Below are 55,301 nucleotides of genomic sequence, written 5' to 3'. Positions count from 1 at the left end.
GGTCCGGATTTTGTTCCCGGATCCGGACGGAAGTGCCGATGCTCGCGCCGCGGTCCGGATTTTGTTCCCGGATCCGGACGGAAGTGCCGATGCTCACGCCGCGGTCCGGATTTTGTCTCCGCATCCGGACGGAAGTGCCGATGCTCACGCCGCGGTCCGGATTTTGTCTCCGGACCCGGACGGAAACACCGATGCTCACGCCGCGGTCCGGATTTTGTCTCCGCATCCGGACGGAAACACCGATGCTCACGCCGCGGTCCGGATTTTATTCTCATGCCCATCTTCACCCGCCGACCTCTACCTGAAATCCGTCGTCAGTCCGGTTTCGAGCTCATGGCGCTCGAGTGCGAGCGTGATCAGGCGGTCGACGAGTTCGGAATATTCCACGCCCGAGGCCTCAAGCAGCTTCGGATACATGCTGATGCTTGTGAAGCCCGGGAAGGTGTTCACTTCATTGACGAAAATACGACCGTCTTCCAGCAGGAACATATCCACCCGCGCCATGCCTTCGCAATCCAGCGTCTCAAATGTTTTCAGCGCCACTTTCTGAAGATTTTGCTTATCAGTCTCATCCAGCTTCGCCGGTATCTCGAGCGCTGCGCCATTTTCATCCGTATACTTAGAATCATATGAATAAAAACCATCATCCGGGATGATCTCACCCGGCACCGATACGAAAAGATCCGAGTTGCCGAGCACGGAGACTTCGATTTCCCGGCCGGCGAGCGCACTCTCCACCATCACTTTCGTATCATATTTGAAGGCGAGTGCCAGCGCTTCACGGAAGCTCCCCGCATCGGTCACTTTGGAGACGCCGACGGATGACCCCTGATTCACGGGCTTGACGAACATCGGCAGGCCGAGCTGTTCCTCCACGGCGGTGAAATCCACATCATCCTTTTCATGATGCTTGAAGAGGACCGAATCCGCCACATCGATGCCTTCCAATTTCAACAGACGCTTCGTCATATCCTTGTCCATGCACACCGCTGAACTCCTGACATTGCATCCGACGTACGGGATTTCCGCCAGTTCAAGCAGCCCCTGCACCGTACCGTCCTCACCGAACGTCCCGTGCAGTACAGGGATGATGACATCGAGCATGCGGCCGTCAAGGCCCTCAAGCTGCCCGGACGGCTGCACCCTCAGCTTCCTCGCCGACTCATCGTCATTCAGGTCGGCGATCTCATCGCTGCCGGGTGCAAGGCGCCATTCCCCGTCTTTTGTGATATGGATCAGAACCACGTCATACTTGTTTTTATCAAGCACTGCAAGAATGCTTTCGGCAGAACGCATGGAAACTTCATGCTCTGTCGATCTGCCGCCGTAAAGGAGGCCGATATTCAACTTTGTCATTTGTACCACTCCAGATTTTAAAGGATTTCCATTGGAACTTTTCTCAATCATATTATCATATCGACCGTTTACAGTCGCTGTTTTATGCAAATAAAAACCCTGGTGAACCTCCCTTTCCAATGACCCGGCAGCCCGGCAGCCACAATTATTTGAAAGATTTGATCACCGGTGTGATGACTCTCTCCGGTGCTTTTGGTATCATGTTATCCATGAAAGAAAATGGACAAGACGGGGCGCCCGACGATGTCCGGTACATATTTACGCAGACGGACCTTTGCGTCCAATAAGGAGAGATGGAAATGATCATTGGCTATCAAGGCGTTGAAGGCAGCTATTCGACAGTCGCCTGTAAAAGTTTTGCAGATGGGAAAGATTATGAGGCGAAAGGGTACCTGACATTCAAGCTTCTGGTCGAGGCCCTGCAGGAAAGACAAGTGGACTACATTGCACTGCCTGTCGAGAACTCGACAAGCGGGCCGATCACACGGACGATCGACCTGATGAAATATTTGGATATGGAGGCGATCAGCGAAGTGTATGTGAAGATCGACCATGCACTGATCACCAAGCACCCAATAGAGATGCCGGAGATCAGGAAAGTCTACTCACACCCGGAAGCGCTTGAACAGTGCTACACCTATTTAAGCCAGTATCCCAACATAGAAGTGCTGGAGTACCCCGACACCGCCGGTGCCGTCCGCATGGTGAAGGATTCATCCGATACGGGCATCGCAGCCATCGCAGGCAGCCATGCTGCGGAACTGTACGGAATGTCGGTCATCCGGGAGAACATCAGTGACAATCCGCTGAATACGACGCGGTTTTTATTCTTCAAAAATAAGAACGGCAGCTCCCCCGAGTTCAAGGACAAGACATCCCTCTACATCGAGACGGATCACAGCACCGGTTCTTTGAATGAACTGCTCAGCATCTTCAAGGAAAACGACGTGAACCTTGTGTATCTCATGTCGCGGCCGATCCAGAATAAGCCTTTTTCATACGGTTTCTTCATCGATGTGGAAAAGGGGATCCAGGAGGCAGGTCTCGGCAAAGCGCTGGATAAGATCACGGGCAAAGGGGCTTATGTCAATATCCTCGGCAGTTACGAACAGGGCAGCATCCCTGCGTATGGCGGCATCGTCGAAAATTAGCCGGACCGGTGGATTAAAAAGCTTGATAAAGGGTATTATTTGGTGTACAAATCACTTTTAAAAGAGGCGATACACATGACATTACCAGTTATCGGAATCACTACGGAAGTCGTGGATGGCGACCACCTTGAACTCCGCTCATCATTCATCTATGCCATTTCCAAATTGGGCGGCATCCCGCTGTTGCTCCCGAAAATTGAGGATGAGGACATCATCAGGGGCCAGGTTGAAAATATTGATGCACTTTTCCTCCCCGGAGGCAATGACATCAATCCATCCACTTATGGTGAAAACCCGCATCCCAAACTTGAAAAAGTTGAAGCCGGCCGGGATGAATACGAACTCGAACTCATACACCGGTGCCTCGAGAAGGACAAACCGATCCTCGGCATCTGCAGGGGCAGCCAGCTTTTGAACAGTGTGGCCGGCGGCACGATGTACCAGGACCTGGATGACGAGTACGGTGAAGGACTGATCCAGCACAGGCAGACGTCCAACAGGGATTTCCTCAACCATAAAATAGAGATCATGGAAGGTTCAAAGCTCCATGAAATCACCGGCGTGACGGAAATGTCCGTCAACAGTTTCCATCATCAGGCCAACCATGACATCGGGGCTTCATATGAAGTTTCGGCCGTGGCGCCGGACGGCGTCATCGAAGCGATTGAGAGCAAGGAGCATGATTTCGTGATGGGCCTCCAGTTCCATCCTGAGGATGCTTTCGAGTTCAATGAACCATCACGCAAAATCATCGAGGCTTTCATCAAAGCAGCTGAAAAGAGCAAGGAATAGGACCTCCGGGTCTTATTTTTTTATACTTTTCCCAGATTATGCTAACCTTTACTTCAAATACATATAAAAGGAGAATGAATATGCGACAACCAGTCATCGGCATCACCACGTTCATTTCGGAAAAAGGTCTGACACTGCCCACCACCTACATCGATGCCGTCAACGATACGGAAGGCGTACCGATGGTGCTTGCCAAAACACTGGACCCCGATAAAGTGGAAGCCCAGATCGACAGCATCGATGCCCTGCTCCTGACAGGCGGCAACGACATCGAACCCGCCCTCTTCAACGAAGAACCCCACAGGGCGCTCGGTGAAATCGAGCCCGGCAGGGATGAGTATGAAAGCAGCCTGATCGAACATGCTTTGGAAAAAGGCATACCGGTGCTCGGCATCTGCCGGGGCGCCCAGATCCTGAACATTCAGCAGGGCGGCACGATGTACCAGGACATCTACAGCCAGATTGATGAAGATCTCAACCAGCACAGCCAGAAAGCTGCCAGAAATTACCTGGCCCACACCGTGAACATAAAGGAAGGCTCCCTGCTCCATGAAATCACGGGCGAAACTGCAATCAGGACCAACACGTTCCACCATCAGGCCAACAAGGCAGTGCCGGACCATTTCATCATATCCGCCACCTCCCCTGACGGTGTGGTTGAAGCTGTGGAAAGCACAACGCATGAATTTGTGCTCGGTCTGCAGTGGCACCCGGAAGGAACCTACTTCAATGACGACCCTTCCAAAAAGATATTCCACGCTTTCGTCGCAGCCGCAAAGCACTCGATGGCATACGTATAGCTTCCAATGGAAGGAGCCCGGAAAATGCAGAATGTATATGACTATCTGAATGAAAAGATCACCGACGGATCGGTCATCGGTATGGGATCCGGATCGACGATTGAAAACTATATCCCTGCCGTGGGACGTCACGTTGAAGAAAACCGGATGGATGTCACCTTCGTCCCGACTTCCATCAAAACAGAGCAGCTTCTGAAAGACCATGGATTGACGACTTCCCTCAAAGTCTCTGAAATTGAGGTGACCATCGATGGCGCCGATTATTTCACAAGGACCCTTAATGTCATAAAAGGGCTTGGCGGTGCCCTGCTCAGGGAAAAGCAGATCGGTTATTTTTCCGAAAACATCACCATCATTGCAAAGAGTGACAAAGAGACGGCGTCTTTTGAAAATCTCAGGATACCCGTCGAAGTGAACCCCTTCCTTCATGAACTGACCAAAACCCAGATCAGGAGACTTACCCGGGCAGAAATAACCGAAAGGACGGAAGGCGGCTCACTGTCCACCACCGACAATGGAAACTATACGCTGGACTGCAGGCTCCCTGCCATCGCAGACCTGGATGCACTCCATAACATGCTCATCAATATTCCCGGTGTGATCGAGACCGGCATCTTCAACAGGCACATCACCGAGATCGTTTCTTTCAGCGATGGTGATTTCAAAGTCCATATAAAATGACCCTCATCACGATGACAGGAGCAGTACTTATTGCTCCTGTTTTTTTACGATAAATTTACTGAATATTCGTAAATGATTTTGTAAAGCGTTTCCATATACGGTATAATTGATTTATATTCGAACAAGGGGGAAACAAGATGAAGAAGAAATTTTGGCTCGTCCCGTTCATGCTCATCATGATGCTCGTGATGGCGGCATGCAACGGTGACGATGATTTGGGGGAAGAAGAGGTGGAAGCGGATGATGTTGAGGAGGAAGGCGGTCAAGGGGGAGACTTGACGATCGGCCTGATCAACGAACCGGTCACGATGGATCCGCACGGCTCCAATGACATTCCATCCGCACAGCTCAGAACACAGCTTTTTGACACTTTGGTCAGCCAGGATACCGAGATGGAAATCGGGGAAGGCCTCGCAACAGCATGGGAGCAGGTCGACGATAATACATGGCGCTTCGAATTGAAGGAAGACGTCACTTTCCATAACGGCTCCGACTTCACCGCAGAAGATGTCAAGGCGACATTGGACCGCCTGCTCGATCCGAGTGTAGGTGCATCAGTGGCATTCATGTTTGAAATGGTCGAGGAAGTGGAAGTCGCAGGTGATCATGAGGTACTGCTACATACAGAGTATCCATTTGCACCGCTGCTCAGTAACCTGGCACACAACACCGCAGGTATTTTGAGCAAGGAAGTGATCGACGAAGATTATCAAAATGCGTTGGACAGTGCAGATTCTGATGTGTCACTGGAAGAATATTATGAGTTGAGGGAAGAAGGCGGAGATGACTTTGAAGAAGTGTCTGAATCAATTTCCGGGGATCTGGGTCAGGTCATTGCTGAAAACCCGGACGGCACCAACCACCTGCAGCTCTCTGAAAGAAATCCGGGGGACAACGTCGTCCTGGAAAGATTCGAGGACTTCCACGGTGAGGCGCGCAACTTCGACACAGTGACATACAGGGTCATCCCTGAAAACCAGTCGCGCCTTGCTGAACTTGAAACGAGCGGCATCGCCATCAACGACAACGTCGATGCCGAGAATATGCCGCGTGTCAGGGACCACGAGGACACCGACATCATCGATCAGGACGGCCTCGCCATGACCTACCTGGCATTCAACTATGAAAAAGAACCTTTTGATGATGAGAATGTAAGGAAGGCAATTTCCCACGCCATCGACCGTGACAGCATCATCAATGATATGCTGGACGGCCGCGGCATCCTTGCATCCACGCATATTGCACCGCCGGTATTCGCTCATGATGACTCACAGGATGAGATGGAATACGACCTGGATACGGCACGTGAATATATGGAACAGTCCGACCATCCGGACGGCTTTGACGCAACGATCTGGATGTCCGATTCCGAAGTGAACAGGGATATCGCATTGTTCATGCAGGATACGTTGAGTGAAATCGACATCAACCTTGAAATTGAACAGTACGAATTCGGCACTTTCCTTGATATGGCAAACCAGGGCGATCATGATATGTTCATGCTGCAGTGGATCACCGTGACGGGTGATGCGGATTACGGCCTGTACCCGATGTTCCACACAGACAGCCAGGACGGCTCGGGCAACCGCTGGAACTACTCCAACACCGAACTTGATGAACTGCTCGAAGCAGGCAGACAGGCAGGCGATGAAGGGGAACGTGAAGAAGCATATGCAGAAGCACAGGAAATTTTGGTTGAAGACCTGCCGATCGCACCGCTCTACTACGGTGAACTCGGCATCGGGGTGAACGACACACTCGTTGAAGGTGTGGAACTCGATCCGGTCGGCATCATCAGACTTGAGAATGTTTCATTTCCTGAATAAAAAATGAAGAGGCCGCTTTTGCGGCCTCTTTTTTGTCGGGTATTATGAGGGGTGTACCGATTGAAACTTCATTATGTTGGATGTGGACAGGAGCCGGAGGCCGGAATCGATCATCTCTTTATTTCAGAAAGACTTAATCAGATAAACACCCCATCATGAATCCAAATATCTTCTCAAAAACTGCATATCCTCAAGGCCGAGGAAATCCACCCCGTAATTGGCGAGTATGGCAAGCGGCAGTGTCCAGATGATGAGGCTCAAAGTGACATACGCTATCGTCTTCGCCCTCGTCGCACCAAATGACACCGCCGCAATGGCGGACACATGTGAGCTGAGGAGGATAGGCCCCAGTAACACGAAACCGTGGAAGCCGAACTTTTTCCATATCCCTTCAGCCCGCTGGTTTCTCCTGGATGCCTTGTCCTTCATGAACCAGTCCTTCACTTTCTCACTGAATATGACGACCAGTATGATGGTGAGGAAGTTCCCGGAAATTCCTGCCGCCAGGGACAGAAATAAGTTCGCTCCGCCAAGGATCGCAATCGGTACGACGAATGTCGCTTCGAATAAAGGGATTGCCCCCAATATGAATATGGTGAGGTAAACGAATACGCCGGACATCTTTAACACCGCTCCCTGAGTTTGTAGTATGTATAAACGAAAGTATCATCTGCCTGTGAGTAAATACCCCTTTAATCTTGAGTATACAGATATCATTCTAAAAACTGTAAATATTCTTATTTTAAGGGTATCCTATATACACGGAATTAAACTTGATTTTATATGACGGAGGGTAATGATGCATCATAATTTAAGCAGAGACAAAAAGTTTTATGCAATGGACAAGAACAACGCACCTGCGATGTATGTGGATTCCGGTGACACTGTCACACTGGAAGCGCATGACTGCTTCACCGGCCAGATCACTTCCGAAGACGATACTTCCACAAGACTGAACTGGGATGAAATCAACCCGGCGACCGGCCCCGTATATGTCAACGGCCTCAAACCGGGCAACGCATTGAAGGTGACAATCGATAAAATTGAAATCGGGGACCAGGGTATCGTCGTCACAGGGCCGAATTCAGGTGTCATGGGGGATGAATTGACTGAGATGACAAGAAGAATCCTGCCGATTGATAAGGAGAAGAATACCGTCGATTTCGACGGCGTTGAAATCCCGGTCAATAAAATGATCGGCGTCATCGGTGTCGCACCGGAAAATGATCCTGTGAACAACGGGACGCCCGGCGCACATGGCGGTAATATGGACTCGATTAAAATCACTGAAGGTGCCGTATTGTATTTACCGGCCTTCCACGAAGGCGGGCTGTTCGGACTCGGTGATGTGCATGGTGCCATGGGAGACGGCGAAATCGGGGTCTCCGGCCTCGAAGTCGAATCGGAAGTCACCGTAAAACTCGAAGTCGTTGAAGACATCGACATCTCACACCCGCTGCTGGTCAACGACGAAGGCGCGTTCATGAATGTCTCCGACGCGGACCTGAATATCGCGGTGGATCAGAGTGTCAAAGAGATGATCAGATTCCTGCAGCCGTATACGGGCAAATCTCTGGATGAAATGGCAAAACTCATGAGCCTGACCGGGCATACGCAGATCAACCAGGTGGTCGACCCGAGGAAGACCGGCAGATACTTCGTTCCAAAATTCGTACTGGATCATTTTGACGTACCGCTGTATTAATAAACTGCTTTGGACGTTTAACACCCATTCGTTTACGAAACGAGCAGGCGATGGACGTTTAACACCACCTCGTCACCAAAACGAGCATCCGATAGGCTTTTAACATCCCCTCGTCACCAAAACGAGCATCCGATAAACTTTTAACACCTCCTCGTCACCAAAACGAGCGGAAGTTAGCCCAAAAAATAAAACCTGCAGCCCTTTTCAATAAAAGGCGCTGCAGGTTTTCATTGTGAATCATTTCGGTTCGCTTCTGATGTGGAATCTGACGCCTCTCGGCCCCTCCACACTGAACATGCCGCCGTTGCCTTCAACGACATCAACTGTGAGCTTGGTGTGTTTCCAGTATTCGTATTGCTGTCGGTGCATGTAGAATTCAACACCTTCGATTTCCCCGAGCTTCACATCAGCAGGACCGATGATGATCATATCCTTCTTCAGGCACATCGGACTCGATCCGTCACAGCATCCCCCGGACTGGTGGAAGACGAGTTCGCCGTGTTCTTCCTTCAACTCTTTGATCAGATCCTTGGCGGATTGTGTTGCATCGACTGATTTATTATCAGTTGTCATTTAGAAAAATCCCTTAGGTGACTCTCCGTAGCTGATGAGCAGGTTCTTCGTCTGCTGGTAATGAGCCAGCATCATCAAGTGGTTCTCCCTGCCGATGCCACTCATTTTGTATCCGCCAAATGCAGCATGCGCCGGGTAATCATGGTAAGTGTTCACCCATACACGTCCTGCCTGAATCGCCCGTCCGAAACGGTACGCCCTGTTCTGAGATCTCGTCCAGACACCTGCACCCAGTCCGTACATCGTGTCGTTCGCAATCTCGAGCGCTTCCTCATCATCCTTATACGTTGCGACCGCAAGCACCGGTCCGAAAATCTCCTCCTGGAAGATCCTCATCTTATTGTTGCCCTTGAAGATCGTCGGCTCGATGTAATAGCCTTCCCCGAGGTCGCCGTCCATCTCCTTGACATTGCCGCCAGTCAGGATCTCAGCACCCTCCTTCTTGCCGATATCGAGGTAGGACGTGATCTTCTCTTTCTGCTCCTGGGACGTCTGTGCACCCATCATCGTATGTTCATCTAGCGGGTTGCCGACTTTGATCTCTTCGACACGCTTGATGACCCTTTCCATGAACGCATCATAAATGTCTTCATGAATCAGCGCACGTGACGGACATGTACACACTTCACCCTGATTCAATGCAAACATGACAAGCCCTTCAATCGCTTTATCCAGATAGCCGTCATCTTCGTCCATCACATCTTTTGCAAAGATGTTCGGCGATTTGCCGCCGAGCTCGAGCGTCACCGGAATGATGTTCTGGCTCGCATTCTGCATGATGATCCGTCCGGTCGTCGTCTCACCCGTGAAGGCAATTTTATTGATGTCCTGATGCGTCGCGAGTGCCTGCCCCGCTTCCGCACCGAAGCCGTTCACGATGTTGAGGACGCCGGGCGGCACGATATCCTGGATGAGTTCCGCGAAATGAAGGATCGTCGTCGGTGTCTGCTCCGCCGGCTTCAGCACGATGGAGTTGCCCGCAGCCAGTGCCGGTGCCAGTTTCCAGGCTGCCATGAGCAGCGGGAAGTTCCACGGGATGATTTGTCCGACGACACCGAGCGGCTCATGGAAATGATAAGCGACGGTGTCTTCGTCCAGCTGCGAGATGCCGCCTTCCTGGGCACGGATGACCCCGGCAAAATATCTGTAATGGTCCACGACGAGCGGCAGGTCCGCATTCATCGTCTCCCGCACCGCCTTGCCGTTCTCGAATGTCTCGAGCACCGCAAGCTCCTCCAGGTGCGCCTCCACTTTATCTGCAATCTTCAATAACACCATGCTTCTCTCGGCCGGTGAAGTCTTCCCCCATGACTCCTGGGCCTTATGCGCCGCCTTGACTGCATTGTCCACATCCGCCTGCTTTGAACGCGGCACCTGTGATACGACCTGGCCGATCACCGGTGATTTATTGTCGAAAAACTCGCCATCCACCGGATCGACCCATTCTCCCCCTATGAAGTTCTGGTACTTGTCCTTGATCCTGTACTGAGCATTATCTTTGTTCGGAAATTCAAATGCCATTCACTACACCCCTTTGTATGATATGACTCAATTTTATCCGATAAATCTTACAGTTACAATCTTTTTGTATCCGCTTACAAATATATTTTCTGAAAATAAAACCCGGCGGCCGGGGGCCTCCCGGGGTATACAATCAGCTCTGTGGCACATGCTGTTTTTTCTTCCGCCATGCTTTCGGAATATAGACGCAGTATGGTTCGCTTTCCATATAGTCGCCCGTCGCTGCATACGCCCTTGACCTCGAACCGCCGCATACATGCCTGAATTCACATACGCCGCATTTCCCCTTGAACTTGTCGGGGTTCCTGAGGTCCTTGAGAACCGGTGATTCCCTGTAGATTTTCGATAATTTATCGACACGCACGTTGCCGCAGTTCACCGGCAGCAGCCCGCTCGGATAGACATGCCCGATATGCGAGATGAAGACGAAGCCGTTGCCGTCATTGACGCCCTTCGGTGCCCGTCCGAGCCCGTCTATCGTCCCCGTCTTCCCCGCGCTGAGTGCATCCATATAACGGATCTGTGCATCCGGATCTTCATTCTTCCTCATCTGATCCTGGATGACGACGCGGCGGTAGTGCTGTGCTGCCGTCGTCTTGATGTCGAACGGCACCTCATCCTTGATCTTGTTCAGCCATCTGAACACCTGCTCATGCTGGGCCGGGGTGATCATATCCTCATTCTTCCCGCGTCCCGTCGGCACCAGGAAGAACACACTCCAGAGCACGCAGTTCAACTCCTCGACCATCGCCTTCATCTCTTCAAGATACTCGATATTGTAGTTTGATATTACGGTGTTGATCTGCAGCGGCATTCCGAGTTCATTCAAATACCGGATTGCCTGCATCGTCAAATCGAAACTGCCTTCCGTCCCCCTGAAATGATCGTGAATCTGTTTATTATGGCCGTCCAGGCTGAACGCCCAGCGGCTGAGGCCCACATCCTTCGCCCTCTGCATGGCGGCTTTCGTGACGTTCGGCGTCGCACTCGGCGTCATCGACACCCGGACACCCTTCTCCACGGCGTATTCCGCAAGCTCAAAGACATCTTCGCGCATCAGCGGATCCCCGCCGGTGAAGACCAGCATCGGATATTCCATATCAGCGATGTCATCGATCAGCGCCTTCCCTTCGGCCGTCGACAATTCATATGGATTCCGCGTCGTCTGCGCTTCCGCCCGGCAGTGCAGGCAGTGCAGTTCACACGCACGTGTCAGTTCCCATATCACTATGAAGGGCACTTCATTAAAGTCAGGTATTTTAATATTGGGTTTCATTCCGCTCACTCCTCTATATTTCCAATATATATCAAAGCGGGATCTTAAACATATATATTATTTACATCTTTATGAACAAATAAAAGCCGCCTCCCGATGGAGGCGGCTCATCTGTCAGTTTTTATATTTCAGCCTGTAGTAGATCATGTACAGACTCGGTGTCACGATCAGTGACAGTATCGATGAGAACGCGATACCTGCAATGATCGTCACCGCAAGCGGTTCGAACAATGCATCGCCGCCGAGTGCAATCGGCAACAGGGCGATGATCGTGGTGATGGTCGTCAGGATGATCGGCCTCAGTCTTGCACGGCCGCTTTCAATGATCGCTTCATTGATGTCCATACTGTCATCCTTCCTTCTAGCCTCGATGAAGTCGACCAGCACGACCGCGTTCCTCACGACGATGCCGGCGAGTGAGACCATACCCATCACACCCATGAATGAGAGCGGCGTCTGGGTGACGAACAGGCCGATGAATCCGCCGCTGATGGAGAGGAAGATGCTGAATACGATGATGAGCGGCAGCACGAGCGAGTTGAACTCGAATGCGATCACCAGGTAGACCAGCACGACGATCACTGCGAATAAAACACCGATTTCGACAAAGAAGTCCGTCTGATCGGTCGCTTCACCGCCGACCACCGTCCCGGTACTATCCGCGAGATTGTGCGACAGGCCGTCCACAATTTCCTCCACCCGCTCTTCTTCAAGGTTGTAGACTTCCATTGCCACCTGACGGTCTCCATTTTCATGGGCGATGGCCTGGTATTGATTCGTATCGTCCGTTGACACGAAATCTTCAAGCGGGAATGTTTCAGGCTGATCTCCCGAGAATTTGATGATTTCGATGTCTTCCAGAGTGAATTCATCTGCGTATTTCATATTGGACTGCACCTGCTCATCATCGACGATGATTTCCTGGACAGGGACACCCTGTCCCAGCAGATTCAGTTCGTTCTTCACCTGGGAGATGGACAGTTCCGCATCTTCAAGTGCCTCTTCATCGATCGAATAAGTGACCGTATCCACCGGCCGGCCGAGGTTGGATGTCACTATCGCACCTTCACCTTCCAGTGTGCTGCGGATGGTCTCGAGGTCGGCTTCAAGCACACCCAGGTCATCATTGGATAGGTCGAGCGTCACAGGTGCACCTTCAGGCGGCCCCTGTACGATCGTCTCCATGAAGATGTCGGCTTCAGGGAACGCCTCCCTCAATTCCTCCTCATAAGTGTCGATGACTTGTGATGCGCTCATCTGTTCTTTATCGATATACAGTGCAAGCTGTGCCGTATGGCTGCCCGACTGATCCAGGGAAGCACCGAAAAGGTTCGGCAGGCCGTCTCCTGTGAATATCGTGACCCCTTCGAGGTTATCCACAGTCTCATCCAGATAATCGACCACATCATTCGCACGTTCGTGCGTCTCCTCGATCGTCTGGCCATTTTCATAGATGATATCGACCGTCACTTCCGAACGATCCGCTTCCGGGAAGAACTCGAACGGTGTGAATCTGAACAGCCCGAGTGACAGGGTGCTGATGATTAGAACGATGATGAAGGTGATCACCGGGCGCTTTATGAATTTCGGCACCAGCTTGTCTGCATACCAGCCGGATAATCTGGTGAATGTCTTGCCGAAAACGCCCGCATCTTCCGGCACCTTCCTGACAGGTGCGAGATATCTCAGTGCAGGCACGAGTACGAGTGCCAGTACCGTTGAAACGATTATCGTCGTGATCAGTATGCTCGGCAGTGCACGTATGAACTCCCCGTTCGCCCCTGAAAGGAGCAGGAGCGGCGAGAAGGCGAGCACGATCGCAATCGTTGATGCGATGACTGAAGGCGCCACTTCCCTGACACCGTTATACATTGCGTCACTCTTGCTGTCACCATTGACGAGCCGGCGTTCGATGTTGTCATTGACCACGATCGAATCATCGACCAGTATGCCGAGCGCTATGATCAGTCCGATGACGGATATCTGGTTCAGGTCGACACCCATCCACGGCACCGGTATGAGGCCGATCAGGATGGAGAGCACCACTGTGGTCATGACGACTGCAGAGCCGATGAACGACAGTCCGAGTGACGTACCGATGATCACCGCGATGAGGGCAATCAGAAGGGAAATATACAGCCCTTCAAAGATATCTTCGACGTTTTCACGCTCGGATGAAATCACCGAGATGGAGATGTTGTCGTCAAATTGATCCGTATGCTGCTCCACCACTGCTTCGACATCCTCAGAAGTCGAAGGCACATCTTCGCCGGGGCTCAGGAAGACCGTGAATGAAACCGCCTCTTCCCCCATATGTTCGACGATGTCCTCCCTTTCATCCGGGACGCGTTCGATTTCCGCAATATCGGTGAGCAGCGTATCCGCCTCACCCACCCTGATGTTTTCAAACGTCTCAAGCGGGGCGGTGTCCTGGAAGCTCAATCGTATATTCTGCTCATCCTCCACCCGGGTGCCCAGCACGACCGGGGTGAATGACTGATCGATTTCCTGGATGATTTCATCCGGTGTGATCTGCTCCTCCTCCAATGCCTCCCGGTCCAGGTTGATGTTGACCGTCTGGTCATCATAACCTTTGACCGTGACATTGTTGACGCCCTCCATCTGGGTGACGTCGAGAGCAAGGTCCTCCACCTGGCTCCTCAGCCCGTCGAGTCCGTCCCCGTTCTCACTTTGGAATATGTAGCTGATGAGCGGGAATGCGTTGCTTACACTGTCCACCTGGGACTGTGCGGCATTTTCGGGCAGATCGCCGCCCACCTGTCCAAGCAGGTTGTTGATGTCATTCTCCACCTGATCCGGATCGGCATCATCCGTAAGTTCCAGGGTGACCACTGATACATCATCCTGGGAAACGGATGAGACACTTTCCAATCCCTCAATCCCGAAAATGTCACCTTCTATGACGTTGGTGATGTTTGTTTCGACGTCGGCCCTGTCCGCACCCGGCCAAGGTGTGGTGATGTTGATGACATTCACTTCAATTTCGGGTATTTCCCTGTTTTCGATCGTCAGGAAGGTATAGATGCCCATCAGCGCGATGGTGAATATCAAAATGACGATCAGACGGCTGCGTTCGAGTAAAGTTTGAAATATATTCTTCACGTTTTAATCCCCGTTTTCATTAGAGTTCGGCAGTATAGCTCATATACATGCCGACGATGAACAACAACGCCACCCCGATATAGGACGGGATGATCCAGGCTTCAGGAGTGATGGTCATCGTGCCGAGCATTATCACTGTGCCTATGAAAAATAAGACGGTTGCGATTATTTTCCTCATTACTGATTCTCACCCGTGATCCATTCAGTCTTCTCGCGGTGCGGAATCCTTTTGACTTTGACATCTTTCCTCATATCCGATTCACCCAGGAACACCGCACCCAGTATCTCCTCATCCTGGCGCAGCTTGAAGAAATCCTTGACCGGTTCCGCATGATATGCCGCCCCGCTCTTCCAGATGGCACCGATGCCCTTGCTGTGCGCTTCGAGGAGGAGGTTCTGTACGGCAGCCGCCACTGCACATACATCCTCCGTGTAGACGGCTTTTTTATTGTCCAGATCCCTGGAAAGGACGACGATGATGATCGTCGGCGCCAGCATGGGTTTCGCCGCAACCTTCATGATGCGTTTTTCCGCCTCCGGCGATCCCGGGTCATCCGCTTTGGCAGTGGCCCATTTCCTCATGACATCCGACAGCTGCTCCCTGCCTTCGCCCTGCACGACGAAGAATTTCCACGGCTCCGTGAAATAATGGTTCGGCGCCCATGTGGCCGCTTCAATCAGACTTTCGACAGTTTCCCTGTCCAGAGGCTCGGTATCCTTAAAGAGCTTCACACTTCTTCTTGTCCTGATTGCATCTGAAACATTCATTGGTATCTCTCCTAAAATCAGTATCATTCCGTTACTTTACTATATTACTGAATTTGATTCCCATTCTCAACTTGCAGTGTCTGCAGTTTACATTGTTGCCATAAACGAATCCCTCCGATAAACTATCATTATCATACAAAGAAAGCAGGCAATGCCGTGTACTTCCTTATATTGCTCGGTGTCATCGGCGGCATGGCCGTTCCGCTGCAGACTTCCATCAACGGTGAACTCTCCAGATTCTCAAAAGCCGTGTTCGTCACTTCCTTCTATTCTTTTCTTATGGGGACGCTCGCTTTATTCGCCGTGAACATTGTATTGAACACCGGCAAGTTTTCCGCGTCGTTCTTCGGTGCACAGGACTATTCATACATATGGTTCGTCGGTGGACTGATGGGCGTCGTTTTCCTGACGGCGAACATCGTGCTGCTGCCGCGGATCGGTGCGGCGCTAACGGTGATCGTCACCGTCACGGGTCAGATGATCATCGGCATCATGATCGATACTTTCGGATGGTTCGAGGCCGTGCCCCAGCCGTTCCACCCGATGCACCTTGCAGGCGTGATGCTGCTGATTGCCGGCATCATCTATATGAACATCAATAAAAGGCTCGGCGTCGGACGAAGGCACTCACGCGCATGGCTGCTGCTCGGACTCGCCACCGGCATGCTGCCGCCGATGCAGACGGCGGTGAATAGTGCACTCAGCCGGGAAATAGACTCGACGCTGTTCGCCGCATTCATCTCGTTCCTGGTCGGGACGACGGCCCTTTTCTTCATCGCGCTCACCGTCCACCGCAGACTGTCATTACAATTCAAGGTAGACGGCGCTTCACTCAAACCCTGGCACTTTGCAGGCGGGGTGCTCGGGGCGGCGTATATCGGGATGAACATCCTTCTGATGCCGCATCTCGGGGTGACGCTGACGATGATGTCCGCAATCTTCGGCCAGATCATCATGGGGCTTTTGATCGACCATTTCGGCCTCTTCAAACTGCCGAAGCAGCCGATAGATGCAAGGCGCATCATCGCCGTGTCCATCATCGTTGCAGGTATACTGCTGCTGCAGATTTTCTGATCAGCTTTACAACATGACATGCAAAAGCCGTACATCAGGTGCCCCGCCCAGGCGATGTACGGTTTTTTATTGACGGCAGGTATATCAGTCACTCTTATACTTCATCTCCAATATGATTACCGGACCTCTCCACCATTATCGTGGTCCTTATCACCCGGCAGCACTGTGAGTATGAAGCCCGCCATGTTGAGCAGGGCCACGATTGTAATGATTACAGCTTTCATCCATTTTTTCATGAAGTCCATGAAGATCAGCGGCAGCAGCAGGAACGACAGCAGCTGCGGCAGCTGGAACCATCCGGAGACGCCTGCGTCCTGGTAGCGCCTCGACGTCAGGCTGAGTGAAGGCAGGATGGAAATGATGCCCATGATATCCTCCCATCTGCGCGGCATCTTTAGAAGACGGATCAGCACAGTCAACAGAAACATTGAAACGGTGGGTATCCAGTAATCCTTCCTTGTCGCTCTGCCCCTGAACTGAAACGATTTTGCAAAAAAATCCTTCATTGCCTTAATCATAGTATCTTCCTCCGGTCGATCATATTCACTTTAAATTATAAATGATATTCATCCTAAACACGAAAGTTATACTTTTTTTCTAAAATGAAACCGTTATTTCATGGAATATTGACACTGAATGGCCTTGATAAGTTCGTGTTTTGTGTTAATATGAATATCATTAAAATAAAAAGTCGCTCATATAATCGCAGTAATATGGTCTGCAAGTTTCTACCGGGAAGCCTTAAAGTTCCCGACTATGGGTGGGTAACTGCCGTGGTCTGTCTGCACCCGGAGTGTACTCATCTCATGATGAAACGCTCCGGGTGTTTTTAAATATATGAATGAGGTGTCATTGTGGAATTACTGAAGGACAGAATCATTAAAGACGGTACGGCTTTATCGGAAACGGTTTTGAAGGTGGATCAGTTTTTGAACCATCAGATCGACCCGGTGCTTATGGTGGAGATCGGGAAAGAATTCAAAACGCGGTTCGAAGGGGTTAAAATCGATAAAATCCTGACGCTGGAATCTTCCGGCATCGCCCCGAGCGTCATGACGGGACTTGAACTGGGGGTGCCTGTCATCTTCGCAAGAAAGAGGAAATCCCTCACATTGACCGATGGTCTTCTGACGGCGGATGTCTACTCCTATACAAAGCAGGAGACGAACAATATCGCGGTCGCAGAAAAGTTCATCCAGCCGGGAGACAATGTGCTCATCATCGATGACTTCCTCGCAAATGGGGAAGCGGCGAATGCTTTAATACATATCGTCACAAAAGCCGGTGCTGCAGTCGCAGGCGTCGGCATCGTCATTGAAAAATCCTTTCAAAAAGGCGGAAAAGAATTGCGGGAAGCGGGTCATCATGTGGAGTCCCTCGCACGCATCGCCTCGCTCGGGGCCGGGGAAATCAAATTCATGGATGAGGTCCGGAACTGATGCAGCTGTCCAGGATGAAACAAATGTCACTCGGTTTCCAGCATGTGTTGGCAATGTATGCGGGTGCGGTCGTCGTGCCGCTTCTCGTCGGCAGCGCCCTTGGGCTGACTGCCGCACAGCTCACCTATCTGATTGCCATCGATATCATGATGTGCGGCGTCGCGACGATCCTCCAGGTATGGAAAAAGAAATTTTCAGGCATCGGCCTCCCTGTCGTGCTCGGCTGTACATTCACTGCAGTCGGTCCGATGATCGCCATCGGCAACACATACGGCATACCGGCAATTTACGGGGCGATCATCACCGCAGGCCTCTTCGTCATCCTGATCGGTTCATTCTTCAGCAAATTGGTGAGGCTCTTCCCGCCGGTCGTCACGGGCGCTGTTGTCCTCATTATCGGTGTCACCCTCGTGCCGGTCGCGATGAATGATATCGCCGGCGGTCAGGGCAGTGCAGATTACGGCTCGATGACCAACCTTATGCTCGGCTTCGGTACACTCGCGGTTATACTGATCCTGTTCCGTTTCGGTAAAGGTTTCATCAAATCGATTTCGATACTTTCAGGCATCATCATCGGCACCGTGGTGGCAGGATTCATGGGCATGGTCGACTTCAGTGCAGTCGGTGATGCTTCCTGGCTCCATCTGCCGCAGGTCTTTTATTTCGGCACACCCGAGTTCCACCTCGTCCCCATCCTTACGATGATGCTCGTGGTGACGGTCGGGCTGATCGAAGCGACCGGCGTCTACTTTGCGCTCGGCGACATCACTGAGAAAAAGGTCGGAGCAGATGATTTGAAGAGAGGCTACCGTGCAGAAGGTATTGCGATCATACTCGGTGGACTGGTGAATGCATTCCCTTATACGACATATTCACAGAATGTTGGGCTGATCCAGCTGTCCGGTGTGAAGAGCAATCAGATCATTTATATCGCAGGCGGTATGCTCATCCTGCTCGGGCTCGTTCCTAAAATCGGTGCAGTGACGATCGCCATCCCGACATCCGTCCTCGGCGGTGCGATGCTCGCAATGTTCGGCATGGTGATTGCCTACGGCATCAAGATGCTCAGCCGCGTGGATTTCAGCGATCAGAGGAATTTGATGATCGTTGCCGTCTCCGTCGGCATGGGCCTCGGTGTGACGGTTGTACCTGAAATGTTCGCAATCGTCCCTGAAAACCTGAAGGTGATCACCGAAAGCGGCATCGTCATGGGCAGCCTGACCGCCATCATCTTGAACTTCATCTATCATATCGGTGATATGGACTACCTGAAATCAAGGAAGAAAGTAGAAGCGCCGATTGGTGAGCAGGTGACGGATGCCTAAAAAATATTGATTAATAAATAACCCCTCCCCGCCTGCAGTTGGACTGCCGTATGCGGGGAGGGGGTTTAACTTGTAGATTTGAAACTCCGTCAATATGTTGTCCGGTCCTGATAACCCGGGTCTTCTTCCCTCGGTATATCATCGGTTTCCTCGAAATGCCTCTCAATGTAATCCGCTTCTTCCTGTTTTGAAAGCAGGCCATAGGCCTGCCCCTGCACAGTACCATTATCAGGCTGGGCGATCCGGTTATGTACCTCCACGGCATTGGAGAAATCACCATCGCGCCAATCCAGCATCGCTTCATGATAGAAGGTCCGGTCAGCGACATTGTACTGTTCCAAAAGGCTGATGACTTCCTCTATACGATCTTCAGTGATTTTCAGATGCCCCCATTTATCCTCCGCCCTGACTTTCTGGTGGGACATGCGGTGCATCATATCGTAGATTTCCTCCCTGATTTCAGGAGACGGCGACTGCACGTCTTCTTCGAAACTTTCAGCAATTTCCCTGTTCGTCTCATCGGACGTGGAGAGAAAACCAATGAAGATGACCGCCCCGATGACTGTGATTACCAGGGCCACTGATAATACTTTAATGATTGTATTGATAACTGACTCTCCCTTCCAAATTTTTCTTATCATTCAATGAATAAATTTTATCAATTTTTCTATATATGTAAATGATGGATTTCTCTGATCCACCTTATGTTTCATGCGAATAATGAAATAATAAGCATTAATCTATAATCACAGACTAATGCTTTTCCTTAATTCTTTCTACTTCGGCGGTTGAGAGGGATGGACCCCTTTTACGGGAGCTCAAACTTATACATCTACAACGAATCCTAGTCGTTCCGGCCTGTGACTGTAATATTCAGTTAAGGGGGATTTAAGACAGTTCCTGTAAAATTGATGTCAAATGTTTCGTCGTCAGGCAATCACCATCTTCGTCCTGTCCTTTCCAAGCATCCGTATATTCCGGCCCAGCTTATGACCTCCTGTCGAATTGGACAGGACAGTAAGGTAGATAATATTTGATATTGTCTTTCAGCTCCAGGTGGACATTTCAAAGAATGTTTTTCAGCAGGGACGGAAAAAATGACTTGTTTCACTATGCTTTTTATATTTTGCCCGTGTTTCCCTGCTTTTGCATATAATGAATAACATACCACCCCTCCGCGCGTTTCAATATATGAACGGAGGGGAATCATTACACAAAGCTTCATGACAAGAATGCTCCGGCATAAGCCCCGTCGCCGGCGCTATGATATTATGGAAGTGAATTTGAAGAAGGAGTATACTAATATGAAAATGTACACTTTGACACGGTATCAAAAATTGCCAGTCGCCCCGGAGGAAGCATGGGAGTTCTTCTCCAACCCGCAAAAGCTTGAAGAAATCACCCCGGGAGATATGCCCTTCAAGATGATTGGTAATGATTTTCCAGGCATGTACGCCGGTATGATCATCCAGTACAATATCGAACCCTTCCCCAAGTTTCCCGTCAAGTGGATCACCGAGATCACACATGTTAAGGAGGGGAAGTATTTCGTCGATGAACAGCGCTTCGGCCCGTTCAAATTCTGGCATCACCAGCACCATTTCCGTGAAATTGAGGGCGGTGTGGAAATGATTGATACAGTGAATTACATCCTCCCTTTCCAGATCATCGGCCGCGCCGTCCACAACGCGGTGGTGGAGAAGCGGCTCGAAGAAATCTTCGACTTCAGATATGAATCGCTGAAAGACCATTTTGGTGAAATGAACGATTAATTCAGCTTGGCACTGTGAATTCTGCTAGAATTTTTTAATAAAGATGGAGGTATGGCTTGATGGAAATCATGATGAAACACCCGGAAAGCGGGAAAAACATTGAATTAAAGGAAAATGGGACAAATATTAAAATCGGTGGCGAAGAATATGAAGTCATCGACCAGAACGGCAGCCTTGAAAACAGCGGCGTCATCGTCCTGAACTGCATCCCTGTAAAACCGGAAGGGCGCGAGAAGTTTGAAGCGAGATTTTTAAACCGTCCAAAACGTATTGAAAATGAAGAAGGCTTCCGGGCAATCAAAGTCTCGAAGCCACTTCATGGCGATACATACATCGTCGTCACACAATGGACGTCAGAGGAGGCCTTCAGGAACTGGCAGAATTCGGAGGCCTATTCACACGCACATAAAAAACGCGGTACCGAGAAAGGACTCGACCGCGAGATAGGCGTTTTGAAGGAGAAGCCGTATCATGAGGTTTATGAAGTTTCAGGAAATCAAGCGTAACTCCTCCGGAATCTGACAAATATGTTATGTATATATATTAGCCAGGAAAATAATATTTTAGAAAATCTGGTTTATATGATGAAAGGTGAAGCTGGAACATTCCGGCTTCATCTATTTATATTTAATTCACCTTCTTTTTTCCATAATTCGTACTCACTTTCCTACATATAGTTATAACAAAGAGAAACGAGAATTAAATACAATTGCTCTTCATATTAATTCCTATATAAATTACTATATAATAATATTGACAGAAAAAAGTTGAAGTACGTTTTGAGTGCTGCTCCCCCCTTGAGTTTAGTTAAGGTAACTCCGTAAAAAATGAAGTGAGATTGCCCTCATTACTTATTAACTTTAAAATATTTGCTTAAATAAATTATGGTTTAGAAAGGATTCATACTCATGAGTAAATTACTAACTGAGAAAAAAGTTGATTTGAATAATAAAGATCAATTTAAAAAATTAGGCGTAAATGCTACATCGAGAGCTTTTAAAAGATATAAACAGAAGGGTCTTTTAGAAATTGTAGATAAAGACCACCTTGAAGAGGTACAAGCATTTTATAAAACACACCTGAACCGAACTATTGACCCTTTGTCCCACATAGTTTTTTCAAATTTCACAGGTAAAAAAGACATCAGAATCGTTCCCCGCAATATACTTCGAGAAGTATTATTACCTCATTTTAACGACCGTGGGATGATAGATGCTTATGCTGATAAAAATAGCTATGATATCCTCTTTCCGGAATATAGACAAGCACACACAGTGATTAAAAGGGTCCGTGGCCAATATTATGCCAACCAGACTCGTCATATCACGAGGAAAGAGGCTGAAGATATAGTTTTAAATGATAGTAAGGAGTATATACTCAAAGGCAGCGATACGGCAAACGGTCACGGTATCTCAAAATTAGATATAGAAAATGACTCAATAAATAGAAAAGGCATTCCTTTGACTTTCAATCAGATAGAAAGTGAATATGGAAACAACTTTTTAATACAAAGAGTTGTTGAACAACACAGTATGATGAAAAAAATTCACCCTAGTTCAGTTAATACCTTAAGAATGGTGACTTTAAGGTGGAATAACAAAATTCATAATTTATATACTTTTGCGAGATTCGGAGTTGGTAATGATGTAAAAGACAATGCTCAACAAGGAGGACTCATAGTTGGTGTTGAAGATGATGGTCATTTCAAACCATTTGGAGTAAGTAATTATGAAAAGGTGTACGCACACCCAACTACTGACGTAGAGCTCAGTGAATTAGGCCGTATTCCAAATTACGAATTATTCAAACAGACTGTGAGAGATTTACATGAAAAGATTCTTCACCATGATTACCTTTCTTGGGATATCGTGATAGGTGTAGATGGAAAACCTACATTTATAGAGGTCAATTTTTTTGGAGGGACCATTTTAAACCAACTTGCTTTAGAGAGGCCGATTTTTGGGGAATTAACTGAAGAAATATTTCAGCACGTTATTGCCTCAGAAAGTTCTCCATCGCTTAGAAATGTTGAGATACGATCAGATAGACCACTGAAGAAGAAATATGAGCGATTAGAGCAAAGGAAGAAAACTTTAACTAAAAACTATGAAAAATTAAAAGCTTCTCACCAGCAATTAGAAGAAGAATATCAAGACTTAGCAAATGAATATGATAAACTATTAGCCAAAAGTCGCAATGATACCAAAGACTTTATGAATATGAAAAATGAGATAAAAGTGTTGGAAAGTGAACTAAGGAGAATAAAAAACAGTAAATCATGGAAATACACATCCTTTTTCAGAAAGAAATAACTTGATTTAATCCCTCTACTTTTAGTATGCTTCAGCTCAGGTCATTGAAAAAAATTATCACCTTTCTGTTCAGATAGACGGAGCCGGATTATCCGGCTCTTTTTTTCACCTTTTTATACTAATCGGTTCTTTATTTCTTATAAAAAGTGATGAGGCTACTTATCCTGGAAGCGTAGCGCCATCTTTTACTGTTCCTCAAACGTTTGATTTCAGCTTCTTTCTGCTCCAGATGCTTCTGTAGTTCTTTGTTTCGCTCTTCAAGATTTTTGATTTCTTTTTGTGCTTCCCTTCTCCTGTCCTTACGCATCAATACCGGCGCAGTCGTATCCATCTTTTCCCTCACATATTGGAGTACTTCTTCCGTGTGCTCCCCTAATGCAGGTTTTCGGGTGATCAGCTGACCGATCCAGAGCGGACCTGTAAAATTCGATTCTATAAAAACAGGCTTGCCATCTTCTCGTATGGCAATATCCCAAGAGATATAATTAAGGTGAAGAATATTTTTATGGCAGTCAACAGAAAATTGTTTTATCCCTTCAAAATCCGGCAGCGGCTCAAGATCTGCAAAGCAAACACCTGTTGTCGGATGGTGGGTATAAGTCTGCATCCTGTCATCCAATGCGACATCATAAAATTCACCCGAATCCTTAATCCCAAGACACAGACCTCCTGCACCCATATTATCCTTCACGTCATTATCGATGCCGTACCTTGCCAAAGAAGAAATATAGAAGACCTCATTGTTCCACCGCATCGTGTACATTCTTAACGTGTTGACTGAGGATGGGTGGGGAAGAGCCATTACTTCATGCTGTTTTATCGCTTTTTGAATGATAAAGTCTTTTTTGTATATCCTCTCAATCCTCTGAACTTTCACCGCTTTTCCATTTAAATATAACTTTCCATTTTTGAATCCAAGTTTTTTAATCTTCTTCCCGTTGTTCGTTCTGCTTGGTTTAACGATAAGATCAGTTTCTGCACCTTTTAATTTTTTTTCTGCCGTTTCGATGTCGATACTTTTGTTATCCTCATCAAAGTAATGCCCTTTAATGTTTTTTATTACTGTCTCAGCAGATCTCGGGGGATTTATGAAAATATCGTAGAGATTTTTATCCACATAACTCGGAGCCATATCGTAATCATTCAAAAAAGGCAGGATTTCCCGTCTCATGATCTGGTTGGGTACTATTTTTACATTTTTTTCACCTGTAAGGTTCAAAAGAGCAATATTAAGTGTGGGATCAACCCTTCGACCGTAGTTCTTTTCCCAATACTGCTGGACCTCTTCCACGAAAGTCTCGTCAATATCGTTTAATAACCCGCTGCTTTCACACATTTTAAAAGGTATGGTATTTGTTTTCAGCCCCAGTTTCCTGTAACCATGCCTTTCCTGCCCCTGTATTTTCATATACAATGCCTCCACTTGAGAATTTATACATACTAAGTTATGATGCCCTGCAGTCCTAATAATTATAATTTTATTTTCAATGCAATGCAAGCGCTTACACATGAGTCTGCATCTTAACGTTGTTATCACTATATTAAGAAAACACCTCTATTCCATAAGTTACTGGATGGAGGTGTTAAGAATTAACCTTTTTTATTTCTTTTAGTGATATTATACTTTCGAAGTGGTTTTGTGATCTTCCATGACTTACTGTTCACAATACCTTTATACTGTTTCCACAGCTTGTCGTAATTTCTTTCATATTTCTTCTTCTCCAGTGCAGCATTTTCTTTTTCTTTACTTAATAAGTTTTCTGCACTGATCCGTGCGCGTTCATTTTCTCCTAATTCAAGAGTAAGACTTTGAATCCTTTTCTCATGTTTGGAGATCTTGGAGGCTAGCCCCTTTTCTTTTTCCTTGTAGTCCCGCATCGTCTCCTGCAAAGTTTCAATTTCGCCCTGAAGTTCTTCTATTGTTTTAGTTTTGACTTTTAGTTCTGCAGTCTGATTTTCTATCGTCTCATTTTTTTCCAAAAGGACTTTTTTATAATTATCGTTTTCAGTGTCCAGCTTATCGGCCAATTCCTTAAGGGATTCTTTCTTGATTATAAAACCTATATTTACGGATTTTTCCCAAGTTTTTTCCTGCATATTGGAAATTTTAAATGCCTCAGACCCCTTATTTATGTCCTCCTGAAAATCTTTCATGATTTCCTGAGTTGAAGTGGCGGCTACCACCTGATAGGTATGTGCATTGATTTTTTTGATATAGCCGTGGACACCTGATTTTAATGCCTTTAATCTGATATGGCTCAGGAAATTGCCTTCCTTTTCATTGAGTTCTATAAGATATTCCCTGGTATGATATGGCTTCACATCTCTCAATGGTTCGAGGTCAACATGTTTCACCGCCAAATTATTTAAAGGCGCGACGACTGAATCAAAATCAAAATGGAGATTACTTCTTTCAATATCTTTTGTTTCCGGGAAGTATAAGTCCACGATTGGTTTAACGACATCTCGAGCTTTTCCTTTTATAGGAAAGACATGTAAGCCGATCATCGGTTTAGTATTTATCTCAATAAAAACAGGCTCCCCTGTTTCCGGTTCGACGATTATATCCAACCCCGCTATATTCAATCCCGGTATCGACTGGGTTGCCTTTTCAGCTGCTTCAACTACTTTTGCCGGAACTTCATCGGTTATTTCAATTGGATCTCCTCCGGCGGAAATATTTGATTTCGACCGTAAGTATAGCTGTCTTCCTTCTTCTAAAACACTTTCCAAAGTATAGCCTTCATTTTCGATGATTTGGAGAACCTCTTTATCCAACTTGATCTTTTTTTTCGATATTGCCGGGTTGTCCTGCTTACTTTTATTCTTCTTCTTTATCAGGGTCTCTATATCATCTTGACCATTGCCAGTAATATTAGCCGGCGTTCTATTGACCACGCCTTCTACTTTACCATTGACGGTTAATATCCTGTATTCAACACCAGGTATATATTCTTCAACAAGAAGCTGTTCATACCCTAGATCGTTATGCAGATAGTCAACGATCTCAATGAGATTTTCAGCAGAATCAACATTGGAGAAGACGCCTTTCCCGGCATTTTCATCCAAAGGTTTGACGACGACTGGAAATGATAAGGAAGAGGCAAAATTGATGATGTCTTTTTTATCGGCAGAGCGCGTAAAAACTTTTCCTTTTGGAAATCTGACGCCTGCATACGAGATATATTTCTTCGTCAAGTCTTTGTATTCACAGACATCAAAAGCTTCCGCAGACAGCTTGTCCCCTAATGAGGACTCAAAATAATGTGTCCTGCCCCCATATTCCAAAGAATAACGGACTAATACCTTATTATCCGGATTATCAATAGTATAAAATTTCACTTCGATACCGCGACGCCATGCTTCCAATGCAATCAGAGACATGCTTAATTTATTGCCATAACCCTCGGCAGGTATTGCTTCTTTCAAGTGGTCGAGCCACTCTGAGTTTTCGATAGCCATTCAATGACCCCCATCCTGGATATAAAACATTGTTATTTTAAGATAGACCATGTTAAACCTGTCAGGCATCTCTAAATTCCAGTTTCATACCTTTGCGTTCAATTTAAGAGATTAGTCATAATATTTATTTCTTACCTGTTATAAGCTTGTAGACTTTCCTGAGCGGGGCGGTGATTTTCCAGGCTTTCCTGGATTTGAACCTGCGGTATCTTGCTATTAATTCTTCATTCCGCTTTTCAAGATCCTCATTGACTTGTTGCAGGTTTTCAATTTCTTTTTCAAGTTGAAGGGGAGTAAGATCAGTTTTCCTTTTTTTAATTTCAAAGAAAATCTTCACCGGTTTATTCCATTCCTGCTCATCAATCGCTATGACCTCTACATAATCAGGTCCTTTGAAACATTTTTTCACAAATTTCTCCACTGCCAACTGGTCGGTACCGGCTACAATAACCAAAACCGTCCCATCTTCCTGATTTTCAACATAACCATGCAGGTCCTTGTGTTTCGCCTGCTGTTTTACCCAGTTACGGAAACCGGGAACAATGACATTACCTGACAGGATCAATTTTTTACCGTAAAGAGGTTCAGGCGTGATTGTAGTGATATCCACTGAGGATGCAGTCCGGTTTTTGATGGGTTCGAGAGCCGCATCAAAATCAAAATATAACCATGATCTCTCTTTATCTTTTGTCTCGGGAAAGTAAAAGTCTATAATCTCCTTGGCAAAGTCCCTTGGAGTACCTTCCATTGGGAACAGGTGACCTCCAAATCCGGGTCTCGCATTGACCTCCAAAATGACACCACGGTCATTTTCTTCGTCGACTATCATATCCACCCCGTAATGCTGCAGTCCCGGTATCGCCCTTCCAACATTTATGGCAATATCTTTAAGATTATCAGTCAGTTTATCGGTGACATCGATGGCATCCCCGCCCTTCGAAAGATTACTCTTCTCCCGAAGGTAAACCCTCTCATCTTTCTCAGGCACTGTGCTTAATTTATACCCTTTACGCTGGAGCATGGCCCTGATTTCTCTATCAACTTTAATCAATCTACTGGTTAGATGGGGATTTGTCATCCTGATTTCATTAGTCTTTTGAATGAGTTCTTTTATTGTATGCCTGCCGTCGCCTAAAACACTCGCCGGGCGGCGTATCATGGCCCCGAGTACCCGGTCCCCGATCACTACAATCCTGAACTCCCTTCCCGGAACGTAATCTTCAAGGATCACTTCATCAAAACCGAGTTCTTCGCGTACATGCGGGATGATTTCAGCCAATTCCTCAACAGTCTGAATATTGGCAAATACTCCATTCCCCGCATTACCGTCAGTCGGTTTAAATACAACCGGAAAATTCATGGTTGCTGCATAAGCTAAAATATCTTCATCCGTATGTTTTTCATCGAACATCTTACCTTCAGGCACAGGGACAGGTATTTCAGCATTCCTTAAATAATCTTTAGTCGTTTCCTTGTTATCACAAATATCAAAAGCTTCCTTTGTCACTCCGTCACCCATCGACAGTTGAAAATAGTGGGTTTTCTCTCCATTACTCAAAGAATAGCGGACTTTCAAAAGATTATCTTCGTCAAAGTAACTGTAGTATTTTAAATCCAGTCCTCTGCGCCAGCCTTCCAAAGCGACCGTATAAGTACTGATCCTCTTGCCCTGTCCGGCCGGCGGCACGGCACCTTCATGATGGGGCATCCATCTAAATTCACTTTCACTCATTATAAAGTAACCTCCACACTTCTATTGCTCAAACCATTCTACTACTTCATCCGCCTTGCTGCCACCTTGATTTTAGCGACACTCATTCGTATTGGATATGACAATTTCCAGGAATGACTTTTTTGCATCAAGTCAATTCTACGCTTTATTCTTGCTTTTTCCCTGTTTATGACACTTTCAATTTCTCTGATGCCCTTGATTTCTTTTTTCAAATCTGCCAAGCCCATTTCACTGGTCTTATCCAATAGCCTGAAGCCCGCCAACACAGGTGCTTCATATTTATCGACAGCTGTCAGTTCCAGACCATTATGGCCTGTTATATCTTTCAGCCTGGCTGTAGCTTCCTCCACCCCTGCTTCGGTTCCTCCGCCAAGGACAAGCTCAGATTCACTGTTACTCAGCACTCGCAAATAACCATGTAGTTCGTGTGCATTGATTACTTTTTCTATTTTGCTGTAAATGGATCTAACATCTTTAGCTCCCTCGATGACCATTCTCTTAGATATGAGAGAGCCCGGATAAGGTCGGATCTCAATCTCTTCAACAACCTTCTCTTTGAGAGTGTCCAGGACATTTTTAAATTCAAAGTAGACAACCGACTCTTCGGTATGTACACCTTTTGTTTCCGGTATATAGAAATCCACTATTTCCTTAGGTATATCTTTAGCTGTACCTTCGACCGGGAAGAGGTGATTGCCTATCCCGGGACGGGTGTTGAGTTCCAATATCACTCCGGAACCAGTTTCATCATTCAGAATCATATCCACACCGCATTGAACTAAACCCGGTATCGCTTGAGTTGCCCTGACAGCAATATTTTTCTGTTCTTCAGTAAGTTCATCCAAAACATCCACTGATTCCCCACCTCTGGATAAATTACTGATTTTCCGTAATAATACTCTTTCCCCTTTTTTGGGGATACTTTCCATTGTGTGTCCTTGAAGCCTGATATTATTATATACTTCCTTGTCCAGTTTAATCGGACGGAAGTAAAGGCTGGGCACCTTTTTCCTCAGTTCATTTTTTTGTATGATCAAATTTTTGATAGTTGAGACACCATCCCCAAGAATATTAGCCGGCCTTCTGTTTGAAGCCGCCAGTACTCTGCCATCCAATACATAGATGCGGATTTCATCACCGGTCACATATTGTTGTAGAAGGATATTTTTGTAGCCCAGTCGGTTTTTTACAACATTTAAAGCATTTTTTAATTCTTTTTCACTCTCAATCCCCGCGATGACCCCTCTTCCCGCTTTTCCATCGGTCGGTTTCAGGACCAGCGGATAATCTATTGTTTTGGAATAGGAGATGATTTCTTCGTCTGATGCTGCTTCACCAAACTCTTTTCCCTCGGGTATAGGTACATGAGCTTTTGACAAATACTCATTGGTTAAACCTTTGTCATCACAAATGTCTATAATTTCATCAGTAATCAGATGACCACTCGAGCCTATGAAATGGTATGGATTTCCATCATGATACAGAGTGCACCCGATTCTTTTGCCCCCCTCATGCTTAGAGTTGAAGAAGCTTACCTTCAAGCCCCTTCTCCACCCTTCCAATGCAATTGTATACAGGCTGGTATGGTTTTTACGTGCCGCAATAGGTATGGCATCTATCAGATGTGGCAACCAGCCTTCCTGTTTGAAATCCATATCGAAAACTTCCTTTCAAAAACAATCGCTCATCTAATTTCGATTGTTCTTTCTCATTTCCCCAATTTTCCTCAGAGGTCCTGTGACTTTCCACGATGTACTCTCTTTTAATTTAGCGATTTCTTTTTTCAGTCTCTCGTTTTCTTTAATCAATCTTAAATTTTCCTTTTCATAACCGCCCTGGGTTCCACTCGATTGACCTCGCATTTCCTCAACTGCTTCAAACTTATACATGAGTAAAGTGTCCCACTTGTTTTCATCGATGATTTCTGCCTTGATCTGTGGAAGTTTCGTCAACATCTCCAGGTAACTCTCCACCCGTTTCCTTGGGCCGGCGACAACCAATTTATACTTTTGATGGTCCAACTGCTGAAGATGACCACCAAGCCTGTGACCGACCGCAGATCTGAAGATCCGGTTCTTAAAAGGCTCTGCATCACCCGTGATTATTATGTGCTTATTTACAATATTCTTTTTCGGAAGTGGAGGTAAAGTGACTTCTTTCACTATACCCTTCCTGAGAAAATTGACGATACTTTCGAAATCATAGGTGAAATACTTATTTATCCCCTTTTCAATTCCTGTTGTCTCCGGGAAATAATAATCGATGATCGCTTTTGGCACATCTCTGCTTTCACCTTGAACCGGAAAAAGATGGCCGCCGATATTAGGTCTGCAATTGACTTCCAGGACATAGTTTTGATCTTTTTCCTGATCCATCATTATATCCACTCCGGCCAGTTCCATCCCAGGGATATGTTTGACTGCATTGACTGCCGTTTCTTTAAAGTCTTCCGTTATTTCATCAGTTATATCCACAGTTTCTGAATTATCTTTGGCAAATGTACTGTCACTTAAATATACCTTCTTATCCTTTTTAAGTACAACATCCATATCATACCCCTGATTGCTGATGTAACTTATGAGGTCATCATTAATTTCAATCAAGTTGTGGCTTAAATGCGGGTTGATGCTGCGGTATCTGTTTTTCTTTTCAACCAGCTCTTTGATGCTGCTTTTACCATCCCCGACTATGTTGGCAGGAACTCTCTTAAAAGCGCCTATGACTTCCCCACCGACAACATAAGACCTTGTATCACTGCCTCGTGCATGACGTTCAATAATTATATCATTATAACCAAGTTCCGAGTGAACATAGTCCAGTGCTGAAGTCAATCCGTCGACATCATGGATATTCGTCCTCACTCCAATTGCAAGGCTGGCATGCGCAGGTTTTACGATGACGGGATAGCCAAGCTGATCTGCATAGCTGATCACTTCCGTATAATCTGCGTCCTGAACGTTGATCACTTTACCTTCAGGCACCGAAACACCCGCTTCTGAAAGGTGTTTCTTTGTCAGCTCTTTACTTTTACCGATTCTTCTTGCCTCTCTTGAAACTTTATCGCCCAGTGAAAGCTGGAACCTGAACTCTTCCCCTTTATAGGATAATACATACCTGATTTTAATCTGATTCTTAACATAAGCAGTTAAAAACTTAACCTTGATGCCCCTCCTCCAAGCCTCCAGGACTATACTGTGCATGATTAAACTGGGGCCGTGAGCTTCCTCAGGATAAGCCTTCATTATATCTTCCGTTAAATCGAGTTCTTCTGTCCTCATAATGCCACTCCTTTTCAGCCATCCCTGATATTAGCAATGATGGACTGATTTCTCGTATATTAAGTTAAATTATAATACTAAATCAATCATTTATAAAACTTTTCGTGAAAGCGGCTGGTAACGTAATAACCCCGATCCTGTAAATGATCGGGGTGGACTTTTTGATATTGGGGGTTCAATGGGAATTTTTAGTGATACGCTGATACATTTTCTTTATAGTTCCGGACACTGTTCTGACAGGTCTAGTCAATTTCCATGCCCGGCTGTTCAGCATGTTCGAATACTGTTTTTCCAATTTCTTCAATTCTTTTTTCGATGACTCAAGGTTTCTTTGGACGGTCTTATAGTTGTTCAGTAACTCCTTATATTCACCTTCAATTTCAAATCCAATTTTTATCGTTTCATTATAGTTTTCTTCTTTTACTTCGTTGATGTTGAAGCCCCCGTCATTTTCCAGCAAAATGTCCCGGAATTGATGTACCAGTTCTTGGTCTACCCCTGCCACCACTATCTCAAGACTCTCGTCGGGTTTAAGGCTGGCAAAGCCATGAAGCCCGGAAGCTTTCGCTTTTGATTTGATCCATTTATGAAACACAAAGGATTTAACGTCTCCGTGAATGATAAATTTTCTGGTGTGAATCTCATCGTAATCAAACTGAACGACCTTCGTGTTGTATGCAGTTTTATCCTGCAGGGGGGTGAGCACTTCTCTATAATCAAAATATACTATTGATGTTTTCCTTAAAGCATCTTGGGTTTCAGGGAAATAATAATCAATAATTTCTTTCGGTATGTCCCTCGCCTGTCCCTCAATAGGATAAAGGAGTCCTCCCAAATTGGCTGTCGGATTCAATTCTATGATATATGGCTCTGATGTCTCCTCATGGACGATCAAATCGACTGCGCCGTGGCTTAACCCGGGTACAGCCTGCAACGCTCTTACTGCCGAGTCTTTGATACCATCGGATAAATCATCAAATGCATCTACCGGATCTCCGCCAATAGAGATATTCGTTTTTTCAGTGAGGAAAACCTGCTCACCTGTGTCCAAGACTGAATCTAAAAACAAATCCTGTGTTGATAAATACCGTTCAACTTCCTCATCAATAATGATTGGACAGCTCCTCAACCTGGGGTTGAGCGCCCGGTCACCATTCTTCCTTTGTATTAATGATCGGACAGTATGCTCACCGTCACCAGTCACATTCGCGGGAATCCTGTTCATGGCCCCGACCACTTTGTCTCCCACGACATAAATGCGGTACTCTTTACCTGGAATATACTCTTCCAATAACACATTGGAATAATTTAATTTTCCTCTTACGTATTCCAAGGCCTCTTTCAGCTCGTCGTTGTTTTTTATATTAGTGATGACCCCTTTACCGAAGCTTCCGTCAGTAGGCTTGAGGACAATGGGAAACGACATTCCCGAAGCATGCCTTAAAATCGCTTCATCTGAGGTTTCTTTAGTAAAAATACTGCCCTCAGGCATTTTTATCCCTTTGTGTTGAAGTAACTCCTTGGTGCTTTCTTTATCACTGCCGATTTCCACAGCCTCGTTGGTCACTTTATCCCCACGGGACCTGAAGAAATAATGGGTTTTGTCGTCAGATTCCAAAGAGAATAATTGGCCGGGTTTATCTACAAACCATGTCTTCATTTCAGGGAACTTTCCGGATTCCTTAACATGCCATTTCAGAGTCAGCCCTCTTCTCCAGCCTTCTAAAGCCACTACATAAGCATCCAGGTAATTACCATGAGCTTCTGAAACTATTTCCCCGGATAAATGTGGGAGCCATTCCGCAGACTTCTCTCGCATTTTATAATCTCCTTTGTAATACTAATTACGGACACCTAACAGAATATATACAACCTTTAATCATGACTTAGCACAAAGCAGGCAGCTTTCATGGGGAAAAGTGTCCTATATCAATACGAATCTATTAATTCACTATTCAAACAAGAGGTTTTAATTAAAAGGGTATATCAATTTTAATAATGATTTGTCTCACTTCCCAAAACAGAAAAAAATCGGAAATGAAAATATATATAATATCCTAACCATAAAAAGAATAATGGAATCTTACTCCCATTATTCGTTGAAATATAAATATCATTTAATCAATATATTAATAAAGCCTTATTGAATGGTTACATCATTTTTTTCTTAATAACGAACTTATCTTACGTAATGGCATAGTCATACGCCAACTGCTGCTTTTCATTATATTGCTGTACTCTTTCTTATATCTATCTCTTTCTTTCATCAATCGATCATTCTCACCTTGAAGTTGCTTTAGTTCATTTTTATAACTTGACCCCTTATCTGAAAAACCCTTGGAGGGTTCTGATAGTTCGTTCTTACTATGTCTTTGACTCGTCTTTCTTTTGGATTTCTTGCTGCTTCCTTTCTTACTTATATTAGTCGATAAAGATTTTCTTCGAGGGGAATTTTTATCATTTCTCTCCTGATAAACATGTTCAAGTACTTCTTCCGTAAGGTCTCCAAATAGGGGTTTTTGTGAAGCTAACTGATAAAGCCATGTAGCCCCGCTGAAATTCGCTTCAAGAAATATAGGCAAACCATCGACCCCTACTACTATATCCCAGGATACTAGATCATGATGCAGAATGTTTTTATGTTGATCTATAACAAATTGCTTAAAATCCTCAAAATTCGGGACAGAGTCCAAATCTTTAAATGGGAAACCAGTTGTGGGATGTTCTGAATAAACATTGCAATCTTCATCAATTGCCTTATCCATGAATTTGCCTTCATCTGTCACACCTAGGCAAAGCCCTCCTGTTCCCGCATTATCCTGCACCCCATTATTTGAGCCGAATCTGGCGAATGTCAACAGGTATCTTATTTCATTCTTCCACCTGAAGGTGACCATCCTTAATGTATTTACAGATGAAGGGTGAGGCGACGCCATAGTGGGATGTTGTTTAATAACTTTTTGAACAGCAAAATCCCCACCATATATCTCTTCAAGCGTTTTAATCTTCAATTTTTCTCCACTCAAGAGTAAGGTATCTTCCTTATATTGTAATTTGTTGACTCTTGCGCCATTATTAGTAGTACTCGGCTTTACGATGAAATCTTCTTTATACGATAGTAATGTTTCCTCTACATCTGCTTTGTCCAAACAATTATTATCAGTGTCAAAATATAAACCATGAACTCGCTTTAGTACTGTCACGACCGATCTTTCTGTCGGTATCAGTAAATCATATATGTTCTTATCTCTGTATGCATCTCTCATCCTCTGATCATTGAAAAAAGGAATGATTTCACTTCTGACCGTCGTATAAAAAGCGACTCTTGGATCTTTTTTTCCTGTAAGATTCATAAACGCTATGTGAAGTACAGGATCTAATTTATTATTATAACGCTGCATCCAATACTGCTTAGCTTCTTCCACAAAAGTTTCATCAACTTCATCCAATAAGCCTGCCTTTTTATATCTTTTAAATCGTGCTGCCTTTATATCTACTCCGAGCGATTTAAAATATTCATCATCTTTGATATGTTTATTCATCTACATCACCTTTAGGGTTTATTTACTTACTAACATTATCATGGCTAGTAAACTGAACTATATATACTGCTTTACCATTATTATTATACCCATTATACCGGAGGATAAGGGAATATATATTAAAATCAACCTTATCTGTGTAGCCCCTGAATATAGTGTAGCAGTGCCTATTATGATATAATTATTCTGGATTTATATCTAATATTACTACGAGTCATTTAACTCCGACAGCATTTTAAATATTGAATTGTATGGTTTGGGAATTTAATTTTCAATATGTCTGAGTTAATTAAAACAGTTTTACTTATGCAACTATTGGAGGATAAAGAGACATGGAAAATGTTATGAAAGATTTGTACAGAGCTATAACGACTGATAAAAGATTAAAGGCCAGCTCTATAAATTTCAATGAAGAAAAGTACAAAGTTAATGGGAAATTCACCGTTTTCCTTTCGTTTAATGAAAGTAATAGTAAAGCTTATGTAGTAAGAGGCCAAGCGGAGGCCTTTGTAGATGCCCTCAATGAAGCATTGGAGACTTATAGGTCAGAAAAGCCACTTGTATTTAAACCGGACCATCTTAAACTTGAGGTGGTCACCCGGATCATCCCATTTAAAAACAAGAAAAACTTCGACATTGAAAACGATACCTTGTTGTTTAACAAGGGAGTAGATGGACTGGCTTTCGATAGGGACCTGGATAAATCTTTCACCCCCCTCGAAATCACAGGATACAATATCGTTTCCGACAGAAAGATAGATGCCAAGAATATGAATAATGCTATAAAACAAAAATGGGATGATATATCATTTAATGAAATCGGCACGCCGATAAAGTTTAGAACAGAAACATTCTATACAAACGGAAAAGATTTTCATGAACTTACACGTGGTCATCGTATTTTTAAAAATATTGAAAAAGATGACATATTAGAAGCAATTCTTCTTACCAAGAACAATTATTTCAAGCATGTAGTTAATAAAAGAGGGAAATTCGTTTATACTTATGATCCAGCTGAGGATACTGCAGAGAAAAAATACAATATCCTGAGGCATGCCGGGACAATATTTTCAATGCTTCAAACTTATGAATTAACCCAGGACGAAGAAATTATGGAAGATATCAAAAAAGCTCTTGAATACCTTATAGATAAGGTCAAAGACCCAGTAGTGGATGAAAAAGGGAAGGTTGTAGTAGAAAGGGATGTCGTAAAAGTTGGAGGAAATGGCCTGGCAATAGTTGCTCTGGCAACTTATACAGAAATCACCCAAGATAAAAAATATCTTTCTCTTATGCAGGAGCTAGCTGTCTGGATTAAGGAAATGCAGGATGAGACTGGTAACTTCAAAGTTCATAAACAGATTTACAGTACTGGCGAAATAACCGACTTCGTTTCAGATTTTTATATAGGCGAAGCAATACTGGCCATGACTAAGCTATATGCTTTGGACAACAATGAAGAATGGTTGGATGTTGCTGAAAAAGCTGCCGACTACCTTATCCTGAACAAAAACGAGGGTGCTACAAAATCAACTATACACCATGATCATTGGCTTCTTTATGGATTGAAAGGATTGTACAGATTGCGTAAAAAAGATATCTATATCAGACACCTTTTAATGATGAGCGATTCCATCATAGATACGCAATATACTGAAAATAATATTGAAGATATGGAGTTTATCGGCGGGTATCCTCCTCAGGCGGGCACCTTACCAAAGTCAGTCCCTGTAGCCTGCCGCACAGAAGGTTTGAGTAATGCTTATGCCATTGCGAAGGAATTTGGCTATGAAGCAGAAGCTGAGAGAATGAAAAATGCAATCATCTTAGGTGTACAGTTCCAATTACAAATGCAATTGCGAGAAGAATCGACCATGCATTTTCAGAACAAGTCACTCTCACTAGGAGCATTTTATAACAAGTTTAAAGATATCACTCTGCGTAATGATTTTACTCAACATAATATCAGCGCATGTATAGCCTGCTATAAAATAATGGAGTCAAGTTCTCAGTAAAGCAAAAAGGTGAAAGCCATCAAGTGGCTTTCACCTTTTATTTTCAGCTCTAAGCTGAACTCATTTCTTCTTTAGAAAGGATTTTACCTTACGAACTGGACTTGTGACACGCCAACTTCTACTCCGCCTCATGTCATTATAACTCTTTTTGTACGTTTCGAGTTCCTTTTTCAGTTCCGCTATTTCTTGATCTTTTGATTCTTTATCACTTTCAACTTCATTATTTAAGGTTTCATATTTCTTTAGAAGTCTTTTATGAGCTTTTTCTATTTTGGGCATTTCATTATTTATAATTTCGAAGCTGATTGATGCAATACCTTCAAATTTTTCAAGTTCTGTGGAAGTTATTTTATTGACTTTAGACCTGCTCGTTGAGAAAGTGTTCAGGTATTGATCAAATTTATTAATTTGGTTTTTCTTGCCTATCAAATTAATTTCCAAACGCTTTGTCGACTGTACATCAATATGCCCCTTCAAGTTTAATTTGGCTGCTTGTTGTTGCAATTTAGCTCTGTAGACTGCCTTCAAGTTCACACCGTATACACTATATCTTTTTTGATATTGCTCACCTTTCGGATACATAGGGATAGTTATTTCATCTGCATAACCGTTCAGGAATGCCTCTTTAATCGGCTTATATTCAAATCTGAAATTATTACTGATTTTTTTTGATTCAGGAAAATAAAAATCAATTATATGCTTTGGTACATCAACAGATTTACCCTCAAATGGCAAGGTATGCATCTGGATTTCTCCCCTGGTATTTATCTCATTGACGATAGCTTCCTGCTTCTCTTCATTAACAATCATATCAACTGATCCGGAAGCCAGTCCAGGGAAAGAGTTAAGTGCGTCCACTGCATATTTTTTTAATTTAGGAGATGTTTCTTCAGTACATGCTACGCTTAAACGTTTACTTAAGTACGTCCCATGCTTTCTTACAAAAACCCTTTTACCATCTTCAGGTATATATTCCAAGTCCATATTTTTCTCTTTCAAGAACTCAATCATTGAATCATCAATTTTAATTGTTCTACTAGGCATACCTGGGCTGTTTTTGATCATCTTATTTGTTTTATGTACTAATTGTTCAAGATTGCTACTTCCGTCTCCTCTGACAAAGGAGGAATAGTTTTTTGATACTCCGATAACTTTATCTTTGATCACATAAAACCTGTAATCCACCCCATTTTCAAAATACTTCTCAATCATAACCTCGTTGTTTTTATTGTAATGTTCCCTCACTTGTATAAGAGATTCAATGAGGTGCTCTCTTGTGTTTATATTAGTTACGACCCCGTGTCCCGCCCCCATGTTAGGAGGCTTTACAACTAATGGATACCCTAGCGATTCACCGTATTCGCATATCTTTTCTATAGACGTTTCAGTAAAATCAAATTTTTTATTTTGAGGTACAGGAACTCCATTTCTCTCCATAACTTCATATGCATTGCTTTTATGTTCTGCATCATCAATAGCATCTTTATGAGATTTTGGCCCTCTGGCACAAAGAAAGTGATATTCATTTTCCCCGTCGGACAGTGAATATGTTATAGCTCTGGAGATAGCTGTTGCTCCCCTTTTATTATTATGGAATTTTAATTTTAAGCCTCTACGCCATCCTTCCAAAGCAACTAAGTATGAGGAAGTTGTAAAGCCGGTGACTCCTTTAGGCAACGAATTGACTAAATGTGGCATGTGATTTGGATTATTCATATATTACCTCTCTGTATTATTAAGTTATTATGTAAATCTCACCTGTCAGTATATTAACAAGATTAATACTATGCTGACTCAAAGTCGGAGAAAAATCAAATAATGTTATTTATTATTAAGTTATTGAATTATGCTCAATATAAAAATTAAAAATAACTTATTTCACTTCTTTTTAAAATTCATTTTCTTATCTCAAACCCAACCATAATTTCTTTTTCCCAGGCAAATTCCTTCACGGTTTCCACCCGGGCTCTCTGAGGTCCCTGGTAACAAACATCTTTAAATCCGTCGACAGTCTCTCTATCCAGTCCGCCGACAACCACCACGACTTTGCCATTCTTGAGGTTACGGGCATAGCCGTGCAGGCCATGCGCTATTGCCTGATTCTCAGCCCAGATCCTGTATCCGACTTTCTGGACTTTTCCTGAAATCACATATCTTTTAGCATATATTTCCCCTACAGGTGCATCGGTGATTTCGATTTTCTTCAGCTGGTTTGCCCTCAACTGTTTAAGTATTGTTCTGTAATCAAAAAATAACTGATCACTTGTTATTATACCTTTTGTTTCCGGGAAATAATAATCAATTATCTTTTCTGCAACGTTTTGAGGTCTGCCATATAGCGGAAAAGTATGAAGTGCCGTACTTCCTGTCGAATTGATCTCAATCACTACGCCCAAGTCATCATTCACGATCATATCCACTCCTGCATGATGCAGTCCGGGGATTGCCGCGACAGCATCGATGGCCGTTTTCCTCACCCCATTACTCAGAGCATCTGTGACGTCTATGGAATCTCCGCCGGCGGAGATGTTGCTTCCACCGTTCAGGAAGACTGTCCGGCCTTCTTCCATGACACTATCCAGACTCAGTGACTGGGCTGCAAGATATCCTTTCAACCTGTCATCCATCTTTATCAGACGGGTTGAGGTATGGGGGTTCAATTTACGCGCTTCATTCTTTTCATCAATCAGCTGCCTGATTGTATACACGCCGTCCCCTATCACATTGGCGGGAATCCTTTTCGTTGCAGCTGCCACTTCATCACCGACGACATACACCCGTACATCTTCTCCGTCAATATGTTCTTCCACCATGAAGTCCATGTAGTCATAAGTTGATTTAATGTATTGAAGGCTGCTTTCGAACATTGCATCCGACTGTATATCAGTCGTCACACCTTTACCGAGGCTTCCGAATGTCGGCTTTAGAACTACTGGCTTTTCCATCTTTGATAAGGAGTTCCTGACTTCCTCTTCCGGTGTGTCACTGGTGAAACTGAACCCTTGCGGCACAGCAACGCCCGCTTCTGCCAAATGCTTTTTTGCCGCTTCCTTGTCAGTGCCTGTATCGACCGCTTCATTCGATATGATGTCTCCACGGGTGCGGTAGAAGAAATGTTTCTTTGTCCCGGATTCAAGTGAGAACAGCTTACCGATTGGATCAAACCCTATCAGCTTCATGTCCGTTTCCCTGGTGGTATGTTCGTAGAAGGTCAGGGACAGCCCCCTTCTCCACCCCTCAAGGGCCACAAGGTATGCGTCTATATTGAATCTGCGCACGCCCCGGAGCATTTCTTTGGTCAACCAATCAGGATAAATTTCTGTCATATCGTCTTCCTCCAATAGCACCCAATTTATATCATCTTCATTATACAAAAAAACTATTTTAACTGCTGAATTGCCAATTAAAATAGTTTCACTTTCCACATCTCATTTCAACCGTTTCAATTCATGGGGTCTGCCCGGTCTCCAATCCCATATATGAATTGAACGGTCTTTGTTTGAGCAGATCTTTCAAAAGCCTGTCTTCCGCTTCAAGGTACATATCCCCCATCCACTGGTCGGTCTCCGTATCAAACTCGTCATAGTTGCCGGGCTTCGGCGTGAATTCACCAAACACGAGTCCGTCTCCGGACTTCAGGAAGTCGATCCTGATGAACGGCGCCGGGATTTCCTTGCTGATTTTTCTTGCCATTTCAATCTCTTCCGGAGTGACGCCTCTGCCTTTGAACGGGTCATTGTCATACTTGCCGGTATGCACCCGCTCACCGTCTGCAGTCCACCAGCAGTATTTCAGCTCGGGGTATCTTCTGATTTCGAGCACCAGGCCGACTTTTCCGTAGAAGCAGTAGAACTTGATGTCGCTGCCGGGGGTCCTGTTTTCTTCATCTTCCAGGATGAGTTCTTCCATCATCCATTCGTCTTCTGCGACCCAGCCGCTCTGGATATCCTCTTTCATGCTCGCTTTGAGGGCTTCCTGGCTGTCGAGCTGTCTTGCACGTTTCAAATCGATGATATTTTCAGCGTCGTGGATGAGATATACACCCCGCGCTCCCGCGCCATCTGCGGGCTTGACCACCGTTGATGTTTCAAGCGGCAAATCATCCGTTTTGTAGGTCTCATCGGAGGTCCACGGTCTTCTGATCTTCAGCCTGTCCATGAATGCATAGGCCGTCTGTTTATCATCCAGTAAGAACTCGGGCAGGTTTCCGGTCAGCTGGAATTGCCTCATCCTCATGTTCAAACTCGCCCTGAATGAAGCGGCTTGTTTCAACTGCAGTGTGTCCGTCATTGCTTCGCGCATCATGAACTCGGGGATGTCTTCGATCTTGAAGCCCGGTAGTAGTGACGTATATACGGTCTCCCTGTAAGCCTCCTGCTCATTCATGAATAATCTCCCGGCATAGGTCAGTGCCTGTATGTAGTTTTCATCATGCTGCCGCTTCTGCCTGACGGCCTCATCGATGAAACGCACGAGACTTGCGTCATCCCTCATCTCTCTGACGGCATTGTTGATCCTGATGCTGTTCATTGCACCATTGTCCAGTTTGGAAAGGCTGAGCGCTTCCTTGGTCTCCTGCAGCGCCTTTTTCACTGCGTCGAGTTCCGCTTTGAGCATGCGGATCTCCTGCTCACGGCTGTCGCCTCTGCCCAGTTTCTTGACCGGCCCTGCCGCTTTATACATGCTGCTCTCTTTGATCTGCCGGGTGCGTTTATCGGCAACGGCCTGCGCCTTTTCGGTTTTGTTGATTTCAGCCTCGGTCTGTATGAGTGCTTTGATCAGTTCATGTTTTTCTTTTTTCAGTTTATCAGCCATGGTACCCACCACCTCGTCTTTCAGAGCTTGTCAATAGATCCAGTCATCCAGCCTGGATGCATAGTCCGTCCAGTTTTCGGCGGACAGCCTGATATGGCCTGCGTTGATCGACTTGCGCACCGTATCATCCACTGGATGCCATTTTACCTCTTTACCCGCATATTCTGAAGCATTTCGGCTGCACTGCCTGAGTTTGTTGGAGTTTTCCGCCACTATGCCGCGCACCACTCTTGCTTTGACCCCAGGGACGTATGCCTGATGTTCCAAAAATACGCCGGAGTGTTTGATGAGCATTATCTCCGCATTGATATATTCACCGTATACAAGCATCTGCACCTGATCGCCGTCGATGATGTGCCGGATGCTTTCGTCGATTTTTTTTGGCATATTGAAATCATAATGGGCCATCTGGAGGAGCCCCGTCCGGAGGCCGCGTTCTTTATTGAGCCGGACCTCCTTGAGTGTATCCTGATGATGTTGAGGCCCCATCCTGAAATCTGCAATGATCACCACATCGAAATTCCTGTAGCCGCCCGGCTGCCTTTCCCTTTTGCTCCACATCGGTTCCGGTACGGGGTACTTCCGTACCGTCTGGTTGTAAGGGTAGTGCAGTTCCAGCTCATCGGCCTGCCTGTGGAAGCGGTTGTGCACTTCCGCATACTCTTTCCTGACGCCGGCGAGGAAACCTTTGTAACCGAAGGCGGAGCTGCCGGTGAGGGAGCCTGAAGACTGTCTGGGAAAGGACAGCGGGCCGGAATCCAGGTCCACGACCGCATCCTTGCCGAATACGGCTGTGATCCGCTTCTTATATTCACTGTCCGCGGCAAAACGCACAGTATCCCAGTAACCGATTTTTTCCAAAACCTGCGCTCTTCTGAACATCAATGATGACATGTTTGAGAAAATATAAGTGCCGGGGGTGCCTCTTCTATGGAGTTTCAATTCTTCGGTCAGTCTGGCATGTGCAGATGTGTTGGCCATCACGTGCGGATCGTCGATCAGGTGTTCTGCCTGTTTTTCGATCTTTTCAGGGTGGGACCAGTCGTCGGCGTCATTGATCGTGACGAATTCACCTGTTGCTTCCTTCAATGCAATGTTCCTTGCCACATACGGCCCGCTGTTTTCCGGTGTGGAGAGGAGTCTGATCCTTGAATCTGCCGCCGCATACTTTTTGACGACCTCTACGGTGTCATCCGGACTGCAGTCGTCCACGACGATGACCTCGATGTTCTGCCATGTCTGGTTCAAAATCGACTCGATCCCCGTGGCAATGCCTTCAGCTGCATTATAGGCGGGCATGATGACGGTGACTTTCGGACCTTCGGTCTGATGCGGTGCCACTGCCGTAAGGTCTTCATATGTACTGCCGTCGAATTGGATTGGGGTGATGCCGTAGACGGCCATGGCCCTGTTGATCCACTCTGCCCGCTTATCCAAATCATCTTCCAGATTCGCCATCGCAAGGTGAACATCCGGGTGCTCATGTGCCATCACCGTATCCAGCACCTTTACTGCAGAAGTTCTGCAGCCTGCGCGGTCTGCACATTCGGCCGCGATGATCGCGGCACGCCTTAAAAAGTCCGCATCTTTCACGCCTTCAACCGCTGACGCCAAGTAAGCGAAAGCCTGCCGGGCACCGTCAACGGTGTATGTATTGGCATGCCACAATGCCAATTCCCAGGCTGCCGCTTTTTTGAGGTTTCCTTTTCTGGTCGACGAATAAAGCGCTTCAAGATCCTTGAGCGCCCTGTCCGTGAAGCCTAGATCATATAAATGATAAGTGTACGGCTTCAATTTGTTCTGTGCATCCTTATGTCTGTAAGCGGGGCTGTAAAGCTGCCTGCGGTTCCGTCTGCCGAGCGCATAGGCGCCCGCAGCACGGGCATGGCCTTTCAGCTTCTGCGGCAGGCGTTTCGCATAGTTTATGAATTTTTCCGCATTGTCGAACTCCGCCTGTGCTGCGGCCAGGCGACTGAACGATTCCGCCCTGCCGGCTTCACTTCGTGCAAGTTCCGCCCTGAGGGCCTGCAGCTTTGCGGCGAGCTGTTCATTTTCAATCATTCCGATACACCCTCCGCTCTCACACCGAAGTATTCTTCCATCCGCTGCTGCAGCTCTGTACGCACTTTCGGCTCAAGCCGCATGAGGCCTTCAGCCGTGACGGCTTCCGCCCGGATTTCCGGACGGTACTTCTGCCATGTGGTGAGCAGGCCCGGAGCTTCGACGATGACAGCCTTCGCCCGGATCTTTTCACCATAGACGAGGGCCTGCACTTGTCCACCGTCAATCTTTTTTCGTATATCCTGTGAAATGCCGCCTGCCATGTCGAGATTGTACTCGTACAGCTGCACCAGACCGATCCGGCTGTATTGCCTCTTCAATCTGTTGAGCCGATATATATGTTCTGTGCTGTTCTGTCTGAAATCCCCCGCAATGACGACATCAAAATTCCTGTAACCATCCGTCTTTGCTTCACGTTCAGGCCACATCGGTTCAGGCACCGGGAACGGCCGCCTCACCTGAGGATAAGGATAATACAGATTTTGTGCCCTGTCATGGTGATGTTCGAGGCTTTCCACATATTCTTTCCTCACACCCATGAAGAAGCCGTCGTAGCCGAAGGCTGAACTCCCCGTCAGTGAAGATACGGACTGCCTCGGCAGCGACAGCGGTCCGGATTTCAGGTCGACATAACTCTTCTGACCGAATGCTTTGATCAGGCGGCGCTTAAATTCGCCGTCCGCGGCAAAGCGCACACTGTCCCAGTAGCCGATCTCGTCCAGCACTTCCTCTTTCCTGAACATGATTGAAGACATGTTCGGGAATATATATTTCCCCGGTGTGCCCCTGCGGTACACTTTCAGTTCTTCGGTCAGACGTGCGTGTTCCGACGTATTCGCAACCACTCCCGGGTTGGCGGTCAGATGCCTGACCTGCGTCTCGATCTTTTCCCTGTGGGACCAGTCATCCGCATCATTGATGGTGACGAATTCACCCGTCGCCTCCTTCAGGGCGATGTTCCTTGCGACATACGGCCCGCTGTTCACCGGTGTCGATAACAGCCTGACCCTGGCATCCCTCGACACGTACTCTTTGACCGTCTCCACCGTCGCATCGGGGCTGCAGTCGTCGACCACCAGCAGTTCAAGGTTCTGCCATGTCTGGCCGAGAATCGACTCGATGGCCACCCTGATGCCCTCTTCCGCCTTGAAGGCAGGCAGGATGACGGACACTTTGGGACCTTCCCTGACGGCACCCGCAGGAGGCAGGGTGACGAGATCATCATATGCTGCACGGCCAAAGCCGGCTTTGAAACCGATCGGCGCCAGGTCATACATCAGAAAAGCCTTATTGATGAGTGCCATCCGCGCCTCGATATCATCTTCAAGGTTTGCCATCGCGAGATGCAGATCGGGGTGCGGTGCCTTGTCCAGCTGATTCTGCAGCACTGCCACCGCATGCGCCCTGTGTGACATGCGGTCGAAGCACTCTGCGGTGACGATGGCGATCCGTCTTTGCTGATCGGCACTTTCCTCACCTTCTGCCGCAACCTGCAGATATTTCACGGCCGCCTTCGCACCTTCCAGATCGTTCCTGTTCGCATGCCAGAGGCTCAGTTCCCAGGAAATCAGCCGCCGCATCTCCATATTTTCGGTATGCGTGAGGAAATCTTGCAGATCCTTCAGGGCAGCGTCCTCAAAACCCAGATTATAAAGGTGGTGCTTCAGCGCTTTCAGCTTTCTCCTCTGCTGAAATTTCCTGCCGTTCAATAGCCGCATGACCCTCTCTTTGTGCTTCTTCGAAAGCACATCACCGATCCTCTTACGCTGCGTTTCATCCAACATCGAATAGACGATCCAGTCGACCGGCTTTGATATCATCTTCTTGAGCATTCAAGGCACCCCCTTTCAGATCATTCATGTGTCTTCGCTTCATTGTTCCTCTGCTGCTTTGCAGCCTGCTGATTACCGGCGTTCCGTTTCCGTCCGTTGCCCGATGCCGCACCTCTTCCCTCGCGGATCTGTTTTTTCTGTGCGGGCTGCTTCAGGAGGCCCTGGGCTTCCTTATACTTATACACCGCTTCTTCCGCAGTGCCGTCGTACATCACCCGCCCCTGCTCCATCCATATGCCGCGCGTACAGATCTTCTCTATGAACGCAAGGCTGTGCGAGACGATGATGACCACTTTTGCACGGCTCATCATCTCCTGGATGCGCTCGCTCGCCTTCTGCTGGAACGCAAGGTCGCCGGTGGAGAGTGCTTCATCCACGATGAATATGTCCGGCTGCAGATTCGCTGCGATGCTGAATCCGAGGCGGGCCTTCTGTCCGCTGGAGAAATCTTTCACCGGCTTTTTGACTTTGTCGCCGAGACCCGTGAACTCAACAATCTGATCGTACTTCTCATCGACGCGCCATTTCGGTATGCCAAGCAGCAGCGCATTCAGATAAATGTTGTCTTCACCGGTCAGGTGCGGGTTGAAGCCTGTCCCGTATCCGAGCAGTGCGGAAGTCTCACCATACAGTTCAAGCTCGCCCTCATCCGGCCGGAGTATTTTGGTCAGCGTCTTGCAGAGCGTGCTCTTGCCTGCGCCATTGTGGCCGATGATCCCGACGACCTCCCCTTCTCTGACTTCGAAGTTCACATCTTTCAGGGCCCAGAAGTCACCGGTCGTGAGCTTGTATTTGACACCGACGTCCTTCGCCCGGATGACGACATTGTCTGTCATCTCAGTTTCGGTCTTCCTCAGTTGGAGCTTGCCCTTCTTCCTCGGCGGCCGTTTCGGCACAGTCGCGCGGTAATTGGCGATGACCGTCTTCGGATCGCCGATTTCACGGACTTCACCGCCATCCAGCCACATCACCCGGTCACAGTTATTCTGCGCATATCCGAGACTGTGGGTGACCAGGATGACCATCTTCGCCTCCTTGACGAGCGATCGCATCTTTACAGCTGCTTTTTTGGAGAACTTGGCATCCCCGGTATTGAGCGCTTCATCCAGTATCAGTATTTCCGGATGCAGGTTGGCAGCGACACTGAAACCGAGCCTCGACTTCATGCCGCTCGAATAAAACTTCATCGGCTGCTCGAAGAAGTCGCCGAGATCGGAAAATTCCTTGATGTCATCGATATAGCGGTCGATTTCCTTTTTATCGATGCCGAGCATCATACCGTTGAGATACACATTCTCCCTCCCCGGCAGTTCGGGATTGAAGCCCATGCCGAACGAGAACAGTGCCGTGACCTTGCCTTTCACTTCCATGACACCATAGTCTTCCTGCAGGATGCCTGAAATGATCCTCGAAAGCGTCGATTTCCCGGCACCGTTCGAACCGATGATGCCGAGTATCTCCCCTTCATGACCTTCGAAAGTGATGTCCTTCAACGGCTGGACCAGCTTTCTTTCGGGAAGTTTCCACTCGCGGAAAAATTCCATGATCCTGGATTTGAAATCCGCGGCATGGTTCCCCGAAAAGAACGTCACCCCGACCGCTTTCGAGTCCACGATCGTATTCGGTCCATCTCCGCCCGTTCCTCCATCTTTCCTCAGCTTTGAATCTTCTTTTAAAGCCAATTCAAAAACCCTCTTTATAGATATATTCGCTTAAAGTGCCGCTTACAGTGATTTGATGATCTTGTGTTCATGCCTGCTGTAATACCATACCATGAACCAGATTGCCGCAATGGAGAGGACCAGGATGATCCCGAGCCCCAAAAAGTCCGGAAGGTTGCCGTACATCAGTACGTCCCTGTAGGAAGTGACGATCACGGCCACCGGATTGTAAGTGACCGCCCAGCTGTATTCCGGCGGCAGCCTGCCGCCTTCCCAAATGATCGGGGATGCGTAGAAGAACACCCTCGTGACATATTGCAGGACATTTTCAAGATCCCGCACAAACACGGTGACATATGCAAGGATCATGCCGATTGCAAGCAGGAACACCGTCTGGATGAGGACCAGGAGCGGCAGGAATACCACTTCCCATCCCGGCATCACACCGAACCATATCAGGAATGCCGCAATCACGAGGAAGCCGAATGCAAAGTTGAAAAGCTGCGTCAGCGTGAATGATATCGGGAACAGCGCCTTCGGCAGATACACCTGGCTCACGATCGAACTGTATCTCATGATCGATCCGGATGATGAGCTCAGCGTTGAACTGATGCAGCGCCAGACGATCAGACCGATGACGAGGAACAACGGGAAGTTTTCCGTATCCCCCCGGTCAAGGATGACCACCACAAGAAAGTAAAAGACCATGACGTTCAGGAGCGGGTCGAGCAGCCACCATAAATAGCCGAGGTAGCTGTTGCGATGCTCGGCTTTCAGGCCGGACCTCACCAGATAATATAATAAATCCTTACGACTCAACATTTCCTTCAAATAAGTTTTCATAATTTAAAATGACACCGCCTAGTTTACTCGCGGCCGGACTTTTGATCGTCCGGACCTTTATTCAATGCAATTTTATAATCGATCAGATCTTTCACGGAAATGACGGCATAATGCCCGAAATACCATAATGCCTTCGGCAGGCTCTGGGATTCGATCTGCCTGAACACGTACCAGTTGCGCTTGGCCGCCCTCCATTTGTTGCTGGAGATGGAATCGTCCACGACCCTGTACTTCGCAAGCACGTCCGCAAGGCCGTGGGCCGTGAAGCCGCGCCGCGTCAGTTCAAGCCATAGTGCATAATCCTGGCGTGTACGGATGTCCACCATCTTCACCTCTCCCGTCTTTTCGCGGTCGAGCATGACGGTGAGGCAGCCGATGACGCATCGCTTCATCAGTGCATCCCAGTCCACCGTCGCAGGCGTCCTTGAAATGTAATCCGTCTCCGTGCCGTCTTCCAAAGTCCTGACATATGCTGTGAATGAGAATGCCGCATCCTTATCCTGCATGAATCTGAGCTGGCGCTCGAGCTTTTCGGGCATCCATCTGTCATCGCTGTCGAGGAACGCGATATAGCGTCCGGCCGCATTTTCAATCGCGGTATTCCGCGCCACCGCAGAACCCGAGTTCTCCTCGAGTTCAATCAGCCTGATGCGTGCGTCTTTACTCTGCATCTCTTTTATATATTCAACCGTCCGGTCCTTCGACCGATCATCGACGATGATCATCTCCCAGTCGGAGTATGTCTGGTCCAGGACGGATTGTATCGTCTCTTTAATGAATCTTTCCGCATTATATGCGGGTGTGATCACCGACACTGCCGGCACTCTTTCATGACCCATCATCTCATGCCTCCTCTGCCTTTCGGGACGCCATATCCGCTCCCGAGAGGGCATTGTACCAGCGCACAAGCTTCCTTTCCTGTGTCTGCCAGTTCAGTTCCTCCATCACAGCCCTTTTGCCGTTCTGCCCCATGCGGGCGGCTTCCTCCGGATGGCTGCGCAGATGATCGAGCGCCTTTCTGACCGCTTGGTCATCGTCCGGATCGACGGCGATGCCGCATTCATATTTCTCGATGAAGGCTTTCCACACCGGGAAGTCGGAGCAGATGACGGGCAGTCCTGCGTTCATATACTCGAAGAACTTCGTCAGTTCCTTCTGCCTGTAATGCTCCGTCGGCGGAAACAGTGCAATGCCCGCCAGCCAGTGCCGCTCAAGATAGCGCGCCTCGATGACTTCCTTTTCAACGAAACTGTCGATGCCTTCTATATTAAGCCTGTCGGCTGCACTGCCGGCGGCTGCATACATCTCTTCGGCAAGCTCGCCCGGACATTTCCCCACGAAATGGACATTGATGTCAGGGTCGATCACCGGCAGCCTGGCATGCTGCAGGGCGCCTCTGACATGCGAGACGTTGCCCGTATAGAGCACACGGTCCTCCGCCTGACCGTGATGTGCATGCTTGATGAATCTCTCGTTCACCGTTGGATAATTCAATATCCAGACGCCTTCCGGATACTGCTCCTCGTAATACTTCTCGGCCAGGGAAAGGCCCATGCCCCGTGTAAAGCACTTCTCCATGACCTTATACCCTGAAGCCACGATTTTTTTGAGGGGCCCGCTCAGGTAATCTTTCTGCATGATGCTCGTGATGTAATCTTCATGGATATCATAGATGACGGTGTTGTTTTTATTTTTAAGGGCCCATGCTGCAGGCAGCAGCTCCGGATCGTGGAACGTGATGATGTCCGCCTCCACGGCTTTCGCTTTCCTGTACGCATCATAAGTGCCGAAGATCATGCGCCCAAGCCTGCTTTTATATGTCTTCAGCTTCACATGACGGATGGTCTTGTCCGCCTCATTCCCTTTCGGGTCGCGCCTTGCGATCAATGTGACATCAAAACCTGCATCCTGCAGCGACCTGCACTGCTTATGATAGATCCTCGGATCGTAAGGGTGGTGGACGGTCGTCATATGTACCGCACGTTTTCTTCTTTCCATAGTGAGTCTCCCGTTTCATCAAGTTTTTTTCAGGACATCTGTAAACATCCGTTCATATTGTTTCACAATTTTATCTGCATGGAACATCTCCGCACGACGGAGGCCTTTTTCGATGATTGTTTCCCTTTTCGAATCATCAAGCTCCAGCATGGATGAAATGCTTTCTGCCAGCGCTTTTGAATCCGACGGTTCGCACATCAGGCCGTATTCCCCGCCGTCCAGCACTTCTTCGGCACCGGGATGCGCCTTGGTCGAGACGACCGGCGTGCCCGTGGCCAAAGCCTCGGTCAGTACATGGCCGAACCCTTCACGGATGGAAGACAGCACGAACAGGTCCGATTGTGCAAAGTAGGCATACGGGTTGTGACGGAAGCCTGTAAAAAGTACGTCACCGGCGAGCCCGAGTGCTTCGGTGCGCCGCTTCAGCTCCGCTTCCAGTTCCCCTTCGCCGAGTATGACGAGCCGGGTGCCCGGGACCTCGTCCCTGACGGTCTTGAACGCCTCGATCAGCGTCAGCTGATCCTTGTCATGATGGAAGCGGCCGGCGGTGATGATGGTTTTGCCGTCACTTTGGAAAAACGGCCTGTGCGCACCATCGACATCCTCCCGCTCCATCAGCGCCTGTATGTTTTCCACATCCACGGGATTATATATAATGTCAATTTTATCAGAATTCACTTTATACCGCTTAATAATATTCCCTTTGACACCTTTGGACAGGGCGATCACCCTCGATGCGCGCTGATACAGGAGGCCCGCAAACCGCAGTTTGGCGTTCTCTTTCGGCGTGCCGCCGAGGTAGGCCGCTTCCCTGACGACATTCCGGGCACCCGTGCGTGCCAGCATCGTCGCCAGCAGCGCCACGATATTGTAATTCGGTATGGTGCTGAAGACGATGTCGGGACGTTCTTCCCTGATCACTTTTGCAAGACGGGTGACGGCGCCCCTCAGGCGCTTCGTCCCGAGCTTGATGAAAAGGACGTCTTCGGCCACATACTCCTCATACCCGCCGTCACGGTCGAGCGTCACAAGAACCGGCGTGAACTGCGTCCGGTCGATATTATTGATGATGTTGAGCAGCGTCCTTGCAGCGCCGCCGCCGCCCATCCGGTATATGAAAAACAGTATCTTTTTCTTCTCCATAAGGTTCAAGCCTTCCCAAAAACCGATATTTCACCCCGTGTATTATATCACAGGGCGTTCAGTATACAAATAAACACCGCGGATGCCTTGAATCAAAAAAGCCGACGGCGAAGTCGGCTTTCGGGCTTAATTTCCAATGGACGGACGGCCGATGGAGTGGTACTCCACACCGGTCTTTCCCACTCCCTCCAGTGTGAAGCAGTTCCTGCCGTCAAAGACCACCGGAGTTTCCATGAGTGATTCATACTTTTCAATGGGGAATGATTTGATTTCTTTCCATTCCGTAAGGATGATCGCAATCTCCGCATCCCTGACGGCATCTTCGATATTGTCCCTGTAATGGATGCCTTCCGGCAGCACTTTCCGTGCATTCTCCATGGCGGCGGGATCGAACGTATGCACTTCCGCCCCTTCCCCGATCAGTTTTTCGATGACCGATATGGAAGGTGCCGCACGGACATCATCCGTATTCGGCTTGAAGGCGAGACCGAGGACGGCGACTTTCCTGCCGCTGATGGAATCAAAACGGTCCATGACCTTCTCCACGATGATGCCCCTCTGCCGTTCGTTGGAGTCGACGACATTTTCAAGGATCTGCATATCATACTCGGCTTCCCGTGCGACCGAAATGATTGCCCGCGTATCTTTCGGGAAACAAGACCCGCCGTAACCGATGCCGGCATTCAGGAAGGCCTCCCCTATCCTCTGGTCCATGCCCATCCCTCTGGATACATCATCGATGTTCGCCCCGATCCGCTCGGAAAGGTTGGCCATCTCGTTGATGAAACTGATTTTGGTTGCGAGGAATGCGTTGGATGCATATTTTATCATTTCAGCACTCCTGAGGTTCGTCCTGACCATCGGGAGACCGAAACCTTCATTGACCGTTTCAAGCACATCCAGCACTTCCGGGGAGTCGGAACCGATGACGATCCGGTCGCCGTTGAAAGTATCGTAGACTGCCGAACCCTGCCTCAGGAATTCGGGATTGGATGCGATGCTGATGGTGGCATCACTCAAGAGGTTTTCCTCGATCAGGCCTTTGATGTATTCATTCGTGCCCACCGGCACCGTGCTTTTCGTCACGATGATGACATCCTGCACAAGGTGTTTGGACAACGCACGGCAGACTGCAGCAACTGCGGTGAGGTCTGCAGACCCGTCATCATTCTGCGGGGTGCCGACTGCGATATAGACGATGTCCTTCCCTGCCAGCCCCTCCTTGTAATCCGTCGTGAAATCGAGGCGCGATTCAGAGATGTTTTTCCGGAGCAGTGCCTCCAGGCCCTCTTCGTATATCGGACTGATGCCCTGCTTCAATGTCGCCACTTTTTCCTCATCGATGTCGATACATGTCACCCGGTTGCCGACCTCCGACAAGCAGGCACCCGTCACCAGGCCGACATAGCCTGTGCCAATTACTGCGATCTCCATAGAACTTTACACTCCCAGTCTTTACTGAATGCTGTCATAATGCCTGACCGTACCATTTATAATCAATTTTTTCATATTAATGAATCCACAAATTGCATTCACTAATTTTATCATAAGGCCTTTTATTATTCTACATTTTAGGGTAGATGTAGTGCATAGAGGTTTCAAAGATTGTATAATGACTAAGATAGATTTTCCACGTTGACAGACAGTGGATTGAGGAAGGTAGAGATGTCATGAATTTATTTGAAAAACTGCAGGCGAAAGAAGAAGCGATTTCAGTCATCGGACTCGGGTATGTCGGCCTGCCGCTTGCTGTTGAATTCGCAAAGCAATACGACGTCATCGGTTATGACGTCAATGAGGACAAACTGGAGCAGTACAGGAACGGCACCGATGTGACGGATGAAGTGGGAGACGAATCACTCCATCAGTCGACGATGCAGTTCACAAGTGATGAATCGGACCTCAAAAAATCCAAGTTCCTCGTCGTCTCCGTGCCCACGCCGATCAATACGGACAAGACACCGAATTTGAAACCGGTGATCAGCGCAAGCGAAACAGCAGGGAGGAACCTCACAAAGGGTGCGATTGTCGTGTATGAATCCACGGTCTATCCGGGGACGACCGAGGAGATATGCATTCCGATACTTGAAGAGGCCTCCGGCCTGAAGTTCGGCGAGGATTTCAAAGTCGGCTATTCCCCGGAGCGCATCAATCCCGGCGACAGGGAAAATACGCTGACGCAGATTGTGAAGGTCGTCTCGGGGTCTGATGCAGAGGCGCTGCAGGAAATCTCTGCAATCTACAGCTCGATCATAGAGGCGGGTGTGCACGAAGCGGAGTCCATCAAAGTGGCGGAAGCTTCAAAAGTCATTGAAAACTCCCAAAGGGACATCAATATCGCTTTCATGAACGAGCTTTCCATGGTGTTCAACAAAATGGACATCAACACAAATGCCGTGCTCGAAGCTGCAGGGACGAAGTGGAACTTCCTGAAGTTCACACCGGGTCTTGTCGGCGGACACTGCATCGGCGTCGACCCGTACTATTTCACTTATAAGGCCGAGCAGTTGGGTTATCATTCCCAGATCATCTTATCCGGCAGGAAAGTGAACGACGATATGGGCAAATACATCGCAAGCAATATCATCAAACAGATGATCAAAGCCGGCCAGCAAATCAGCGATTCAAGAGTTGCGGTATTGGGCCTGACTTTCAAGGAGAATGTATCTGATGTCCGTAATACGAAAGTGACGGACATCATCGATGAACTCGAAGATTACGGCGTGGAGGTGCTGGTCCACGACCCCGTCGCGGTGCCGGAAGACGTCAAGCGCGACCTCGGTATAGAACTTGTCGGTGACGCGGATCTTAACGATCTCGACTGTGTCGTGCTGACCGTCCCGCATAAGGCGTACCTCGCTGATTTCGACCTCGACAGATTGAGCGGTTTATTCAGGAATGACCAGAGGGTGATCGTCGATGTGAAAGGCATACTCGACAGGAATGAATGTGAAGGGAAAGGCTGCCATTACTGGAGCCTGTAAAACGTTGAAGACCGCCATCCTTTGAAGGATGACGGTCTTTTTTTCAACTGTCGCGGAGACCGAGTGCGAGATCCGGGTAATCGGTGATTATGGCCCGGACCCCTGCATCAATGAACTGCTCCATATGTTCCCGTTCATTCACGGTCCAGATCCTGAAGAATATACCGTTCTTTTTCAGGGCTTCCATATTCTCAAGTGCTGAATCCACCCTCAAGTGATAAGCTTCAAAATCGTGCGCTTCCATCATCTGTTCATAATCTTCGGGAAGTTCATTGACCAGATAGGCGATCCTTACGTTGGGATCATGCTTTTTCAGCCGGTCCAGCGTAGCCAGGTTGAATGAGGAGAAAACCACCCTGTCGAGCATGCCGCGTGTCGCGACAGTATGATGCACTTCCCTCTCAATGCCCTCATACTCATATACATCCGTTTTCAACTCAA

At 47.1% G+C, this 55,301-nt stretch carries 44 protein-coding genes and 1 riboswitch (1 of these 45 only partly in view); of the genes, 14 read left to right on the top strand and 30 right to left on the bottom strand.

Going from position 1 to position 55,301, the window contains the following annotated elements; genetic code table 11:
- Together BUA12_RS09005 and BUA12_RS09000 are read right to left on the bottom strand one after the other, a co-directional pair.
- Positions 1-226, bottom strand: a 226-nt coding sequence (locus BUA12_RS09005; protein ID WP_143146121.1) for a hypothetical protein, incomplete at its 3' end; no start/stop codon positions are given.
- A gap of 71 nt (positions 227-297) precedes the next feature.
- Positions 298-1,356, bottom strand: coding sequence for a D-alanine--D-alanine ligase family protein (locus BUA12_RS09000; protein ID WP_072710270.1), 1,059 nt, complete (start codon positions 1,354-1,356; stop codon positions 298-300).
- 299 nt (positions 1,357-1,655) lie between these two features.
- Between BUA12_RS09000 and BUA12_RS08990 the strand changes: the two genes are divergently transcribed.
- The 5 genes from BUA12_RS08990 to BUA12_RS08970 all read left to right on the top strand — a co-directional run bounded on the left by BUA12_RS08990 (position 1,656) and on the right by BUA12_RS08970 (position 6,606).
- Positions 1,656-2,507, top strand: coding sequence for a prephenate dehydratase (locus BUA12_RS08990; protein WP_072710268.1), 852 nt, complete (start codon positions 1,656-1,658; stop codon positions 2,505-2,507).
- Between the two features lie 75 nt (positions 2,508-2,582).
- The gene (locus BUA12_RS08985) at positions 2,583-3,299 is read left to right on the top strand and encodes a gamma-glutamyl-gamma-aminobutyrate hydrolase family protein (protein WP_072710267.1); all 717 of its coding nucleotides are present in this window, start codon (positions 2,583-2,585) and stop codon (positions 3,297-3,299) included.
- Between the two features lie 80 nt (positions 3,300-3,379).
- On the top strand, positions 3,380-4,099 hold the full coding sequence (locus BUA12_RS08980; RefSeq protein ID WP_072710266.1) for a gamma-glutamyl-gamma-aminobutyrate hydrolase family protein: 720 nt from the start codon (positions 3,380-3,382) through the stop codon (positions 4,097-4,099).
- A 24-nt stretch (positions 4,100-4,123) separates the two neighbouring features.
- Positions 4,124-4,780 carry a ribose 5-phosphate isomerase A gene (rpiA, locus tag BUA12_RS08975; protein ID WP_072710265.1) on the top strand — a complete coding sequence of 219 codons (657 nt, stop codon included), beginning with the start codon at positions 4,124-4,126 and terminating at the stop codon, positions 4,778-4,780.
- Positions 4,781-4,917: 137 nt separating this feature from the next.
- Entirely contained in the window at positions 4,918-6,606 is a 1,689-nt protein-coding gene (locus BUA12_RS08970; protein WP_072710264.1) for an ABC transporter substrate-binding protein, read from the top strand.
- Positions 6,607-6,759: 153 nt separating this feature from the next.
- Here BUA12_RS08970 and BUA12_RS08965 read toward each other — a convergent pair whose 3' ends face one another.
- Positions 6,760-7,227 carry a small multi-drug export protein gene (locus tag BUA12_RS08965; protein WP_072710263.1) on the bottom strand — a complete coding sequence of 156 codons (468 nt, stop codon included), beginning with the start codon at positions 7,225-7,227 and terminating at the stop codon, positions 6,760-6,762.
- A gap of 178 nt (positions 7,228-7,405) precedes the next feature.
- Between BUA12_RS08965 and BUA12_RS08960 the strand changes: the two genes are divergently transcribed.
- Positions 7,406-8,311 (top strand): acetamidase/formamidase family protein, encoded by a 906-nt coding sequence (locus BUA12_RS08960; RefSeq protein ID WP_072710262.1) that lies wholly within the window; start codon positions 7,406-7,408, stop codon positions 8,309-8,311.
- A gap of 237 nt (positions 8,312-8,548) precedes the next feature.
- On the opposite strand, the gene BUA12_RS08955 is transcribed toward BUA12_RS08960, so the two are convergent.
- From BUA12_RS08955 to BUA12_RS08935, 6 genes are all read right to left on the bottom strand, one after another.
- Positions 8,549-8,884, bottom strand: coding sequence for a DUF779 domain-containing protein (locus BUA12_RS08955; protein ID WP_072710261.1), 336 nt, complete (start codon positions 8,882-8,884; stop codon positions 8,549-8,551).
- Positions 8,885-10,405, bottom strand: a complete 1,521-nt coding sequence (gene exaC / locus BUA12_RS08950; protein ID WP_072710260.1) for an acetaldehyde dehydrogenase ExaC — start codon at positions 10,403-10,405, stop codon at positions 8,885-8,887.
- Positions 10,406-10,538: 133 nt separating this feature from the next.
- The gene (locus BUA12_RS08945) at positions 10,539-11,681 is read right to left on the bottom strand and encodes a TIGR04053 family radical SAM/SPASM domain-containing protein (RefSeq protein ID WP_072710259.1); all 1,143 of its coding nucleotides are present in this window, start codon (positions 11,679-11,681) and stop codon (positions 10,539-10,541) included.
- Positions 11,682-11,795: 114 nt separating this feature from the next.
- On the bottom strand, positions 11,796-14,804 hold the full coding sequence (locus BUA12_RS08940) for an efflux RND transporter permease subunit (protein WP_072710258.1): 3,009 nt from the start codon (positions 14,802-14,804) through the stop codon (positions 11,796-11,798).
- Between the two features lie 19 nt (positions 14,805-14,823).
- Positions 14,824-14,982 carry a hypothetical protein gene (locus BUA12_RS13080; RefSeq protein ID WP_178138256.1) on the bottom strand — a complete coding sequence of 53 codons (159 nt, stop codon included), beginning with the start codon at positions 14,980-14,982 and terminating at the stop codon, positions 14,824-14,826.
- Entirely contained in the window at positions 14,982-15,572 is a 591-nt protein-coding gene (locus tag BUA12_RS08935) for a nitroreductase family protein (RefSeq protein ID WP_072710257.1), read from the bottom strand. The genes BUA12_RS13080 and BUA12_RS08935 overlap by 1 nt, the downstream gene beginning before the upstream one ends.
- 156 nt (positions 15,573-15,728) lie before the next feature.
- Between BUA12_RS08935 and BUA12_RS08930 the strand changes: the two genes are divergently transcribed.
- Complete coding sequence (locus BUA12_RS08930; RefSeq protein WP_072710256.1) at positions 15,729-16,646, top strand: DMT family transporter; 918 nt, start codon at positions 15,729-15,731, stop codon at positions 16,644-16,646.
- Positions 16,647-16,762: 116 nt separating this feature from the next.
- On the opposite strand, the gene BUA12_RS08925 is transcribed toward BUA12_RS08930, so the two are convergent.
- On the bottom strand, positions 16,763-17,164 hold the full coding sequence (locus BUA12_RS08925; RefSeq protein ID WP_072710255.1) for a DUF805 domain-containing protein: 402 nt from the start codon (positions 17,162-17,164) through the stop codon (positions 16,763-16,765).
- A 157-nt stretch (positions 17,165-17,321) separates the two neighbouring features.
- A riboswitch (purine riboswitch) is annotated at positions 17,322-17,423 on the top strand.
- Positions 17,424-17,500: 77 nt separating this feature from the next.
- Between BUA12_RS08925 and BUA12_RS08920 the strand changes: the two genes are divergently transcribed.
- The gene (locus BUA12_RS08920; RefSeq protein WP_072710254.1) at positions 17,501-18,085 is read left to right on the top strand and encodes a xanthine phosphoribosyltransferase; all 585 of its coding nucleotides are present in this window, start codon (positions 17,501-17,503) and stop codon (positions 18,083-18,085) included.
- A complete protein-coding gene (locus BUA12_RS08915; RefSeq protein ID WP_072710253.1) occupies positions 18,085-19,410 on the top strand; it encodes a nucleobase:cation symporter-2 family protein in 1,326 nt (441 codons plus the stop codon). The genes BUA12_RS08920 and BUA12_RS08915 overlap by 1 nt, the downstream gene beginning before the upstream one ends.
- 89 nt (positions 19,411-19,499) lie before the next feature.
- Here the strand turns inward: BUA12_RS08915 and BUA12_RS08910 are convergent, their stop codons facing one another.
- Positions 19,500-19,991, bottom strand: a complete 492-nt coding sequence (locus BUA12_RS08910) for a DUF6241 domain-containing protein (RefSeq protein ID WP_072710252.1) — start codon at positions 19,989-19,991, stop codon at positions 19,500-19,502.
- A gap of 723 nt (positions 19,992-20,714) precedes the next feature.
- On the opposite strand from BUA12_RS08910, the gene BUA12_RS08905 reads away from it, so the two are divergent.
- The 3 genes from BUA12_RS08905 (at position 20,715) to BUA12_RS08895 (ending at position 23,494) form a co-directional block, all read left to right on the top strand.
- A complete protein-coding gene (locus tag BUA12_RS08905) occupies positions 20,715-21,182 on the top strand; it encodes an SRPBCC family protein (RefSeq protein WP_072710251.1) in 468 nt (155 codons plus the stop codon).
- 59 nt (positions 21,183-21,241) lie between these two features.
- The gene (locus BUA12_RS08900) at positions 21,242-21,688 is read left to right on the top strand and encodes an antibiotic biosynthesis monooxygenase family protein (protein ID WP_072710250.1); all 447 of its coding nucleotides are present in this window, start codon (positions 21,242-21,244) and stop codon (positions 21,686-21,688) included.
- Between the two features lie 402 nt (positions 21,689-22,090).
- Positions 22,091-23,494, top strand: a complete 1,404-nt coding sequence (locus BUA12_RS08895) for a sugar-transfer associated ATP-grasp domain-containing protein (RefSeq protein ID WP_072710249.1) — start codon at positions 22,091-22,093, stop codon at positions 23,492-23,494.
- 130 nt (positions 23,495-23,624) lie between these two features.
- On the opposite strand, the gene BUA12_RS08890 is transcribed toward BUA12_RS08895, so the two are convergent.
- The 7 genes from BUA12_RS08890 to BUA12_RS08860 form a co-directional block, all read right to left on the bottom strand.
- Positions 23,625-24,902 carry a sugar-transfer associated ATP-grasp domain-containing protein gene (locus BUA12_RS08890; protein WP_072710248.1) on the bottom strand — a complete coding sequence of 426 codons (1,278 nt, stop codon included), beginning with the start codon at positions 24,900-24,902 and terminating at the stop codon, positions 23,625-23,627.
- A gap of 182 nt (positions 24,903-25,084) precedes the next feature.
- Entirely contained in the window at positions 25,085-26,956 is a 1,872-nt protein-coding gene (locus BUA12_RS08885) for an ATP-grasp domain-containing protein (RefSeq protein WP_072710247.1), read from the bottom strand.
- 124 nt (positions 26,957-27,080) lie between these two features.
- The gene (locus BUA12_RS08880; protein WP_072710246.1) at positions 27,081-28,688 is read right to left on the bottom strand and encodes an acylphosphatase; all 1,608 of its coding nucleotides are present in this window, start codon (positions 28,686-28,688) and stop codon (positions 27,081-27,083) included.
- Between the two features lie 41 nt (positions 28,689-28,729).
- On the bottom strand, positions 28,730-30,343 hold the full coding sequence (locus BUA12_RS08875) for an ATP-grasp domain-containing protein (RefSeq protein WP_072710245.1): 1,614 nt from the start codon (positions 30,341-30,343) through the stop codon (positions 28,730-28,732).
- 33 nt (positions 30,344-30,376) lie between these two features.
- Positions 30,377-31,966 carry an ATP-binding protein gene (locus tag BUA12_RS08870; RefSeq protein ID WP_072710244.1) on the bottom strand — a complete coding sequence of 530 codons (1,590 nt, stop codon included), beginning with the start codon at positions 31,964-31,966 and terminating at the stop codon, positions 30,377-30,379.
- A 175-nt stretch (positions 31,967-32,141) separates the two neighbouring features.
- A complete protein-coding gene (locus BUA12_RS08865; protein ID WP_072710243.1) occupies positions 32,142-33,785 on the bottom strand; it encodes an acylphosphatase in 1,644 nt (547 codons plus the stop codon).
- A gap of 337 nt (positions 33,786-34,122) precedes the next feature.
- Positions 34,123-35,508 carry a sugar-transfer associated ATP-grasp domain-containing protein gene (locus BUA12_RS08860; RefSeq protein ID WP_072710242.1) on the bottom strand — a complete coding sequence of 462 codons (1,386 nt, stop codon included), beginning with the start codon at positions 35,506-35,508 and terminating at the stop codon, positions 34,123-34,125.
- A 332-nt stretch (positions 35,509-35,840) separates the two neighbouring features.
- Between BUA12_RS08860 and BUA12_RS08855 the strand changes: the two genes are divergently transcribed.
- Positions 35,841-37,523 carry a YyaL domain-containing protein gene (locus BUA12_RS08855; RefSeq protein WP_072710241.1) on the top strand — a complete coding sequence of 561 codons (1,683 nt, stop codon included), beginning with the start codon at positions 35,841-35,843 and terminating at the stop codon, positions 37,521-37,523.
- A gap of 60 nt (positions 37,524-37,583) precedes the next feature.
- Here BUA12_RS08855 and BUA12_RS08850 read toward each other — a convergent pair whose 3' ends face one another.
- The 11 genes from BUA12_RS08850 to BUA12_RS08800 form a co-directional block, all read right to left on the bottom strand.
- Positions 37,584-39,239: an ATP-binding protein gene (locus BUA12_RS08850; RefSeq protein ID WP_072710240.1), complete on the bottom strand. Its 1,656-nt coding sequence runs from the start codon at positions 39,237-39,239 to the stop codon at positions 37,584-37,586.
- Between the two features lie 179 nt (positions 39,240-39,418).
- On the bottom strand, positions 39,419-40,849 hold the full coding sequence (locus BUA12_RS08845; protein WP_072710239.1) for an acylphosphatase: 1,431 nt from the start codon (positions 40,847-40,849) through the stop codon (positions 39,419-39,421).
- 121 nt (positions 40,850-40,970) lie between these two features.
- Positions 40,971-42,338, bottom strand: a complete 1,368-nt coding sequence (locus tag BUA12_RS08840; RefSeq protein WP_072710238.1) for an ATP-grasp fold amidoligase family protein — start codon at positions 42,336-42,338, stop codon at positions 40,971-40,973.
- A gap of 30 nt (positions 42,339-42,368) precedes the next feature.
- Positions 42,369-44,399 carry a glycosyltransferase family 2 protein gene (locus BUA12_RS08835; RefSeq protein ID WP_072710237.1) on the bottom strand — a complete coding sequence of 677 codons (2,031 nt, stop codon included), beginning with the start codon at positions 44,397-44,399 and terminating at the stop codon, positions 42,369-42,371.
- Positions 44,396-46,231: a glycosyltransferase family 2 protein gene (locus tag BUA12_RS08830; protein WP_072710236.1), complete on the bottom strand. Its 1,836-nt coding sequence runs from the start codon at positions 46,229-46,231 to the stop codon at positions 44,396-44,398. Before BUA12_RS08830 ends, BUA12_RS08835 begins: the two co-directional genes overlap by 4 nt.
- A gap of 20 nt (positions 46,232-46,251) precedes the next feature.
- Positions 46,252-47,913, bottom strand: a complete 1,662-nt coding sequence (locus BUA12_RS08825; RefSeq protein ID WP_072710235.1) for an ABC transporter ATP-binding protein — start codon at positions 47,911-47,913, stop codon at positions 46,252-46,254.
- Between the two features lie 42 nt (positions 47,914-47,955).
- Positions 47,956-48,735: an ABC transporter permease gene (locus BUA12_RS08820; RefSeq protein WP_072710234.1), complete on the bottom strand. Its 780-nt coding sequence runs from the start codon at positions 48,733-48,735 to the stop codon at positions 47,956-47,958.
- A 23-nt stretch (positions 48,736-48,758) separates the two neighbouring features.
- A complete protein-coding gene (locus tag BUA12_RS08815; RefSeq protein WP_084670087.1) occupies positions 48,759-49,574 on the bottom strand; it encodes a glycosyltransferase family 2 protein in 816 nt (271 codons plus the stop codon).
- A 4-nt stretch (positions 49,575-49,578) separates the two neighbouring features.
- Complete coding sequence (locus BUA12_RS08810; protein ID WP_072710232.1) at positions 49,579-50,733, bottom strand: glycosyltransferase; 1,155 nt, start codon at positions 50,731-50,733, stop codon at positions 49,579-49,581.
- 18 nt (positions 50,734-50,751) lie between these two features.
- Positions 50,752-51,876 carry a glycosyltransferase gene (locus BUA12_RS08805; protein ID WP_072710231.1) on the bottom strand — a complete coding sequence of 375 codons (1,125 nt, stop codon included), beginning with the start codon at positions 51,874-51,876 and terminating at the stop codon, positions 50,752-50,754.
- 126 nt (positions 51,877-52,002) lie between these two features.
- Positions 52,003-53,310: a UDP-glucose dehydrogenase family protein gene (locus BUA12_RS08800; RefSeq protein WP_072710230.1), complete on the bottom strand. Its 1,308-nt coding sequence runs from the start codon at positions 53,308-53,310 to the stop codon at positions 52,003-52,005.
- Positions 53,311-53,546: 236 nt separating this feature from the next.
- On the opposite strand from BUA12_RS08800, the gene BUA12_RS08795 reads away from it, so the two are divergent.
- Complete coding sequence (locus BUA12_RS08795; protein WP_072710229.1) at positions 53,547-54,860, top strand: nucleotide sugar dehydrogenase; 1,314 nt, start codon at positions 53,547-53,549, stop codon at positions 54,858-54,860.
- A gap of 43 nt (positions 54,861-54,903) precedes the next feature.
- Here BUA12_RS08795 and BUA12_RS08790 read toward each other — a convergent pair whose 3' ends face one another.
- Positions 54,904-55,301: the 3' portion of a glycerophosphodiester phosphodiesterase family protein gene (locus tag BUA12_RS08790; RefSeq protein ID WP_072710228.1), read on the bottom strand. It continues 346 nt past the right edge of the window; 398 of the gene's 744 nt are visible here — the last part of the coding sequence; its start codon lies off the right edge, out of view; it ends in the stop codon at positions 54,904-54,906.

Source organism: Lacicoccus alkaliphilus DSM 16010 (genome assembly GCF_900142805.1).
Classification (GTDB): domain Bacteria; phylum Bacillota; class Bacilli; order Staphylococcales; family Salinicoccaceae; genus Lacicoccus; species Lacicoccus alkaliphilus.
This window is presented reverse-complemented; position numbering and strand designations above follow the sequence as displayed.

Coding starts and splice junctions, on each gene's coding strand:
- BUA12_RS09000 (WP_072710270.1), bottom strand. CDS start 1,356: ATGACAAAGTTGAATATCGGCCTCCTTTACGGCGGCAGATCGACAGAG.
- BUA12_RS08980 (WP_072710266.1), top strand. CDS start 3,380: ATGCGACAACCAGTCATCGGCATCACCACGTTCATTTCGGAAAAAGGT.
- BUA12_RS08880 (WP_072710246.1), bottom strand. CDS start 28,688: ATGAGTGAAAGTGAATTTAGATGGATGCCCCATCATGAAGGTGCCGTG.
- BUA12_RS08850 (WP_072710240.1), bottom strand. CDS start 39,239: ATGAATAATCCAAATCACATGCCACATTTAGTCAATTCGTTGCCTAAA.
- BUA12_RS13080 (WP_178138256.1), bottom strand. CDS start 14,982: ATGAGGAAAATAATCGCAACCGTCTTATTTTTCATAGGCACAGTGATA.
- BUA12_RS08965 (WP_072710263.1), bottom strand. CDS start 7,227: ATGTCCGGCGTATTCGTTTACCTCACCATATTCATATTGGGGGCAATC.
- BUA12_RS08870 (WP_072710244.1), bottom strand. CDS start 31,966: ATGAGGACAGAAGAACTCGATTTAACGGAAGATATAATGAAGGCTTAT.
- BUA12_RS08835 (WP_072710237.1), bottom strand. CDS start 44,399: ATGATTGAAAATGAACAGCTCGCCGCAAAGCTGCAGGCCCTCAGGGCG.
- BUA12_RS08800 (WP_072710230.1), bottom strand. CDS start 53,310: ATGGAGATCGCAGTAATTGGCACAGGCTATGTCGGCCTGGTGACGGGT.
- BUA12_RS08805 (WP_072710231.1), bottom strand. CDS start 51,876: ATGGAGAAGAAAAAGATACTGTTTTTCATATACCGGATGGGCGGCGGC.
- BUA12_RS08860 (WP_072710242.1), bottom strand. CDS start 35,508: ATGAATAAACATATCAAAGATGATGAATATTTTAAATCGCTCGGAGTA.
- BUA12_RS08895 (WP_072710249.1), top strand. CDS start 22,091: ATGAGTAAATTACTAACTGAGAAAAAAGTTGATTTGAATAATAAAGAT.
- BUA12_RS08845 (WP_072710239.1), bottom strand. CDS start 40,849: ATGACAGAAATTTATCCTGATTGGTTGACCAAAGAAATGCTCCGGGGC.
- BUA12_RS08865 (WP_072710243.1), bottom strand. CDS start 33,785: ATGCGAGAGAAGTCTGCGGAATGGCTCCCACATTTATCCGGGGAAATA.
- BUA12_RS08820 (WP_072710234.1), bottom strand. CDS start 48,735: ATGAAAACTTATTTGAAGGAAATGTTGAGTCGTAAGGATTTATTATAT.
- BUA12_RS08915 (WP_072710253.1), top strand. CDS start 18,085: ATGCAGCTGTCCAGGATGAAACAAATGTCACTCGGTTTCCAGCATGTG.
- BUA12_RS08815 (WP_084670087.1), bottom strand. CDS start 49,574: ATGGGTCATGAAAGAGTGCCGGCAGTGTCGGTGATCACACCCGCATAT.
- BUA12_RS08885 (WP_072710247.1), bottom strand. CDS start 26,956: ATGGCTATCGAAAACTCAGAGTGGCTCGACCACTTGAAAGAAGCAATA.
- BUA12_RS08810 (WP_072710232.1), bottom strand. CDS start 50,733: ATGGAAAGAAGAAAACGTGCGGTACATATGACGACCGTCCACCACCCT.
- BUA12_RS08945 (WP_072710259.1), bottom strand. CDS start 11,681: ATGAAACCCAATATTAAAATACCTGACTTTAATGAAGTGCCCTTCATA.
- exaC (WP_072710260.1), bottom strand. CDS start 10,405: ATGGCATTTGAATTTCCGAACAAAGATAATGCTCAGTACAGGATCAAG.
- BUA12_RS08830 (WP_072710236.1), bottom strand. CDS start 46,231: ATGCTCAAGAAGATGATATCAAAGCCGGTCGACTGGATCGTCTATTCG.
- BUA12_RS08955 (WP_072710261.1), bottom strand. CDS start 8,884: ATGACAACTGATAATAAATCAGTCGATGCAACACAATCCGCCAAGGAT.
- BUA12_RS08875 (WP_072710245.1), bottom strand. CDS start 30,343: ATGGATTTCAAACAGGAAGGCTGGTTGCCACATCTGATAGATGCCATA.
- BUA12_RS08935 (WP_072710257.1), bottom strand. CDS start 15,572: ATGAATGTTTCAGATGCAATCAGGACAAGAAGAAGTGTGAAGCTCTTT.
- BUA12_RS08905 (WP_072710251.1), top strand. CDS start 20,715: ATGAAAATGTACACTTTGACACGGTATCAAAAATTGCCAGTCGCCCCG.
- BUA12_RS08840 (WP_072710238.1), bottom strand. CDS start 42,338: ATGGCTGATAAACTGAAAAAAGAAAAACATGAACTGATCAAAGCACTC.
- BUA12_RS08855 (WP_072710241.1), top strand. CDS start 35,841: ATGGAAAATGTTATGAAAGATTTGTACAGAGCTATAACGACTGATAAA.
- BUA12_RS08960 (WP_072710262.1), top strand. CDS start 7,406: ATGCATCATAATTTAAGCAGAGACAAAAAGTTTTATGCAATGGACAAG.
- BUA12_RS08970 (WP_072710264.1), top strand. CDS start 4,918: ATGAAGAAGAAATTTTGGCTCGTCCCGTTCATGCTCATCATGATGCTC.
- BUA12_RS08990 (WP_072710268.1), top strand. CDS start 1,656: ATGATCATTGGCTATCAAGGCGTTGAAGGCAGCTATTCGACAGTCGCC.
- rpiA (WP_072710265.1), top strand. CDS start 4,124: ATGCAGAATGTATATGACTATCTGAATGAAAAGATCACCGACGGATCG.
- BUA12_RS08925 (WP_072710255.1), bottom strand. CDS start 17,164: ATGATTAAGGCAATGAAGGATTTTTTTGCAAAATCGTTTCAGTTCAGG.
- BUA12_RS08890 (WP_072710248.1), bottom strand. CDS start 24,902: ATGAAAATACAGGGGCAGGAAAGGCATGGTTACAGGAAACTGGGGCTG.
- BUA12_RS08985 (WP_072710267.1), top strand. CDS start 2,583: ATGACATTACCAGTTATCGGAATCACTACGGAAGTCGTGGATGGCGAC.
- BUA12_RS08900 (WP_072710250.1), top strand. CDS start 21,242: ATGGAAATCATGATGAAACACCCGGAAAGCGGGAAAAACATTGAATTA.
- BUA12_RS08795 (WP_072710229.1), top strand. CDS start 53,547: ATGAATTTATTTGAAAAACTGCAGGCGAAAGAAGAAGCGATTTCAGTC.